Source organism: Streptomyces sp. NPDC043738 (assembly GCF_056436545.1).
Genome location: NZ_JBWKCJ010000011.1, coordinates 78,403 through 134,205, shown reverse-complemented (window position 1 = coordinate 134,205; position 55,803 = coordinate 78,403). Strand labels below are relative to the sequence as shown.

The 55,803-nt window shown below is 72.4% G+C and carries 51 protein-coding genes and 1 tRNA gene (1 of these 52 only partly in view); 21 read left to right on the top strand and 31 right to left on the bottom strand.

What is annotated here, in order from left to right; all coding sequences use genetic code 11:
* Positions 1–25 precede the first annotated feature (25 nt).
* Positions 26–1,129: a M24 family metallopeptidase gene (locus tag AC0680_RS17070; RefSeq protein WP_478629148.1), complete on the bottom strand. Its 1,104-nt coding sequence runs from the start codon at positions 1,127–1,129 to the stop codon at positions 26–28.
* A 432-nt stretch (positions 1,130–1,561) separates the two neighbouring features.
* Here AC0680_RS17070 and AC0680_RS17065 point away from each other — a divergent pair, with 432 nt between their 5' ends.
* On the top strand, positions 1,562–2,035 hold the full coding sequence (locus tag AC0680_RS17065) for a hypothetical protein (protein ID WP_478629147.1): 474 nt from the start codon (positions 1,562–1,564) through the stop codon (positions 2,033–2,035).
* A gap of 781 nt (positions 2,036–2,816) precedes the next feature.
* On the top strand, positions 2,817–4,190 hold the full coding sequence (locus AC0680_RS17060; protein ID WP_478629146.1) for an alkaline phosphatase: 1,374 nt from the start codon (positions 2,817–2,819) through the stop codon (positions 4,188–4,190).
* 52 nt (positions 4,191–4,242) lie between these two features.
* Here the strand turns inward: AC0680_RS17060 and AC0680_RS17055 are convergent, their stop codons facing one another.
* A complete protein-coding gene (locus tag AC0680_RS17055; protein ID WP_478629145.1) occupies positions 4,243–5,487 on the bottom strand; it encodes a cytochrome P450 in 1,245 nt (414 codons plus the stop codon).
* 151 nt (positions 5,488–5,638) lie between these two features.
* On the opposite strand from AC0680_RS17055, the gene AC0680_RS17050 reads away from it, so the two are divergent.
* From AC0680_RS17050 to AC0680_RS17040, 3 genes are all read left to right on the top strand, one after another.
* Positions 5,639–8,785: a BTAD domain-containing putative transcriptional regulator gene (locus AC0680_RS17050; RefSeq protein ID WP_478629143.1), complete on the top strand. Its 3,147-nt coding sequence runs from the start codon at positions 5,639–5,641 to the stop codon at positions 8,783–8,785.
* A gap of 261 nt (positions 8,786–9,046) precedes the next feature.
* A complete protein-coding gene (locus tag AC0680_RS17045) occupies positions 9,047–9,565 on the top strand; it encodes a hypothetical protein (protein WP_478629142.1) in 519 nt (172 codons plus the stop codon).
* Between the two features lie 88 nt (positions 9,566–9,653).
* Complete coding sequence (locus tag AC0680_RS17040) at positions 9,654–10,499, top strand: DUF4097 family beta strand repeat-containing protein (RefSeq protein ID WP_478629140.1); 846 nt, start codon at positions 9,654–9,656, stop codon at positions 10,497–10,499.
* Between the two features lie 478 nt (positions 10,500–10,977).
* Here AC0680_RS17040 and AC0680_RS17035 read toward each other — a convergent pair whose 3' ends face one another.
* Both AC0680_RS17035 and AC0680_RS17030 read right to left on the bottom strand, forming a co-directional pair.
* Complete coding sequence (locus tag AC0680_RS17035; protein ID WP_478629139.1) at positions 10,978–11,172, bottom strand: hypothetical protein; 195 nt, start codon at positions 11,170–11,172, stop codon at positions 10,978–10,980.
* Positions 11,173–11,313: 141 nt separating this feature from the next.
* Positions 11,314–11,502 (bottom strand): hypothetical protein, encoded by a 189-nt coding sequence (locus tag AC0680_RS17030; protein WP_478629138.1) that lies wholly within the window; start codon positions 11,500–11,502, stop codon positions 11,314–11,316.
* A gap of 821 nt (positions 11,503–12,323) precedes the next feature.
* Between AC0680_RS17030 and AC0680_RS17025 the strand changes: the two genes are divergently transcribed.
* Complete coding sequence (locus AC0680_RS17025; RefSeq protein WP_478629136.1) at positions 12,324–12,569, top strand: hypothetical protein; 246 nt, start codon at positions 12,324–12,326, stop codon at positions 12,567–12,569.
* Between the two features lie 561 nt (positions 12,570–13,130).
* Here AC0680_RS17025 and AC0680_RS17020 read toward each other — a convergent pair.
* Positions 13,131–13,204 (bottom strand) — tRNA-Thr (locus tag AC0680_RS17020).
* A gap of 180 nt (positions 13,205–13,384) precedes the next feature.
* Between AC0680_RS17020 and AC0680_RS17015 the strand changes: the two genes are divergently transcribed.
* The 3 genes from AC0680_RS17015 to AC0680_RS17005 all read left to right on the top strand — a co-directional run bounded on the left by AC0680_RS17015 (position 13,385) and on the right by AC0680_RS17005 (position 16,162).
* Positions 13,385–14,521 carry an ABC transporter ATP-binding protein gene (locus AC0680_RS17015; RefSeq protein WP_393488339.1) on the top strand — a complete coding sequence of 379 codons (1,137 nt, stop codon included), beginning with the start codon at positions 13,385–13,387 and terminating at the stop codon, positions 14,519–14,521.
* Between the two features lie 465 nt (positions 14,522–14,986).
* Entirely contained in the window at positions 14,987–15,403 is a 417-nt protein-coding gene (locus AC0680_RS17010; RefSeq protein ID WP_478629134.1) for a hypothetical protein, read from the top strand.
* A gap of 30 nt (positions 15,404–15,433) precedes the next feature.
* Positions 15,434–16,162, top strand: a complete 729-nt coding sequence (locus AC0680_RS17005) for a nucleotidyltransferase family protein (RefSeq protein WP_478629132.1) — start codon at positions 15,434–15,436, stop codon at positions 16,160–16,162.
* A 618-nt stretch (positions 16,163–16,780) separates the two neighbouring features.
* Here AC0680_RS17005 and AC0680_RS17000 read toward each other — a convergent pair.
* From AC0680_RS17000 to AC0680_RS16970, 7 genes are all read right to left on the bottom strand, one after another.
* On the bottom strand, positions 16,781–18,421 hold the full coding sequence (locus tag AC0680_RS17000; RefSeq protein WP_478629129.1) for a DoxX family protein: 1,641 nt from the start codon (positions 18,419–18,421) through the stop codon (positions 16,781–16,783).
* A gap of 166 nt (positions 18,422–18,587) precedes the next feature.
* Positions 18,588–19,541: a 23S rRNA (guanosine(2251)-2'-O)-methyltransferase RlmB gene (rlmB, locus tag AC0680_RS16995; RefSeq protein WP_478629127.1), complete on the bottom strand. Its 954-nt coding sequence runs from the start codon at positions 19,539–19,541 to the stop codon at positions 18,588–18,590.
* Between the two features lie 128 nt (positions 19,542–19,669).
* Positions 19,670–21,064, bottom strand: a complete 1,395-nt coding sequence (cysS, locus tag AC0680_RS16990) for a cysteine--tRNA ligase (RefSeq protein WP_478629124.1) — start codon at positions 21,062–21,064, stop codon at positions 19,670–19,672.
* Positions 21,065–21,174: 110 nt separating this feature from the next.
* On the bottom strand, positions 21,175–21,579 hold the full coding sequence (locus AC0680_RS16985) for a PPOX class F420-dependent oxidoreductase (protein ID WP_478629121.1): 405 nt from the start codon (positions 21,577–21,579) through the stop codon (positions 21,175–21,177).
* Between the two features lie 144 nt (positions 21,580–21,723).
* Complete coding sequence (ispF, locus tag AC0680_RS16980; protein ID WP_478629119.1) at positions 21,724–22,233, bottom strand: 2-C-methyl-D-erythritol 2,4-cyclodiphosphate synthase; 510 nt, start codon at positions 22,231–22,233, stop codon at positions 21,724–21,726.
* The gene (ispD, locus tag AC0680_RS16975; RefSeq protein WP_478629118.1) at positions 22,226–22,972 is read right to left on the bottom strand and encodes a 2-C-methyl-D-erythritol 4-phosphate cytidylyltransferase; all 747 of its coding nucleotides are present in this window, start codon (positions 22,970–22,972) and stop codon (positions 22,226–22,228) included. The genes ispF and ispD overlap by 8 nt, the downstream gene beginning before the upstream one ends.
* A 391-nt stretch (positions 22,973–23,363) precedes the next feature.
* Complete coding sequence (locus tag AC0680_RS16970; RefSeq protein WP_003953493.1) at positions 23,364–23,846, bottom strand: CarD family transcriptional regulator; 483 nt, start codon at positions 23,844–23,846, stop codon at positions 23,364–23,366.
* An 835-nt stretch (positions 23,847–24,681) separates the two neighbouring features.
* Between AC0680_RS16970 and AC0680_RS16965 the strand changes: the two genes are divergently transcribed.
* Positions 24,682–25,338, top strand: coding sequence for a copper chaperone PCu(A)C domain-containing protein (locus tag AC0680_RS16965; RefSeq protein ID WP_478629117.1), 657 nt, complete (start codon positions 24,682–24,684; stop codon positions 25,336–25,338).
* Between the two features lie 76 nt (positions 25,339–25,414).
* Here the strand turns inward: AC0680_RS16965 and phoP are convergent, their stop codons facing one another.
* Both phoP and phoR read right to left on the bottom strand, forming a co-directional pair.
* Positions 25,415–26,086, bottom strand: a complete 672-nt coding sequence (phoP, locus tag AC0680_RS16960; protein WP_466419800.1) for a two-component system response regulator PhoP — start codon at positions 26,084–26,086, stop codon at positions 25,415–25,417.
* A 5-nt stretch (positions 26,087–26,091) separates the two neighbouring features.
* A complete protein-coding gene (phoR, locus tag AC0680_RS16955; protein WP_478629115.1) occupies positions 26,092–27,360 on the bottom strand; it encodes a two-component system sensor histidine kinase PhoR in 1,269 nt (422 codons plus the stop codon).
* A 514-nt stretch (positions 27,361–27,874) separates the two neighbouring features.
* Here phoR and phoU point away from each other — a divergent pair.
* A complete protein-coding gene (gene phoU, locus AC0680_RS16950; protein ID WP_478629112.1) occupies positions 27,875–28,552 on the top strand; it encodes a phosphate signaling complex protein PhoU in 678 nt (225 codons plus the stop codon).
* A 438-nt stretch (positions 28,553–28,990) separates the two neighbouring features.
* Here the strand turns inward: phoU and AC0680_RS16945 are convergent, their stop codons facing one another.
* Positions 28,991–29,239 carry an SCO4226 family nickel-binding protein gene (locus AC0680_RS16945; RefSeq protein WP_478629110.1) on the bottom strand — a complete coding sequence of 83 codons (249 nt, stop codon included), beginning with the start codon at positions 29,237–29,239 and terminating at the stop codon, positions 28,991–28,993.
* 181 nt (positions 29,240–29,420) lie between these two features.
* On the opposite strand from AC0680_RS16945, the gene AC0680_RS16940 reads away from it, so the two are divergent.
* Positions 29,421–29,858 (top strand): DUF7144 family membrane protein, encoded by a 438-nt coding sequence (locus AC0680_RS16940; protein ID WP_478629107.1) that lies wholly within the window; start codon positions 29,421–29,423, stop codon positions 29,856–29,858.
* A gap of 117 nt (positions 29,859–29,975) precedes the next feature.
* Here AC0680_RS16940 and AC0680_RS16935 read toward each other — a convergent pair whose 3' ends face one another.
* Entirely contained in the window at positions 29,976–30,737 is a 762-nt protein-coding gene (locus AC0680_RS16935; RefSeq protein ID WP_478629105.1) for a phosphoglyceromutase, read from the bottom strand.
* Positions 30,738–30,952: 215 nt separating this feature from the next.
* Here AC0680_RS16935 and AC0680_RS16930 point away from each other — a divergent pair, with 215 nt between their 5' ends.
* Positions 30,953–32,275: an MDR family MFS transporter gene (locus AC0680_RS16930; RefSeq protein ID WP_478629104.1), complete on the top strand. Its 1,323-nt coding sequence runs from the start codon at positions 30,953–30,955 to the stop codon at positions 32,273–32,275.
* Positions 32,276–32,458: 183 nt separating this feature from the next.
* Here the strand turns inward: AC0680_RS16930 and AC0680_RS16925 are convergent, their stop codons facing one another.
* The 4 genes from AC0680_RS16925 to mshA all read right to left on the bottom strand — a co-directional run bounded on the left by AC0680_RS16925 (position 32,459) and on the right by mshA (position 36,404).
* Complete coding sequence (locus AC0680_RS16925) at positions 32,459–33,379, bottom strand: class I SAM-dependent methyltransferase (protein WP_478629102.1); 921 nt, start codon at positions 33,377–33,379, stop codon at positions 32,459–32,461.
* Entirely contained in the window at positions 33,376–34,344 is a 969-nt protein-coding gene (locus AC0680_RS16920) for an NAD(P)/FAD-dependent oxidoreductase (RefSeq protein ID WP_478629099.1), read from the bottom strand. Before AC0680_RS16920 ends, AC0680_RS16925 begins: the two co-directional genes overlap by 4 nt.
* Before the next feature lie 91 nt (positions 34,345–34,435).
* Positions 34,436–35,044 carry a type III secretion system chaperone family protein gene (locus tag AC0680_RS16915; RefSeq protein WP_478629097.1) on the bottom strand — a complete coding sequence of 203 codons (609 nt, stop codon included), beginning with the start codon at positions 35,042–35,044 and terminating at the stop codon, positions 34,436–34,438.
* On the bottom strand, positions 35,037–36,404 hold the full coding sequence (gene mshA, locus AC0680_RS16910; protein ID WP_478629094.1) for a D-inositol-3-phosphate glycosyltransferase: 1,368 nt from the start codon (positions 36,402–36,404) through the stop codon (positions 35,037–35,039). The genes AC0680_RS16915 and mshA overlap by 8 nt, the downstream gene beginning before the upstream one ends.
* 179 nt (positions 36,405–36,583) lie before the next feature.
* Here mshA and AC0680_RS16905 point away from each other — a divergent pair, with 179 nt between their 5' ends.
* On the top strand, positions 36,584–37,429 hold the full coding sequence (locus AC0680_RS16905) for a class I SAM-dependent methyltransferase (protein ID WP_478629299.1): 846 nt from the start codon (positions 36,584–36,586) through the stop codon (positions 37,427–37,429).
* Between the two features lie 28 nt (positions 37,430–37,457).
* Here AC0680_RS16905 and AC0680_RS16900 read toward each other — a convergent pair whose 3' ends face one another.
* Positions 37,458–38,348: a helix-turn-helix transcriptional regulator gene (locus tag AC0680_RS16900; RefSeq protein ID WP_478629091.1), complete on the bottom strand. Its 891-nt coding sequence runs from the start codon at positions 38,346–38,348 to the stop codon at positions 37,458–37,460.
* A gap of 145 nt (positions 38,349–38,493) precedes the next feature.
* Between AC0680_RS16900 and AC0680_RS16895 the strand changes: the two genes are divergently transcribed.
* Complete coding sequence (locus AC0680_RS16895; protein WP_478629088.1) at positions 38,494–39,501, top strand: aldo/keto reductase; 1,008 nt, start codon at positions 38,494–38,496, stop codon at positions 39,499–39,501.
* Positions 39,502–39,566: 65 nt separating this feature from the next.
* Here AC0680_RS16895 and def read toward each other — a convergent pair whose 3' ends face one another.
* Positions 39,567–40,229 carry a peptide deformylase gene (gene def / locus AC0680_RS16890; protein WP_478629087.1) on the bottom strand — a complete coding sequence of 221 codons (663 nt, stop codon included), beginning with the start codon at positions 40,227–40,229 and terminating at the stop codon, positions 39,567–39,569.
* 115 nt (positions 40,230–40,344) lie between these two features.
* Here def and AC0680_RS16885 point away from each other — a divergent pair, with 115 nt between their 5' ends.
* Entirely contained in the window at positions 40,345–40,923 is a 579-nt protein-coding gene (locus tag AC0680_RS16885; RefSeq protein ID WP_478629085.1) for a helix-turn-helix domain-containing protein, read from the top strand.
* A 51-nt stretch (positions 40,924–40,974) separates the two neighbouring features.
* Here the strand turns inward: AC0680_RS16885 and AC0680_RS16880 are convergent, their stop codons facing one another.
* The 5 genes from AC0680_RS16880 to AC0680_RS16860 form a co-directional block, all read right to left on the bottom strand.
* The gene (locus AC0680_RS16880; RefSeq protein WP_478629084.1) at positions 40,975–41,394 is read right to left on the bottom strand and encodes an NUDIX hydrolase; all 420 of its coding nucleotides are present in this window, start codon (positions 41,392–41,394) and stop codon (positions 40,975–40,977) included.
* A 12-nt stretch (positions 41,395–41,406) separates the two neighbouring features.
* Positions 41,407–42,654 (bottom strand): CHAD domain-containing protein, encoded by a 1,248-nt coding sequence (locus AC0680_RS16875; protein WP_478629082.1) that lies wholly within the window; start codon positions 42,652–42,654, stop codon positions 41,407–41,409.
* On the bottom strand, positions 42,638–44,920 hold the full coding sequence (locus AC0680_RS16870) for an RNA degradosome polyphosphate kinase (RefSeq protein WP_478629079.1): 2,283 nt from the start codon (positions 44,918–44,920) through the stop codon (positions 42,638–42,640). The genes AC0680_RS16875 and AC0680_RS16870 overlap by 17 nt, the downstream gene beginning before the upstream one ends.
* Before the next feature lie 322 nt (positions 44,921–45,242).
* Positions 45,243–46,325: an ABC transporter permease gene (locus AC0680_RS16865; protein ID WP_478629077.1), complete on the bottom strand. Its 1,083-nt coding sequence runs from the start codon at positions 46,323–46,325 to the stop codon at positions 45,243–45,245.
* Positions 46,322–47,416, bottom strand: a complete 1,095-nt coding sequence (locus tag AC0680_RS16860) for an ATP-binding cassette domain-containing protein (protein WP_478629075.1) — start codon at positions 47,414–47,416, stop codon at positions 46,322–46,324. Before AC0680_RS16860 ends, AC0680_RS16865 begins: the two co-directional genes overlap by 4 nt.
* 104 nt (positions 47,417–47,520) lie before the next feature.
* On the opposite strand from AC0680_RS16860, the gene AC0680_RS16855 reads away from it, so the two are divergent.
* Positions 47,521–48,120, top strand: coding sequence for a GNAT family N-acetyltransferase (locus AC0680_RS16855; protein WP_478629074.1), 600 nt, complete (start codon positions 47,521–47,523; stop codon positions 48,118–48,120).
* 68 nt (positions 48,121–48,188) lie between these two features.
* On the opposite strand, the gene mshD is transcribed toward AC0680_RS16855, so the two are convergent.
* Positions 48,189–49,106 (bottom strand): mycothiol synthase, encoded by a 918-nt coding sequence (gene mshD, locus AC0680_RS16850; RefSeq protein ID WP_478629297.1) that lies wholly within the window; start codon positions 49,104–49,106, stop codon positions 48,189–48,191.
* A 175-nt stretch (positions 49,107–49,281) separates the two neighbouring features.
* Here mshD and AC0680_RS16845 point away from each other — a divergent pair, with 175 nt between their 5' ends.
* Positions 49,282–51,093: a bifunctional metallophosphatase/5'-nucleotidase gene (locus AC0680_RS16845; protein WP_478629072.1), complete on the top strand. Its 1,812-nt coding sequence runs from the start codon at positions 49,282–49,284 to the stop codon at positions 51,091–51,093.
* A 101-nt stretch (positions 51,094–51,194) separates the two neighbouring features.
* Complete coding sequence (locus tag AC0680_RS16840) at positions 51,195–51,689, top strand: DUF3574 domain-containing protein (RefSeq protein ID WP_478629294.1); 495 nt, start codon at positions 51,195–51,197, stop codon at positions 51,687–51,689.
* Between the two features lie 19 nt (positions 51,690–51,708).
* Here AC0680_RS16840 and AC0680_RS16835 read toward each other — a convergent pair whose 3' ends face one another.
* The gene (locus AC0680_RS16835) at positions 51,709–52,635 is read right to left on the bottom strand and encodes an aminoglycoside phosphotransferase family protein (RefSeq protein WP_478629070.1); all 927 of its coding nucleotides are present in this window, start codon (positions 52,633–52,635) and stop codon (positions 51,709–51,711) included.
* A gap of 142 nt (positions 52,636–52,777) precedes the next feature.
* Between AC0680_RS16835 and AC0680_RS16830 the strand changes: the two genes are divergently transcribed.
* The gene (locus tag AC0680_RS16830; RefSeq protein ID WP_478629068.1) at positions 52,778–53,311 is read left to right on the top strand and encodes a hypothetical protein; all 534 of its coding nucleotides are present in this window, start codon (positions 52,778–52,780) and stop codon (positions 53,309–53,311) included.
* On the opposite strand, the gene AC0680_RS16825 is transcribed toward AC0680_RS16830, so the two are convergent.
* A complete protein-coding gene (locus AC0680_RS16825; RefSeq protein WP_478629065.1) occupies positions 53,290–54,147 on the bottom strand; it encodes an SDR family oxidoreductase in 858 nt (285 codons plus the stop codon). The genes AC0680_RS16830 and AC0680_RS16825 overlap by 22 nt on opposite strands.
* Positions 54,148–54,346: 199 nt before the next feature.
* Here AC0680_RS16825 and AC0680_RS16820 point away from each other — a divergent pair, with 199 nt between their 5' ends.
* The gene (locus AC0680_RS16820) at positions 54,347–55,729 is read left to right on the top strand and encodes an LmeA family phospholipid-binding protein (RefSeq protein ID WP_478629064.1); all 1,383 of its coding nucleotides are present in this window, start codon (positions 54,347–54,349) and stop codon (positions 55,727–55,729) included.
* 34 nt (positions 55,730–55,763) lie between these two features.
* Here the strand turns inward: AC0680_RS16820 and AC0680_RS16815 are convergent, their stop codons facing one another.
* Positions 55,764–55,803, bottom strand: the 3' end of a protein-coding gene (locus tag AC0680_RS16815; RefSeq protein ID WP_478629062.1) for a HAMP domain-containing sensor histidine kinase. It continues 1,427 nt past the right edge of the window; the window shows 40 of its 1,467 coding nt (coding positions 1,428–1,467); its start codon lies beyond the right edge, outside the window; the stop codon is at positions 55,764–55,766.

The following is a 55,803-nucleotide window of genomic DNA, read 5'->3' as shown; positions in this document are numbered from 1 at the left end:
AGCCGGAGCCCGGGGCCGCCTCCCGCTAGTGCACCACCGCCATCTCCCGCGCCGTCTCGTTCAGCCGCCGCCCGCCCGCGTCCGTGCAGGTCACGATGTCCTCGATCCGCACCCCGAACCTCCCCGGCAGATAGATGCCCGGCTCGATCGAGAAGCACATCCCCGGTACGAGCGGCAGATGCTCGCCCTCCACCATGTACGGCGGCTCATGCGTGGTCACCCCGATGCCGTGCCCGGTCCGGTGGATGAAGTACTCGCCGTACCCGGCCGCCTTGATCACCCTCCGGGCCGCCCGGTCGATGTCCTGGCACGCGACGCCCGGCCGTACCACCTCGAAGGCCGCCTGCTGCGCCTCGCGCACGATGTCGTGCACCTTGCGCTCCTCGGCGCCCGGCTCGCCGACGTGCACGGTCCGCGTGGTGTCCGAGCCGTACCCGTCCTTCAGTCCGCCGAAGTCGAGCACGACCATGTCGCCGTCCTCGATGACCCGCTCCCCCGCCTCATGGTGCGGATTCGCGCCGTTGGGGCCCGACCCGACGACCGTGAAGTCCACCTGGCTGTGCCCGTGCTCGATCAGCAGCCGCGAGAGGTCGCCGGCCACCTCCGACTCCCGCCGCCCGGCGAAGCGCACCCCGAGGATCTCCTCGTACGTCGCGTCGGCGGCGGCCCCGGCCGCGGCCAGCCGCGCCACCTCGTGCGCGTCCTTGACGGCACGCAGCATCGGCAGCACCTCCGTCAGCGCGGCGTACGCACTCCCCGGAAGCGACCGCTGCAGCCCCAGCAGATGCATCGCCCAGGTCGCGTCGGACACCCCGTAACGCCCCTGCGGCTCGATCCACTTGGCGATCTCCGCGTACGGATCCGAGCCATCGCTCCACCCGGACACCTCCATCGCCCCGCTCCCGGTGGAACACTCCGCGTCCGGCCGCTCCAACAGGGGCACCAGCAGCCGCGAACGCTGCCCCGGCGCGATCACCAGGGCGGTCAGCCGCTCCGTGTCCGCGGGCGGCCGGTAGCCGCACAGCCACGTCAGATCCGGCCCCGGCGTCACCAGCAGCCCGGCCAGGCCCGCCTCGGCGGCGGCCTGCCCCGCCCGCTCCATGCGCCGCTCGTAGTCCTCTTGGGTCATCGAAGTCACCATGCCCGTGAACTTACGCCGACGCCCGGCGGACGTCCCGTCAGAACGGGTCGTCCACAGGCCCCTTCACCCCTCCAGTGCCACCACAAACGCCTCTTCGGTCCCGCCACCGCACCCCTCCCACCCCGGAGGCTCCCCCTCCCGACCCCCGCTAGCGGCTCCCGCCCCCGGCCTTCGCCGGTCATCCTTCAGGCGTCCTCCGTGCCGGTCGGGTGCGACCAGAGGGGGAGAAGGAGATCGGTCGGCGGGTCGACTACTCGCCGTGTTCACCCTGAGTACGGTGGCCCGGAGAGCGAAGAAGCCACGTGCCACAGCGCAGTCCGCGCCACGCGGCACGGGCCCCGCAGCACGGACAGGGCAGCACGGACAGGGCGGCTCCGACAGGGCAGCACGGGCAGGGCACAGAAACAGGCCGAGGTCACCATGGCACCACCGCACCAGCCGTCTCGCCGCCGCCGGGGCGACGCGCTCTTCGTGATCATCTTCGTGGCGGTCGCGGCCCTCATCCTCGGCGGGATGCTGTGGGCCAAGAACAACGTGACCGAGATCAAGAAGTGGCGAGGCGGAAACGCCTGGTACCTCACGTACGAGGCCACGTCCTCCCGTGGCGGGCCCCGGGCCGCCGCGGTGAGCTACCGGCACAACCCGGACCAGTACAAGCCCGACCACAAGGACGTGACGCTGGGCCCCACCAAGCTGCCCTGGAGCACGGAGGCCCTCGTCAACACCGGCGAGGAGGCCCGCGTGGAGGTCACCCCGACCGGGAACGGGACCGTCTCCTGTCGCATCCTGCTGGACGGCGTCCGCGTCGTCGCCACGGGCCGGTCCCCCGGCCCCGGCAAGCCCGCCGTCTGCCACGTGGTCACCAGCAGCACCCCGGAGGAGTGGCCCCGCTGACGAAGCACCGGCAGCCGGGAGACCGGTTCCCTCACCGAGGGACGACATACGTCATCATCCGGGTTTCACCAGCCTGAGATGCCCGCCCACTCGATACCGAACCGACTCTGAAGTGTCGCCGGAAGTCCAGCGGGGATCCTGTGCCACGCATATTCAACTGCGCGTCAACATCCTGTAGTTGACGCGGCTCGGAGTGTCAGTGGGCACGGCTAACGTGGTGAGTGCACCTGGATTTGAGTTCACCCCTCCTTCCGTCTTGCCTCATGCGAGGAACTCACTGATGACATACGTGCGTGGTCACCGTCGCAGCGACGGCACCTGGGTTCGACCGCACCATCGCCGCACTCGGTCGGCCGCCGCGCTGCCGGCTGGCCGGGTTGACGCGCCGCGCCGCGCCGGCACAGCCGTTCCCCGCCCTCGGCCCGTTGCGACCGGGCCCACGACGCACGTGCGCGGCCACCACCGCAACGGCCACTACGTCCGACCACACGTCCGCCGGATCAACCGCCCCGCCGCCGCGACGGCTGCAGGAGGAGGCGCCGGTCTGCTGATCCTTCTCCTCGTACTCGCCTCCTTAAGCGGCGGTGGCGACACCGGCTCGAAGGGCGTCCCTGCCAAGCACCCGACAGCTCCGGCTCCCTCCGTTCGCACGCCGTGAACTCCTCCCCACCCCGCGGCACCCGCCCGTGGGCCGTGCGCCACCGGCAGGCCATGCGGTGTTCACCCGCTCCTGGTGAGCTGCGAGCGTCCGGCGACAGCCGGTCGTAGACGAGGAGATTTCATGCGAAGACTGCGCCTGTCCCGCCGCCGCGCCATAACCGGCGCTGCCGTGCTGCTCGCCACCGGTGTGGCCGTCCCCGCGGGAGCGGCCGCGTTCGGCCCCAAGGACCAGGCGGCGCGCGCGATCCAGGGCGGCAAGGCGAAGAACGTCATCCTGCTGATCGGTGACGGGATGGGCGACTCGGAGATCACGCTGGCGCGGAACTACACCGTGGGCGCCGCGGGCCGGCTGAACATGGACAAGTTCCCGCTGACCGGCGCGTACACGACGTACGCGGTCGACAAGAACGGCAAGCCGGACTACGTCACCGACTCCGCGGCCAGCGGCAGCGGTTGGGCCACCGGGCACAAGACGGTCAACGGCCGTATCTCCAAGACGCCGGACACCGACAAGCCGCTGCCGACGATCCTGGAGCTGGCGCAGAAGAACGGTTACGCCACCGGGTCGGTCACCACCGCCGAACTGACCGACGCCACACCGGCCGTGCTCGCCTCCCACGTCAGCGACCGCAGCTGCCAGGGGCCGGCCGACATGGCCAAGTGCGCGGCCGACACGATCGCCGCGGGCGGCCCCGGCTCGATCGCCGAGCAGAGCGTCAACCACAAGGTGGACGTGCTGCTGGGCGGCGGGAAGCAGCGCTTCGACCAGAAGATCACCGAAGGCCCGTACAAGGGCCTGACGGTGGCGGAGCAGGCGCGCAGACTCGGCTACCAGATCGTCACCGACAAGCAGGGCCTCAAGGACGTCGAGGGCGGCAAGCCGGTCCTCGGGCTGTTCGCGCCGGGCACCGTCCCCGTCGAGTGGACCGGCAAGCCCGCGGCCGTCGGCGGCACGGACCCGCAGCGCTGCACCACCAGCAACGCGCAGCGGCCCGCCGGCACCCCGGCGCTGGACGAGCAGGCCACCAAGGCGATCCAACTGCTGGAGGACAAGCAGAAGTCGAAGCGCGGCCAGGGCCGGGACCAGGGCTTCTTCCTCCAGATCGAGGGCGCCTCGATCGACAAGCAGGACCACGCCGCCGACCCCTGCGGCCAGATCGGTGAGACCGCGGCCTTCGACCGGGCCGTGAAGGTGGCCCGCGACTACGCCGCCAAGCACCCCGACACGCTGGTGGTCACCACTGCCGACCACGGCCACTCCAGCCAGATGGTGCCGCTGGAGGCCAACCCGCCCGGCCTGTCCTCCACCCTCGTCACCGATGAGGGCGGCCGGCTGAAGGTCAACTACTCGACCAACACGCCGGGCCAGTCGCAGGAGCACACCGGCACCCAGGTGCGGATCGCCGCGCAGGGCCCGCAGGCCTACCGGGTCCTGGGCGTCACCAACCAGACCGACCTCTTCACCACCCTCCGCAAGGCGCTGCGGCTGCGCTGACCGCTGCCGACGGATGTGGGGGGAGGGCCGGGACTCACCGGCCCTCCCTTCCTCATGCCGTCGTCCGGGCGGATTCCGTCCAGGTGACCGGCAGTTCGTGGACGCCGTAGATGTTCATGTCGGTCCGCAGGCGGACCTCTCCGGCGGGGACGGCGAGCTGGAGGGTGGGGAAGCGGCGCAGCAGTCCGGCGAAGCCGGCGCGCATCTCGATGCGGGCGAGCTGCTGGCCGAGGCACTGGTGGATGCCGTGGCCGAAGGACGTGTGGCCGCGGGCCTTGCGGTGGAGGTCCAGGGTGTCGGGGTGGTCGAAGCGCCGGGGGTCGCGGTTGGCGGCCAGCAGTGAGATGACGACGGTCGATCCCTTGCCGATGGTCTCCCCGCCGAGTTCGAGGTCTTCCGTGGCGTAGCGGTAGAAGATGTCGGCGACGGACAGGTAGCGCATGAGTTCCTCGACGGCGTCGGGGAACAGGTCGGGGTCGGCGCGCAGTTCGGCGAGCTGCTCGGGGTGCTCCAGGAGCGCGAAGGTGCCCAGTGCCAGCATGTTGGCGGTGGTCTCGTGGCCGGCGAGCAGCAGCAGGAAGGCGATGCCGGTGAGTTCCTCGATGGTGAGGTCGTCGTGGCGGGCCAGGTCGGACAGGATGTCCTCGCCGGGGGTGGCGCGTTTGCGGGTGACCAGTTCGGCGAGGTAGCCGTTCATGGCGCCGTACGCGGCCATCTTCTCCTCGAGCACCTGGTCCTTGGCCATGAACTTGGCGGAGTTGGTCTGGAAGGTGTCGCGGTCTTCGTAGGGGACGCCGAGCAGTTCGCAGATCACCAGTGAGGGCACCGGCAGCGCGAACTCCTTGACCAGGTCGACCGGTGGGGCCAGGCGTGCCATCTCGTCCAGTTGCCGCTCGACGATGTCGCTGATGCGCTCTTCGAGCATCTTCATGCGTTTGACGGTGAAGGCGCCGGTGAGCTTGCGTCGCAGCCGGGTGTGGTCGGGCGGGTCCATGGCGACGAACAGGCCCGGGACCTGCGGGGACGGTTCGGTGAAGACGGGCATGCCGGGGGTCTCGTACGGCAGGTGGAGGACGCCGAGGTCCTGGCGGGAGCTGAAGCGGGTGTCGGCCATCAGCTGGCGGACCGCGTCGTAGCCGGTGACGAGCCAGCCCTGGTGGCCGTCGGGGAAGGCCATGGGGCTGACCGGGCGGGCCTCGCGCAGCCGGGTGATGTCACGGGGCGGGTCGAAGGGGCCCGCGTCGCGCTCCATGGGCAGGCCCTGCGGGACCGGAGCCGTGTGATGCGTCTGGTTCATCGGGATTCCTTTCGCGGCGGGTTGTTGCGGCCACGATCGCCGAGGGTCCTGACATACGGCTGACACGGCTCTGACACCGGCCAAGCCCCGGGCGCGGTCGGGGAGATGGTGCGGCCCTTGACCGTCCCGCGCCCGTGGCAAAATCGTCCGGGTGCATATCGGGATGCTCGGTTCGTTCGAGGTTCGCACGGATGACGGCGTCCTGGCCGACGTGCCGGGCGCCCGGTTGCGCGGACTGCTGATCGCCCTCGCGCTCGAGCCGGGACAGGTGGTCTCGAAGGCGGCGCTCGTCGACTGGATCTGGGGGGAGCGCCCGCCCGCCGACGCGGCGAACGCCTTGCAGCGCCTGGTCTCCCGGCTGCGGAAGGCGCTGCCGGAGGGGTCGGTCGAGGGGCAGCCGAACGGCTACCGGTTGGCGGTGGAGCCCGACGCCGTCGACGCCGTGCGCTTCGAACGTCTCGTCGGCCGGGCCCGGGACGAGGAGGATCCGCGGCGGCTGCGCGAGGCCCTGGCGTTGTGGCGCGGTGCGGCGATGCAGGACGTCGGGGTGCGGGGCAGTGCGGCGTTCGACGCGGCGGTCACCCGGCTCGAGGCGCTGCGTCTGACCGCGATGGAGGATCGGTTCGATGCGGAGATCGGCCTCGGCCACGGCGTGAGGCTGGTGACGGAGCTGACCGACCTGGTGGCCGCGCATCCGGTGCGGGAACGGCTGGTCGCCGCGCTGATGCGTGCCCTCGTCGCGTCCGGTCGCGACAGCGAGGCGCTGCTGGTGTTCCAGCGTACGAGGGAGACGCTGGCCAACGCGCTGGGTGTCGACCCCTCGCCGGAGCTGTCGGCGCTGCATGTCGCGCTGCTGCGGGGCGAGGTGGGGCGGCGGGGCGAGGTGGGGCAGCGGGCGGAGGGCCGCAGGACGAACTTGCGTGCCGAGCTGACCAGCTTCGTCGGCAAGGACGCCGATGTCGACGCGGTCCGCGGGCTGCTGGCCGAACACCGGCTCACCACCGTGATCGGGCCCGGCGGTTCGGGGAAGACCAGGCTGGCCACGGAGACCGCGCGCACGCTGCTCGGCGAGCTGCCGGACGGGGCCTGGGTGGTGGAGCTCGCCGCGCTCGGCGCGGACGGCGATGTGGCGCAGGCGGCGCTCGCCGGGCTGGGCCTGCGCGACGCCCTGCTCGGCGGGGCGCCCCACACGGAGCTGGTGGACCGGCTCATCGCCGCGATCCGCGAGCGGGACGCCCTGCTGGTCCTGGACAACTGCGAGCATGTGATCGAGTCCGCGGCGGTGTTCGCCCATCGGCTGCTCGGGGAGTGCCGGCGGCTGCGGATCCTCGCCACGAGCCGGGAACCGCTGGGCATCACCGGTGAGGCGCTGTGGCCGGTCGCACCGTTGGCCCTGCCCGCGAAGGACGCCGACCCCGGCCGGATCGCGTCCTCGCCGGCCGTCCGGCTGCTGCAGGACCGGGCCGGCGCGGTGCGCACGGACCTCGCGGCCGACGCCCCCACCTTGACGGCCATGGCGCGCGTCTGCCGGGCACTGGACGGTATGCCCCTGGCCATCGAGCTGGCCGCGGCCAGGTTGCGCACCATGTCCCTCGACCAGCTCGCCCATCGGCTCGACGACCGGTTCCGCCTGCTGACCGGCGGCAGCCGTACCGCGCTGCCGCGGCACCGGACGCTGCGTGCGGTGATCGACTGGAGCTGGGAGCTGCTCACCGACGCCGAGCGGACGGTGCTGCGCCGGCTTTCGGTGTTCTCCGGTGGTGCGAGCCTGGAAGCGGCCGAGCGGGTCTGCTCGGGCGATGCGGTCGAGGCGGGGCAGGTACTGGAGTTGCTGACCGCGCTGGCGGAGAAGTCGCTGGTGCTCGCCGAGGGCGACCGGGCGCCCCGCTACCGGTCGCTCGGCACGATCAAGGAGTACGCCGGGCACCGGCTCGCCGAGGCGGGGGAGGCGGATCTCGCGCGCCGTGCGCATCTGGCGTACTTCACCGAACTCGCCGAGACCGCGGAGCCGCGTCTTCGCCGCGCCGAGCAGCTGGAATGGCTTGCCGCGCTCGAGGTGGAGCACGACAACATCGCTGCGGCGATGCGCGGTGCGCTGGCGGCCGGCGAGGCGCTCGGGGCGATGCGGCTCGCGGCGGCCGCCGGCTGGTACTGGTGGCTCGGCCGGCACAAGGCCGAGGGCCATGAGCTGATCCTGGCGGCCACCGCCCTGCCCGGCGAGGTGGCCGACGAGATCCGGGCCGTGGTGTACGCGTTCGTCGTGATGTACGTGACCTCCGGGCCGGGTGACCAGTACCGGGCGCAGGAGTGGATCCGCAGGGCCTACGACGTCAGCCGGCGGGTGCGGGGCCGTCACCCGGCGCTGGGGTTCGTCGCCCCGCTGGAACGGATGCTGCGGGCGCCGGACGCGTCCCTGCCCGCGTTCGAAGCGCTGCTCACCGACGAGGACCCCTGGGTACGTGCCCTTGCCCGGCTGCACCTGGGCAAGATGCGGATCATGCTCGGTCACGGCGGCCGGGACGCGGATGCGTATCTCGAGGCGGCGCTCGCCGAGTTCCGGGCGCTCGGCGAACGGTGGGGGACGTCGTTCGCCCTGACCGAGCTGGCGAATCGCATCGCCATGCGCGGCGAGTTCGCCGGTGCGTGCGCGTACTACGAGCAGGCCATCGCGGTCGTCACCGAGGTCGGTGCCCTCGAGGACGTGGTGCCGATGCGGTCGCGGCAGGCCCAGTTGTACTGGCTGCTGGGCGACGAGGAGTCCAGCGCTGCCGTGATGGCCGAGGCGCAGCGGTCCGCGGAACGGGTCGCCTGGCCGAACGCGCTGGCCGAGCTGGCCCTGGCGAAGGCGGCGCTCGCGCGCTGGAGCGGCGACGCCGGGCAGGCGCACCGGCAACTCGACGTCGTGGCGGCGATACTGGGCGAAGACGCCGAGCGGGCGAACGTCCGCGCGGGGATACAGGACCTGCTCGGCTACCTCGCCGAGGATCTCGGCGAGGCCCGCGCACACCGCCTCGCGGCCTTCCGTGCGGCGTCCGAGGCGGGGCATGCGCCCCTGATCGCGCAGGTGCTCGTCGGGATCGCGGATCTGGCGCTGCGCGGCGGCCAGTACGAGCAGGCCGCCCGGCTGCTGGCGGCGAGCACCGGTGTGCGCGGCCTGCCGGATCGCTCCCAACCGGATGTGGCCCGCATCGAGCGGGCCGCACGGCATGTCCTCGGCGACGCCCGGTTCACCGAGGCGACGCGGGACGGAGCGCGGACGAACTGGCGCGAGCTGGCCGCGACCACCCTCGCTCGGTGAACGGGCGGCCCGGCCCGGCACCCCCCAGCCCCCCGGCGCCACCCGGGGCCACCCGACATCACGTGGCATCGCGCGGCCATCTTGGCATCACCCGGGGCCACTTGGGGCCACCCGGGGCCACCCGGGGCCATCCGGGGCCATCCGGGGCCACTCAGTTTCTCCAGCTCAAACGGTCGCCCCCCGATCTCACCCCACCCCTCTCCCCCCGCAAGACGCCACCCACGCTTGCACATGACACCACCATGATGCCATCATGGCGCCATGGACCTCACGCCGTATGTCGACACCCTGCGCCGCGAACTCGCGGTGGCCGCCGAAGCCGGCGGAGAAGAAGCCCGCGAGCTGGCCGAGCGGCTCACCGCTCCCCTGGAGTCGGCGACCCGCCTGACCATGCTCAATGTGCTCTCCGCCGCGATGGACGAGATCACCCGCGAACTCGCCCCCGGCTCGGTCGACGTACGGCTGCGCGGACTGGACCCCGACTTCGTGGTGACCCCGCCCCCTGGCGGCGGCCCCGCGGAAGCGCCCTCCGCCGCTGTCGAACCGCTCCAGGCGCCGGTACCCGCCGAAGGCGACGAGGGCGGCACCGCCCGCGTCAATCTGCGCCTGCCGGCCCACCTCAAGGCGCGCGCCGAGGAGGCCGCGAGCCGCGAGGGCCTGTCGGTCAACGCGTGGCTGGTGCGCGCCGTGTCGGCCGCGGTCACCGGCGGCACGCAGCCGCGCGGCACGGCGGGCAAGACCCACACGGTCGGACAGAGCTTCACGGGCTGGGTGCACTAGCCGCGCCCGGTTCCGCGCCCGCGCCACTTCACCCACACCACGTCCCACCTGCAGGGACGCCATCGAGACCCATGAGGACGGTACAGCCATGCCTTCTTTCGACTCTCCCGAACCGATCGCCGTCACCGCCCACGTGGAGGCCGGCTCCATCCACTTCACCGCGAGCGACCGCCTCGACACCGTCGTGGAGGTGCGGCCCCGCAACCCGAAGCAGGACCGGGACGTACGGGCCGCCGAGCAGGCCGAAGTCACCTACGCCAGCGGCAACCTGACCGTCAGGACCCCCAAGCAGCGCAATTCGCTTCGCCGCCCCGGCACCGTCGATGTGACGGTCGAACTGCCCACGGGCTCGCGCATCGACATGACCGGCGCCTGGGCCCAGGTGCTCGGCGAGGGCCGGCTCGGCGAGGTCCGCGTGAAGACCTCGTCCGGTGACACCCGCCTCGACACCACCGGACCGCTGCATCTGACCGCGGCGCACGGCTCGATCACCGTGGACCGGGTCGAGGGCACGGCCGAGATCACCACCAGCACCGGCAGCCTGCGCGTCGGCACCGTCAACGGCTCCGCCGTCCTGAAGAACTCGCACGGCACGACGATCGTCGGCACCGTGACCGGCGAGCTGCGGGTGCGCGGCGGCCACGGGGACATCGACATCGCACGCGCCGAGAGCTCGGTCGCCGCGACCACCGCCCACGGCACCGTGCGCGCGGCCGACGTGGCCCGCGGAACCGTCCAGTTGGAGACCTCCTACGGCGCCATCGAGGTCGGCATCCGCGAGGGCAGCGCCGCCTGGCTCGACGTCAGCTCGGGCTCCGGACAGGTCCGCAACACACTCACCGCCTCCGAGGCCCCCGACAAGGCCGCAGACAGCGTCGAGGTCCGCGCCCGCACCCGCCACGGCAACATCGACATCCTCCGCGCCAAGCCCTGATCACGGGACCTGCCGGCACTCCCCCTCCGCTCACGCACCGCGCACCGCGCACGCAAACGGCTCCGGACGAGAAGCCCGAGGCCGGATAGGGCCCCTTCGCCAAGAAGAAGTTCGCTCCAAGTCCAGCCACAGCCGCTGCCCGGGGGACCAGTAAGGCTGCTCAGGCTCGCTCAACACCACCGCTGTTCGCCGACGTTGATGTCAGCTGCGGATGTCAGCGGCCTTCCCCGACCGGCTCGATGACATCGGCCCACCCACGAGTCGACCAGGGGTTTCCGCCCACCCCAAGCCGCGCGGCAACTACGTCATCAAGGAAGCGTGCGTTGCAGATCTCCAGAGCCTCCTGCGGCCACCAGAAGGAGTCACATTCAGTACACAGCGAGAACGCAGACCCGTCGTCCTTGAACCGGTAGGGATGAACCCAGTCCTGACCACAGCGCGGACACACCGCAAGCTCTGCGGACATACACGTCACCGTTCAGATCGAGCGGAAGGCACTCGGGTCGGTACCCGACGGAAGGCTCCTGGTCATGTTGACGTAGACCGGTCCGTAAGGAGTGGGAGTCTGCCACGCCTCCCACTGATCGAGCTCATGGGAGCAGAACCTCTTCAAGAAGCCGAGGAACTCCTTGAACTCACCCTCCGACAGCCGGCCACTCTCCACCTGGTCCATGCATCGAGGCTAGATGCCCTTCCCAGGCCAGGAGCAGCTCCCCAAGCTCTGAACTCGGGAAGCTGCAGCCGTCTGCGGCCTGTTCGGGCGCCTGGTGCGTTTGCGGTGTGCGCACTCGCCACCTCCACTACTCGGCGGCGCCTACCGCCTCTGAGCTTTGTAGCGCCTCATCAGAGCAATGATCCGGGCCTGGTTCGCCTGGCCGTTGAGCTCGGCAAGGAGATCGTCAGGGCACAACTCGTAGAAATCGCCCCACCAACGACGCCCTCGGTTGTCCCAGATCCGGTAGCCACCAGGTACACCCCTGGCAACGTAGCGTCTCCTGCTCACCGACCTCCTACCTTCCGGTACGACCCGTGCCGTCCCCCACTCCGTCATCCCCCAACCCATGACCGTACGCAGGCTGCGGTCGTCCGGCGAGGCAAATAACGCAGTTGCCGACTCCGTCAGCGCGTACACCCCCGGCATTACCTGCGTCGAGGGCACCAGCAGCGACCCCGCCGGGTACGGTCAGGGCAGCGACAGCGCCATCGACCGCAAGATCAGGCGGTACAGCCGCCCGAGCAGATCGACGCCGCGCGTGTGGTGCACGATTACCCGCGGCAAGGCTCGCACCCTGTACGGCGCATACCTGTGTCGGAAGTACCCCCAGGCTGGCCGAAGACGACTGCCGCGGCTACCTGTCCTCATGCCAGCAACGGTCGTTCAGCCGCAAGATCGCCCTTCCGGTCAAGGGTGGCATATCAGCCGGGTTCCGGATCCGGGCGTTGCGACCTCCTCGGCCCTGCCGGGCCCGACGCCAACGTTTCCGGCTTCACGGCCACGTCAGGGGACTCACGGGGACCCATGCGACACCCTGCGGCACCCCTCACGCCTTCGGCTCGAACAGGGCGGAAAGTTGTCCGAAATTGGGTCGTACCAGCGATTGATCCTTTGTACGGTCAGATCAACTACTGAACGGGGGGATCTCCATGATTCGTCGTACCTCACTGGCAGCAGCCGCGTGTGCGGCCGTCGGTTTCTCGCTTCTCACCGTCCCGGCTCACGCGGCTGGAGCCCAGGCGGCGCCCGCCCACGCGTCGCAGAAATTGGCGTCAGGGTCGGACCATGTCAAGTGCACCACCTTGAGCAAGGGCCAACTCTGCATCGTCATGGACAGCCGGCCCCAGTCCATCGATGTCATCTACACCAAAAAGGGTGGCTCGAACATCAAGGCGCAGCTCGGGTATCGCATGAACGGTTCGTCGTCGTACGACAGGCTGGAGACCATCAGCGACGGCGACCGGGCCACCAGCACCTGGAAGATGAGCTGGCCCTGCAAGAAGGCCGTCGGCCTGATCAAGGTCCAGGGGCAAGGGACCTTCGAGACCCCGCCGGCGACGTTCCCGGGCTGCTGACCAGGCAGCACAGGACAACAAGGGGGAAGTGAGCCGAGGAGCGAGGCGGAGGATCGTCCTCGTACGGGGCGTACTTACTCGGGCGGCTCCGACAACTCAGCGAGACGCCGTAGTTGTCGTCGTGGCCCCGAGAAGATCGGCCGGCCAGGGCTAGCACGCGCTGCCGACAACACCACCCCCAAGGGGCCCGCCAGAAGCGGGCCCCTTTCGCATGCCGCACGCGCCTCCCAGGAGCCGGCACTCACCCCACCAGGAGTGCACCCTGAGCGACACCTCGACCAGCAGCGTCCCCTCCGCACCGCAGGCGCCCCGGCCGCAGGGCGCCCCGGCCGCAGGCCCAGCCGACCGCTGCCGAAAGCCGCACTCGAACAGGTCGCGGACCTCGCCGTCGACAAGCTCGCCACAGACGTCGCCACAGACGTCGCCGAGGCCGCTGTCGAGCAGGGCGTCCACACACAATGGCCACACATGCGGGCGCGGAGATCATCCAGTTCCGCCCCCGCCCGGTCCGGGCCTAAGAAAAAGCCCAGGTCAGCTGCTATCTGACCTGGACCTTCCAAGAGCCCCCTGTCGGATTCGAACCGACGACCTTCGCTTTACAAGAGCGGTGCTCTGGCCAGCTGAGCTAAGGAGGCGTGCGGGAAGAAGTGTACCCAGGCGCGCCGGGTGCCGGGCTCCGTATTTGGTGAGAGCCAGGGTACTGACATCCGGGCCGGTCGGAGGTAGCGTCACGGGACAGTCCACAGAAGTGGACTACACCACTCCTTTTACTCGGATCGTCCGGCACGTTCCTGCCGGTGAAGGGACTTCTCACCATGGCTACGGTCACGTACGACCAGGCAACCCGTATCTACCCGGGTTCCGACAAGCCCGCCGTCGACAAACTGGACATCGCCATCGAGGACGGCGAATTCCTCGTCCTGGTCGGCCCCTCCGGATGCGGCAAGTCCACCTCTCTGCGGATGCTCGCGGGGCTGGAGGACGTCGACGCGGGCGCCATCCGCATCGGGGACCGCGACGTCACCCACCTCCCGCCCAAGGACCGGGACATCGCCATGGTGTTCCAGAACTACGCGCTCTACCCGCACATGACGGTCGCCGACAACATGGGCTTCGCGCTCAAGATCGCCGGTGTCCCGAAGGCCGAGATCCGGCAGAAGGTCGAGGACGCGGCCAAGATCCTTGACCTCACGGAGTACCTGGGGCGCAAGCCCAAGGCGCTCTCCGGCGGCCAGCGCCAGCGCGTGGCGATGGGCCGGGCGATCGTCCGTGAGCCGCAGGTGTTCCTGATGGACGAGCCGCTGTCCAACCTGGACGCGAAGCTGCGCGTGCAGACGCGTACGCAGATCGCGGGTCTGCAGCGCCGGCTCGGGATCACGACGGTCTACGTCACCCACGACCAGGTCGAGGCCATGACGATGGGCGACCGGGTCGCCGTCCTCAAGGACGGCCTGCTCCAGCAGGTCGACTCGCCGCGCAACATGTACGACCGCCCGGCGAACCTCTTCGTCGCGGGCTTCATCGGGTCTCCCGCCATGAACCTGGTGGAGGTGCCGATCACCGACGGCGGGGTGAAGTTCGGCAACAGCGTGGTGCCGGTCAACCGGGAGGCGCTGAGCGCGGCCGCCGACAAGGGCGACCGCACGGTGACGGTGGGCGTGCGCCCCGAGCACTTCGACATCGTCGAGCAGAACGGCGCCGCGGCGAAGTCGCTGTCCAAGGAGTCCGCGGACGCGCCGGCCGGTCTGGCCGTCACGGTCAACGTCGTCGAGGAGCTGGGCGCCGACGGCTATGTGTACGGCACCGCGGAGGTCGGCGGCGAGATCAAGGACCTCGTCGTACGGGTCAACGGCCGCCAGGTCCCGGACAAGGGCAGCCGGCTGCACGTCGTGCCGCGGCCCGGTGAGACGCATGTGTTCTCGACGTCGTCGGGCGAGCGCCTCAGCGACTGACCCGACGGAGCCGACTGAGCCGACCGAGCCGACCGGCCTGACCGATCTGGCAGACCCGGCTGATCCGACCGCCCCAGGGCGAGGACGGGCGCGCCGGACGCGAGCGCGGCGAGCGAGCGAACTCGGCGAGCGGAGCGGGATGCGGTCACCGGAAGCGGCGTAGCCGGCGCAACCGGTACGGAAGGCAGGCGCGTTAGAGCGGCGGTGGTTCGGGGTAGCCCTGGATCGCCGCCGCTGACGCGTCTCGGGGACGGCGATCCAGGGCCGTCCAGTAGGGGACCTGTAGGGGACCTGTAGGGGACTGGTAGAGAGGACCAGTAGGGGATCAATAGCGCCGCCCATAGGGGCATAACGGCGCTTTTCGTACCAGTGCGTCAACATCACAACAGCACCGACGGGCCATTACGTCCCCCAATACGGTGACCAAATGTCGCCAAATCATCACTCCTCGCTACCATCTCGACCGTGAACTCCGCAGCCCGCCGCATCGGCAGAACTCTCGCTCTCGTCCTTCCCGTCGTCCTGGTGCTCTCCGGGACCCTCGCGGTCACCCGCGTCCCCTGGGCATCGACGGCCACCGACTCGCAGGTGCTGACCGCTTCCTCCGGGACGGCCTCCACCAAGGCCCACCCCAGCGCCCCCGCGGACGTGCTCCGCAAGCGCCTGCTGGTCGAGCTCCAGGAAAAGAACCCCGGCGTCGCCCTGACCCACCTCCAGGAGGCGACCACCAAGCGCCCCTCACTGGCCAAGGCGTGCGCCTCCATCGCCCGCGACCTCGGCCGTGCCGCGGTGGCCAAGTACGGTGCCGCGCACCGCGCCCAGGCCTTCTCCCGCCCGGTCTGCGACACCTCCTTCGCCACCGGCGTCGCCGCCGCCCAGTGACCACCACTCGCACCGCATAAGGTGCGAACCATGACAGGCGCCCAGCATCCGTACCCCACGCAGGCCGTGGTCCTGGCCGGCGGCCAGGGCTCACGTCTCCGCCCGTACACCGATGACCGCCCCAAGCCGATGGTCGAGATTCCCGGCACCGGAACCCCGATCATCGGCCATCAGCTGAACTGGCTGGCCGACGAAGGCGTCACGGACGCGGTCGTCTCCTGCGGCCACCTCGCCGGGGTGCTGCAGGACTGGCTGTCACACGCCCAACTCCCCTTGCACGTCACCACCGTTGTCGAGACCGAGCCGCTGGGCCGCGGCGGGGGCCTGAAGCACGCGGCCGCCTCCCTGCCCCGCCCGGACGAACCCTGGTACGCCACCAACGGCGACATCTGGACCCGTTTCCCGCTGCGCGAAATGGCCGCGTTCCATCACGAACGCGATGCCGACGCCACCCTCGCCCTGGCCCGCCCCCGCATCCCCTGGGGCGTCGTCGAGACCGACGCGTTCGGGCACGTACTGGACTTCATCGAGGCGCCGCCCTCGCCGTATCTGATCAACGCCGGCGTCTACGTCTTCTCGGCCGCCTTCACGGACCTGCTCCCCGACCGCGGCGACCACGAGCGCACGACCTTCCCCCGCCTCGCCCGCGAACGCCGTCTGGCGGGATTCCCGCTCCCCCAGGGGGCCTACTGGCGCGCCATCGACACGGCAAAGGACCTCACCGAGGCGGCCAAGGAGCTGGGCACACAGGCGCGTTGAGGCCTCGCGGGTCGTCGCCCACGTCGTCGGATCGACACTTCTTGAGCCGTCGTCCACGTCGTTGGATCGACACCCCTTGAGACGTCGCCCGGGGCGTCGGGTCGACACCTCTTGAGTCGTCGCCCGGGTCGTCGTACTGAGCCTCGTAAGACGTCGTCGGCGCCGTCAGCGCCGTCGATGCCATCAGCGCCGTCTGCGTCGTCGGTGCCGTCTGCGTCGTTGTCGTCATCGGTGCCGTCGGCGTCGAGTTCGCCGGCGGGGGGACGGGCGCTCCGGCGGCATCTGAGGGCCGTACGCGCCTCAGCGGCCCTTTCCTCGCCTCCCGGGCCTCCATCCGGCCCCAGCGTCGTAGAGGCCGTTCCAGCGGCCGTACGCGCCCGCTCCGGCCGCGTACGCCGCTGCCCCCACGGCTGGGGCGCAGGCGACCGGGCCGCGCGCACAAGGCGCCCCGCAAGGACCCGCGCACAAGGACCCGCCCACCCCCCTTTGGGGGGTGGGCGGAGGGGAAAAAATATGGAGCGGCGGAACGACACGGAGCGGCAGAACATCACGGAGCGACGGAAACGGAAGCGACGCCAGCGACGGAACACCGAATCCGCGCGCTCCCGCTCGCCCGCCTCACCCCAGCAGGCCCCCCAACGTGCTTCCCCGGCCCCCGGAGTCGCCGGAGTCGCTGGAGCCGCTGCTGCCGGTGCCGGTCGTGCCGCCGCCGGTGCCGCCCGCAGTGCTCGGGACCCGGGTCGGGGCGGGGGCGCGGGTGGGGACCGTCTGCCGCGGGGCGCTGGTGGTGGCGCCGGGCTGCTGGGAGAGGCCGCTGGTGCTGCCCGCGGAGCGGCCGGTGCCGGGGGCCGACGCGGAGGGCGCGCCGGGCCTGCGGGCCTTGTGCGAGGCGCCCGCGGACGGGGTCCCGGGGCGGACGGTGCCGGGGTGCCGCTGGCCGGGGCGGGTGACGCTCTTGGGGCGGGGCAGCGGCGAGCCGGGCAGGTTGTTGATCGCGGGCTCGCCGGGCCGCGGCACGGTCGCGACCGTCGCGGACCGTACGGCACCGCCGAGCAGCGAGCCGATCAGCAGGGTCAGCCCGGCCACCACCGTGGTCATCATCGCGCCGCGGCGCAGTACCCGGCGGCGCAGGTCGGCGACCTCGACACGGGGGCCGAGCCGTCGCCAGGCCTCGCCGGCCAGCCGGGCGTCCATGGAGTAGACCGGGGCGCCCGCGATGATCAGCGGGCTCCACGCGGCGAGGTAGATGATGTCGGGGGCGTCGTAGGCGGGGAGCGTGCGCCAGCTGACGGTCATCAGCAGTGCCGCGGAGAGCAGCGCGCCGATCGACGCGGCCACCCGCTGCCACAGTCCGCAGATGGTCAGGACGCCGACGACGACCTGGAGGAAGGCGACGGTCAGGCCGGCGCCGACGGGGTGGGAGACGGCGAAGTCGCGCAGCGGCACGGCCAGCGCCCACGGGTCGAGCGACAGCAGCCACTTGACCATCGAGCCCCGCTCGCCGCCGTCGAAGTAGACGGGGTCGCAGAGCTTGCCCATCCCGGCGTAGACGGAGATCAGTCCGAGGAAGATGCGCAGCGGCAGCAGGACGACGCCGAGGTTCATCCGCCGGCCCGGGTAGTACGCGTGCCGCACGGTCTCGGTGCCGCGCCGCCTGCCCCCGGCGTCGTACGGCTCGCGGGCCTCGAAGCGGTCGTCGTCGTAGCGGTCGTCGTCGTAGCCGTCGTGAAGGCGGTCGCCGTACGTGCCGCGAGGGGGGTTGTTGCCGTAGTCGTCGCCGTATGCGCTGCCCACGGGGCGTACGCCGCGCAGCAGGGTGGTGTCGGGTTCGGCGGGGCCGCGCTGGCCGATCACGGTCTGGGCGGGGGCCGGGTCGTCGAGGCGGACCCGGGGCAGGACCTGGGTCGTGCCGACGTCCTCGCTCTGGCCGCCGTCGAGGCCGATGCCCGCGTTGCGCACCGCGTGCAGGAGTTGGGTGGTGGCGCCGGCCGCGCCGCCCGGTTCGGTGCGGCCGCTCCACACCACCGGTGCCCGGCGTCTGCCGCCGGGGGCCGGGCCCCGGGTGGCGGGGATGCGCGCGGCGTCGGCCGTGACGTGGCCCGCCGCGGGCCCGGCGAGCTGTACGCGGAAGCTGGCGTGGTTGACGATGACCTGCGCGGGATCGCACGGCACCTTGACCGAGCTCAGGCCCGGCTCGTCATCGAAACCCGGCGAGCGTCCCCCCGTAGGCGTGCGGGGTGTTCTGGTGTCCACGCTCATCTAACCGAGTGACCCGCGTTTAAGACACTGCCTTGACCGGGCCGATCTGTCCGAGACCCGTCAAAAGATCACGGGATACGGGCAGGCCGTACGGAGGGTCAGGTTTTGCCCCGAGGTGTGGCGCGGGTGCGGCGCACCCGTACCGGCCGCCCCGGGGCACCGCCGCTCAGGCGCGCCGCCGCGCCGCCTCCCACAGCACGACACCGGCCGCGACACCGGCGTTCAGCGACTCCGCGCCGCCCGGCATCGGGATCCGTACGCGCACATCGCAGGTCTCGCCGACCAGCCGCGACAGGCCCTTGCCCTCGCTGCCGACGACGATGACGACCGGGCCGTCCAGCGCCTCGACGTCCTGCAGCTCCAGCTCGCCGTCCGCGGCCAGGCCGACGACCGTCAGACCGGCCTTCTGGTACGACTCCAGGGCCCGGGTGAGGTTGGTGGCGCGGGCGACCGGCGTACGGGCCGCGGTGCCCGCCGAGGTCTTCCAGGCGCCGGCCGTCATCCCGGCGGCGCGGCGCTCGGGCACGACCACGCCGTGGCCGCCGAAGGCGGAGACGGAGCGGACCACGGCGCCCAGGTTGCGCGGGTCGGTGACCCCGTCCAGGGCGACGATCAGCGGGTCCTCGCCGGCGTCGAAGGCGGCGGCCGCCAGGTCCTCGGGGTGGGCGTAGTCGTACGGGGGGATCTGCGCGACCAGGCCCTGGTGGTTGAGGCCGTTGGTCATCCGGTCCAGCTCGGGCCGGGGCGCCTCCATGAGGTTCAGCCCGCGCTCGGTGGCGAGCTGGAGCGCCTCGCGCACCCGCTCGTCGGTGTCGATGAACTGCTGGACGTACAGGGTCGTGGCGGGCACGCCCTCGCGCAGCGCCTCGACGACCGGGTTGCGGCCGACGACCAGCTCCGCGGTGCCCTTGGCGCCGCCGCGCCGCGGGGCCGGGCGGCGGGCCGCGGCCTGCTTGGCCTTGGCGTTGGCCACCCTGTTCTTGACGTGTCCCTTGCGAGCGGAGGCGGGCGGGGTCGGGCCCTTGCCCTCCAGGCTCCGGCGCCGCTTACCGCCGCTGCCGACCTGCGCGCCCTTCTTGTTGGACGTGCGGCGGTTCCTGCGCTGGCTGTTGCCGGCCATGGGTCACCTGTTTCTTCACTGCTCTCGACGTCTCGCGACGTGGAGTGGGTACGTACGTATGGATTGAGTGTCGCGCGCGGCCACCGGGAAGGGCGAATCCGGGTGGCCGCCCACGGGCGCGACGGGGGTCAGGACAGCGACCAGCGCGGGCCCGACGGGGTGTCCTCGATGGACAGTCCCGACTGCTGGAGCTGGTCGCGGATGGCGTCCGCGGTGGCGTAGTCCTTGCGGGAGCGGGCGGCCTGGCGCTGTTCGAGGACGAGGCGCACGAGGGAGTCCACGACGCCGTGCAGGTCCTCGCCGCGGTCCGTGCCGCCGCCGGCCCAGCGCTCGTCGAGCGGGTCCAGGCCCAGCACGCCGAGCATCGCCCGCAGCTCGGCCAGCCGGGCGACCGCGGATTCCTTGTCGTCGGCGGTCAGGGCGGCGTTGCCCTGCCGGACGGTGGTGTGCACGATCGCCAGCGCCTGCGGGACGCCCAGATCGTCGTCCATCGCCTCGGCGAAGGCGAGCGGCACCTCGGGCGCGGGCTCGACGACGCCGGCCTTCTCGACGACGCGCTGGACGAACCCCTCGATCCGCGCGAACGCGGACTCGGCCTCGCGCAGCGCTTCCTCGCTGTACTCGATCATCGAGCGGTAGTGCGGGGTGCCCAGGTAGTAGCGCAGGACGATCGGGCGCCAGCGCCGGACCATCTCCGAGACGAGCACGGAGTTGCCCAGCGACTTGGACATCTTCTCGCCGCTCATGGTCACCCAGGCGTTGTGCGCCCAGTACGCGGCGAAGTCGTCGCCGAAGGCCTTGGCCTGGGCGATCTCGTTCTCGTGGTGCGGGAAGACCAGGTCGACGCCGCCGCCGTGGATGTCGAAGGCGGAGCCCAGGTACTTGTGGGCCATCGCCGAGCACTCCAGATGCCAGCCGGGACGGCCGCGGCCCCAAGGGGTCTCCCAGCTGGGCTCGCCCTCCTTGGCGGCCTTCCACATGGCGAAGTCCCGCGGGTCCCGCTTGCCGGTCTCGCCCTCGCCGGACGGCTGGCGCAGGTTGTCCAACTCCTGGTTGGACAGCTGGAGATAGCCGGGGAAGGACCGGACGTCGAAGTAGACGTTGCCGTCGGCGGCGTAGGCGTGGCCGCGCTCGATCAGGCCGCGCATCATCTCGATCATCTCGGGGATGTGGCCGGTGGCGCGCGGTTCGTAGGTCGGGCGCAGGCAGCCGAGGCTGTCGTACGCCGTGTTGAAGGCGACCTCGTTCTCGTAGCCGATCGACCACCAGGGGCGGCCCTGCTCCTCCGACTTCGCGATGATCTTGTCGTCGATGTCCGTGACGTTGCGCACGAACGTCACGTCGTAGCCGCGGTACTCGAACCAGCGGCGCATGATGTCGAAGTTCAGTCCCGACCTGATGTGCCCGATGTGCGGGGCGGCCTGCACGGTCGCACCACAGAGGTAGATCGAGACACAGCCCGGCGTGAGCGGGGTGAAGTCGCGAATCTGCCGGGCGCTGGTGTCGTACAGGCGAATCGTCACGGAACCAGGGTAGTCGGAACCGGGCAGTGCCCCGCGACGCATCGGCCACGGGGGCATGGATCCGCCAAAACCGTCCGATTTGCCGGATCCCACTGCCTGGAGGGCGTCCGTCAGATACGGCCGACCACCTTGCGCGGGGTGATCCGGACCACGACCCGCTGGTCGTCGTCGGCCGCGGCCGGGTTGAACTCCGCGTACTTCTTGCCGGTGTACTTCACCGACAGCTCGTCGATCAGCTCCTGCCCGCCCTCGGTGCTGATATCGGCGGTGCCGCGGATCTCGGCGTAGGCGTACGGCGCGTCGAAGGGCTGGAGGACGACGGAGACCCGCGGGTCGCGGCGGAGGTTCTGCTCCTTGCGCCGGCCGACGGTCGTCGAGATCAGCAGGTCGTCGCCGTCCCGCTTCACCCAGACCGGGGAGAGCTGGGGGCTGCCGTCCGGCTGGATCGTCCCCACCGTCACGAAGACCGGGGAGTCGAGCAGCTCCTTGAGTGCGTCGGAGAGCGTTGCAGTCACGAAGGGTCCTTCCTACGGGCCGAACCGATGGCTTCCGATGGAGACGACTACCCCGATTCACCGCTCAACGCCCTTGTGGCGCCGGGCGTTCCCACGCGGTACGACCAATCGGCGGCACGCCTCGTTCCGGCCCGCGGGCGTCCTTCAGGCGGTGCGCACGACCAGGGCGGTGGCGATCGCCGCGAGCCCCTCGGCACGGCCGGTCAGCCCCAGCCCGTCGGTGGTCGTACCGGAGACCGAGACCGGCGCCCCGACCGCGGCCGACAGCGCCCGCTGCGCCTCGTCGCGCCGCTTGCCGACCTTCGGGCGTACGCCGATGACCTGCACCGCGACATTGCCGATCGCGAAACCCTCGGCCCGGACGATCCGCGCGGCCTCGGCCAGCAGCGTCACCCCGGAGGCGCCGGACCACTCGGGGCGGCCGGTGCCGAAGTGCGCGCCCAGGTCGCCGACGCCGGCCGCCGAGAAGAGCGCGTCGCAGGCCGCGTGCGCGGCCACGTCGCCGTCGCTGTGGCCGGCCAGGCCGTACTCCTCGCCCTCCCACAGCAGTCCGGCGCACCACAGCTCGCGGCCCCGCTCGAAGGCGTGCACGTCGGTGCCGATGCCGACGAGGGGGAGGCCGGCGGGCACACCGGCGGGGGTCGGCTCAGACATAGCCATCGGTGGCCCTCCTGCGGGCGAGTACGGCCTCGGCCAGGACCAGGTCCAGCGGCCGGGTCACCTTGAACGCCTCCTCGTGGCCGGGGACGACCACGACCGGCGCGCCGAGCCGTTCGACCAGCCCGGCGTCGTCGGTGGCGCCCTCGCCCTCGACGACGGTGTCATGCGCCTTGAGCAGGGTCGCCGGGTCGAAGCCCTGCGGGGTCTGCACGGCGCGCAGCAGCGCCCGCTCCGGGGTGCCGACCACCGGCTCGGGGGCGCCCTGGGGCTGCGGCTCGACCTGCTTGACGGTGTCGGCGAGCGGCAGCGCGGGCACGACGGCGGGCGCACCGGCGCGGACCGCCGCGATCACCGCGTCGACCGTGTCGACCGGGACCAGCGGGCGGGCGGCGTCGTGCACCAGCACCACGTCGATGTCCTGCGGCAGCGCCGCCAGACCGCGCCGCACCGACTCCTGGCGGGTCTGCCCGCCGGGGACGACCACGAGGTCGGTGCGGTCGGCGAGCGGGTACTCGTGCAGCAGGCGGTCGACCTCGGTGGCGCCGTCGGGCGGGGCGACCACGACGATGAGCGAGACGGCGCGGGAGGCGGCCATCGCGCGGACGGCGTGCACCAGCATGGGCGTGCCGCCCAGCGTCCGCAGCGCCTTGGGCGTGCCGGGACCGAGCCGGACGCCGCGGCCGGCGGCGGGGATCACCGCTGCGGTGCGGATCGGGCGGGAGGGATCTGACATCGATGGCTCCGGAGTCCGGGGCGGGCCCGGAATTGGCGCAGACAGGTTTGTTTCCTCGGGCGAGGTGGGTATGGCCTGGGCGTGCCCCCCGCTCGCAGAGCGTGGGGGAGTGCCGGGTGCGACGCCTTGACCGGACCCTTCCGTGACAGCGGTCGGGGCAGCCGCCCGGGACGCCACAGCGGATCGGCCGCCAGCGGGTCGTCGCACTCGCCGGTCCCGGCCGATCGCCGCGTCAGAGGCAGATATGCCGCAGCGCCCGGCAACAGACCCCTCCACATGGGAAGCGGTCGTCACTCGGGCACCGCGGCATTGCTACGTCATCACTGCGTGGCGTCACTGGTGTGTCGTCGCTGCGTGTGTCGTCACTGCGTCGGACGAGCGCCTTACGGCGTCAGGACGCGAGAACCTCGTCGAGCAGGGCCTCGGCCTTGTCCTCGTTAGTGTTCTCCGCGAGGGCGAGCTCGCTCACCAGAATCTGGCGGGCCTTCGCGAGCATCCTCTTCTCACCGGCGGAGAGTCCGCGCTCGCGCTCACGCCGCCACAGGTCGCGCACTACTTCGGCGACCTTGATCACATCGCCGGAAGCGAGCTTCTCGAGATTTGCCTTGTAGCGACGGGACCAGTTCGTCGGCTCTTCGGCATACGGTGCGCGAAGCACCTCGAAGACCCGGTCCAGCCCGTCCTGGCCAACCACGTCGCGTACGCCGACGAACTCCGCATTGTCCGCTGGCACACGAACAGTCAAGTCGCCCTGGGCGACCTTCAGCACCAAGTAGGTCTTGTCCACGCCTTTGATCTGGCGAGTTTCGATGGCCTCGATCAGCGCGGCCCCGTGATGGGGATAGACCACGGTGTCGCCAACCTTGAACGTCATGTGACAGGTACCCCTTCCGTGGCTATCCATGCTAACACGGGAACGGACCGTTCTGAATGGCGTTTTCGCAGGTCAGGGCATATCTCGGGGCTTGACAACAGTAACCGGAACGTGCTGCGAGGGGCCCTTGGACGCAGGTATTCGCAGGTCGGAGGCGCTTCACGAGCGAACGGAAACGCGTCCGCCGCACACCGACAGCACCAAGATCGACGGGCTGAACGTCCCGTTTTGCACGGATCCGCATGAGCGAGTTCCGCTACTCCGTTCGGCCGCCCAGGTGCTCCTCGCGGCCGATTCTCGAATTGATCACCTTCCGGCCGGCGAAGAGTGTGATCAATTCCGCGAGGCCTTCACATTCCCTTCGAATACTTCTTTTCGCCGGGGAAACCGGCCGGGGGAAACGCGTGCGCGCCCACCCGAACGGCCGCCTGCCGAATATTCATCCCTCTTCCCCCGTCCACACTCCGGCGAAGTTCCCGCCGGCGCCGTTCCCGCGATGATCTCCGGGAGCGTTCCCGGCGAACTCGCAATGATCTTGAACCGCGGCCGGCTTTCCGTCCCGCCGTCGCGCGGCCCGCACCCTGGGCCGCGGCCGGCACCCGGAGCCGCGGCCGACACCGTGCGCGGACGGCGGCGAGGGGCCCGTGATCGCGCTGGGGGCGGGTCGGGTGCGGCGGCGCGAGGACGGCTCGGTAACCTAGCGGCGCTGACACACCCTTAGGGCGGCTTTACGTACGCGTCGTACCCGACGCCTGCGCGGCGCCGCCCCAGCCGTCCATCCGCGACCGGGCACGAACGTTCGGCCGCCGTAGCTCGTCAAGGAGATGCCGCCGCCGTGAGCCGCAGCCTTCGACGCGGCGTCCTCGCCGCCACCGTCCTTTCGCTCTCGATCGCCACGCTGTCCGCGTGCGGGGCCGGGAACGACGCCCAGACGCTGCAGGTCAAGCCGGACAACGCCGCGACCTCCGCCGGCGACATCAAGATCCAGAACGCGTCCGTCGTCACCCAGCCCGAGCTGGACGCCAAGGGCCCGGCCGTGGTGACCGCGACGCTGTTCAACAACGGCTCCAAGGACCAGAAGCTGACCGGGATCGCCGTCGACGGCACCGGCCAGTCGGCCAAGCTGGCGCCGGCCGGCGGCGGCTCGGGCTCGATCACCGTGCCGGCCGGCGGCTCGGTCGTGATCGGCGGGGCGGACAACGCCTCGGCCGTCCTGGCGAGCGGCCGGGAGGCCGTCCAGGACGGAAACGTCCAGAACCTGACGTTCGACTTCAGCTCCACCGGCAAGGTGAAGATCGCCGCCTTCGTCGTCCCGGCGAAGAGCTACTTCGAGGGCTACGGGCCCGCCGAGGTGCCGCAGCCGTCGGGCTCGGCCACCCCAGGCGGCAAGCCCTCGGAGACGGGCAAGCCCTCGGAGTCCGGCACGCCCACCTCCACGGCCACGCCGACCGGCACCACCAAGCCCGCGGGGTCGTCGCACAGCGGTCACTGACCCGCTCGGCATACGTCAGGGGCGCCCCTCCGGTCCGGAGGGGCGCCCCTGACGTATGCGGCGGTCGGCCGGCGGCCTACGGCTCGAACTTGTAGCCCAGGCCGCGGACGGTGACCAGGTAGCGCGGCGCGCCCGGGTCGGGCTCGATCTTGGCGCGCAGCCGCTTGACGTGCACGTCCAGGGTCTTGGTGTCACCGACGTAGTCGGCGCCCCAGACCCGGTCGATGAGCTGCATGCGGGTCAGCACCCGGCCGGCGTTGCGCAGCAGCATCTCCAGGAGGTCGAACTCCTTCAGGGGCAGATCGACCTTGCCGCCGGAGACCGTGACGACATGGCGGTCCACGTCCATCCGGACCGGGCCGGCCTCCAGGGCCTGCGGGGCGACCTCCTCCGGCTCGCCGCGGCGGCGGAGCACCGCGCGGATGCGGGCCACCAGCTCACGGGAGGAGAAGGGCTTGGTGACGTAGTCGTCGGCTCCTATTTCCAGGCCGACGACCTTGTCGATCTCGCTGTCCTTGGCGGTCACCATGATGACCGGGACGTTGGAGCGGCCGCGCAGCTGGCGGCAGACCTCGGTGCCGGGCAGGCCCGGCAGCATCAGGTCCAGCAGCACGAGGTCGGCGCCGTTGCGCTCGAACTCGTCGAGTCCGTCGGGGCCCGTTGCCGCGATGGCGACCTCGAAACCCTCCTTGCGAAGCATGTACGACAGTGCGTCGCTGAACGATTCCTCGTCCTCGACGACGAGCACTCGGGTCACGGAAGGACCTCCGGGGCTGGGTGGGCAGGGAGCGGATCGTTGAAGGTCTCGTACGGGCGGTCCTCGTCGTCGAGGCCCTCCGCGGAGAGGTCGGCGGGCCGTTCGCGGTCGCGGACGGCTCCGGCTTCCGGCAGACGCAGGGTGAAGGTGGAGCCCTGTCCCTCAGCGCTCCAGACCGTGACCTCCCCGCCGTGCGAGGCGGCCACGTGCTTGACGATGGCGAGGCCGAGGCCGGTCCCGCCGGTGGCGCGCGAGCGCGCCGGGTCCACGCGGTAGAACCGCTCGAAGACGCGGTCCCGGTCCTTTTCGGATATCCCGATGCCCTGGTCGGTCACCGCGATCTCGATCAGGTCGCCGCCGGGCGCGGAGACCCGGCGTCCGGCGATCCCGACGCGGGTGCGCGCCGGGGAGTAGTTGACGGCGTTCTCGACGAGGTTGCCCAGGGCTGCCGCGAGCTGGCCGCGATTGCCCCATACGTGCAGGTCGGCGGTGCCTCCGGCGGCCATGGTGATCTGCTTCGCGCCGGCCTGCTGGCGGCAGCGGTCGACCGCCTCGGCGACCAGCTCGTCGACCCGGACCGGCTCGGCGTCCTCCAGCGGGTCGTCGTTCTGGACCCGGGAGAGGTCGATGAGCTCCTGGACGAGGTTGGTCAGGCGGGTGGCCTCGTTCTGCATCCGGCCGGCGAAGCGGGTGACGGCCTCGGGGTCGTCGCTGGCGTCCATCACGGCCTCGGAGAGCAGCGACAGCGCGCCGGCGGGGGTCTTGAGCTCATGGCTGACGTTGGCGACGAAGTCGCGGCGGACTGCCTCTATGCGGCGGGCCTCCGTCAGGTCCTCGACCAGCAGCAGGACGAGCCGGGAGCCGAGCGGGGCGACTCTGGCGGAGACCGCGAGGGCCTCGCCGCGGCCCGTGCCGCGGCGAGGCAGATCCAGCTCGACCTGGCGTATCTCGCCGTCCCTGCGGGTGTCGCGGGCCATCTGCAGCATCGGCTCGACGGCGAGCTTGCCGCCGCGGACCAGGCCGAGGGCGTACGCCGCCGAGCTGGCCTTGACGACGGCGTCGGCCTCGTCGAGGACCACGGCCGAGGAGCGCAGCACCGACAGCACGGTGTCGACACCGGGCGGCAGCACCGCGTCGGTGTGCAGCGAGGTACGGGTGGGTTTGGCCTGGTCGCGCTCGCTCCAGCGGAACGCCAGCATGGCGAAGACGCCGGTGCACAGCCCGGCGATCGCTGCCACTGCGGCGACGGCCGCATCCACGTTCATGAGTCCAGAGTATGTGCCGGTTCGGACACCGCCCCAGCCTCGCGAGCCGCTGCACGAACAGCCGTCGCCCAGAGTTCACCGTGGCGTTCGTGCGGGTTCACTCCGGAGGCCGGTACGGGGCGCCCGGCCGCCCGGCGGACGCCCCTGGGACACCGGCGCGGGCGCCCCGTCGCGTCGGCGCGCGGCCGGGTGAACGGCGGTGGCGGCCTCGGGGCAGTGGCGTCGTCGCCCAGAGTTCACCTTCACGTCGGCGGTGGTTCACCCCGGGTGGCACCGCAGGTCGCGATCCGGCCGCAGGGTGAGGGTGCGGGTGACGGATCGGCTCAAAGCGGCCGTGGGGCCGGGGCTCCACCGGAGCACCGGCACTGCGGGGCACCGGCTCCGTGGGGCACCGCCCCTTCGGGACACGGGCCGCACGGGACAGGACCGTGAGACCGTGGGCGCAGGTCACCCCTGCCCCCGTCCCACCCCCCACACACGCCACACCAACACTCGACGCGAGAGAAGGTCACAGATGCGGGACGCGTACCACGAGGAGCTGGATTCGATCGGCGAGGGCCTGGTCGAGATGGCCCGGCTCGTCGGCTCCGCGATCGGGCGCGCCACCACGGCGATACTCGACGCGGATCTCAAGCTGGCCGAGCACGTCATCGCCGCCGACGAGAAGGTCGACGACCTTCAGCGCGACCTGGAGGCCCGGGCGATCGCCCTGCTGGCGCGGCAGCAGCCGGTCGCCACGGACCTGCGGATCGTCGTCACCTCGCTGCGGATGAGCGCCGACCTGGAGCGCTCCGGCGACCTGGCCCAGCACGTGGCCAAGCTGGCCCGGCTGCGCTTCCCGGAGACGGCCGTACCGCGCGATCTGCACGCCACCATCCTGGAGATGGGGCAGCTGGCGCAGCGCCTGATGGCGAAGGCTGCCGAGGTCATCATCACCAAGGACGTCGATCTCGCGCTCCAGCTGGAGCAGGACGACGACGCGATGGACATGCTGCACCGCACGCTCTTCCAGCACCTGATGGACGACCGCTGGAAGCACGGCATCGAGACGGCCGTGGACGTGACCCTGCTGGGCCGCTACTACGAGCGCTTCGCCGACCACGCGGTCTCCGTCGCCAAGCGCGTCGTCTACCTCGTGACCGGTGAGCACGCCGATGAGATCGCCCCGCCGGCGCCGGTCGAGGGCGCGTAGCCGGGGTGTCCTGAAGGGGGCGGGTCGGCCATGTGCGTCCGCCCCCTTGAGCGACCGAGCGCCATTGACGTGTGCCTCCACGCGCCGTTGACGCGCCGTGCCGCACGGGCTTGCAATGGGCGACGGGTGCCCCACCGGGCACCAGACGACCCCTAGGAGGCAATGCATGGCATCCATTGCGCACTCCCCCACCCCCGTCGAGCACCCACAGCCCGCCCAGATGTCCTGCTCGTGCGGCCCGGGGTGCAGCTGCGGCTGCCAGTCGGGCGGACCGTGCCAGTGCGGCGGCGGCTGCTAGCGGCCCGGCTGCCCACGGCACAGCGGCACCGTGGCCCCGGTCGGCCGATCAGCCGGCCGGGGCCGTTGCCGTGTTCGCGGGGCCTGGGTTCCGACCAGGGGAGCATCCCCGCTACGGGCGGCCCCCGCCGCACGGCGGGTTCACAGGCTGAGCGTCAGCGGATGGATCTCGTCCGCTTTATGGCCGGCGCGCTCGTGGATGCGCTGCACGGCACCTGCCGAGGGCGCGTCCGACAGGCAGAACACATCGCCGGATTCGGTGTCGGCCCAGGCGTGCTCGAAGGTCACGCCCTCCTCGCTCTGTATGGCGAGGTCGGCCTGGTGTGCCGCGTTGAACTGCTCGGGCGTGAGGCCCGTCATGCCGTGATGGACGTCCATGAACTTGGGCATCTGAGTCATCCTTCCGCTCGCAGACGGTGCCGGGCCGGGCTCCCGGTCCCCTCCCGCAGCCCTTGCGCCCGGTTCCCCCCACGGTTCCTGCACTTCCATGCTGCCTCCGTACGCCCCGGTTCTCGCCCCAATGGCCCGCCCCCCGTTGCGCCGCCGCGCCGCGCCCGGCGAGATGGGATTCATGCAGCCGAATCCCCCCGCTTCGGACAGCCCGCCCGTACCGCCCGCCGAGCGCTCCCACTGGGTGGTGTTCGCCGGGATCCTGCTGATGCTCAGCGGCCTGTTCGACGTCATCAACGGCTTCGTGGCACTGCTGGACCACGGCTACTACGCGACCACCGCCAACCACGGCAACCGCCTGCTGGTCTTCAACTTCGCCGCCTGGGGCTGGGTGTGGATCATCGTCGGGGTCGCGCAGATCCTGGCCAGTCTGGGCGTGCTGCTGGGCGCACGGGCCGCGCGGATCACCGGCATCGTGCTGGCGTCCGCCTGCCTGGTCGGCCAGCTGATGTTCCTGTCGACGTTCCCGTACTGGTCGATCTTCGTGATGGTGATGTCGCTGCTCGTCATCTACGGGCTGGTCGCCGAGCCCCGGCACGTACCGGGAGCGCAGGTCTGAGTCCGGCCGCGCGGACCTCCTCGCGCGGCCGGCGCACACAGCGACAAGCCCCCTGCCTGCGACAAAACCGCAGGCAGGGGGCTTGAACAGCGGCGCCGGGGGCCGGGGGCGAAGGGCCTACTTCTTCTTGCCCTGGTTCTTCACTGCCTCGATGGCGGCCTTGGCGGCCTCCGGGTCGAGGTAGGTGCCGCCGGGCGTGAGCGGGCGGAAGTCGGCGTCCAGCTCGTAGGAGAGCGGGATGCCGGTGGGGATGTTCAGGCCGGCGATGTCCGCGTCGGAGATGCCGTCGAGGTGCTTGACCAGGGCGCGCAGGCTGTTGCCGTGGGCGGCGACCAGCACCGTGCGGCCCGCGAGGAGGTCCGGGACGATGCCGTCGTACCAGTAGGGCAGCATCCGCGTGACGACGTCCTTGAGGCACTCCGTGCGCGGGCGCAGCTCGCTGGGGATGCCGGCGTAGCGCGGGTCGTCGCTCTGGGAGAACTCGGAGTCGTCCTCCAGGGCGGGCGGCGGGGTGTCGTACGAGCGGCGCCAGAGCATGAACTGCTCCTCGCCGAACTCGGCCAGCGTCTGCGCCTTGTCCTTGCCCTGCAGCGCGCCGTAGTGGCGCTCGTTCAGCCGCCAGCTGCGGTGGACCGGGATCCAGTGCCGGTCGGCGGACTCCAGGGCCAGCTGCGCGGTGCGGATGGCGCGCTTCTGGAGGGAGGTGTGCACTACGTCGGGGAGCAGGCCGGCGTCCTTGAGCAGCTCTCCGCCGCGGACCGCCTCCTTCTCGCCCTTCTCGTTGAGGTTGACGTCCACCCAGCCGGTGAACAGGTTCTTCGCGTTCCACTCGCTCTCGCCGTGGCGGAGGAGGATCAGCTTGTACGGTGCGTCGGCCATGCCGTCGAGCGTAATCCAATTCCGGATATGGCCTTGCGCGGGTCCACGACCTGGGCTTCCCGGCGAGGATTGACGGTTCCCGTCAATTGAGTGGCGACGGGAGCCGACCCGCAAGTAGGTTGTGAAAACTGCCTGCGCCACTTACGCACATCCGCCGGACGGGCCTCGTACGCACCCGCGCACCACCGTGCGCCGCACCACCAGGGGGAAATGTCATGTCCGCATCCATCAGCGGCCTGAGGCGCGCCGTCGTGGAGAGCGTCTCCGGTCTCCCCCGCCAGTTCTGGTGGCTGTGGACCAGCACCCTGATCAACCGCCTGGGCGCGTTCGTCGCGACGTTCCTGGCGCTCTACCTGACCGTCGAGCGCGGCTACTCCGCCTCCTATGCCGGCCTGGTCGGCGCGCTCTACGGACTCGGCGGCGTGGTCTCGTCCATCGGCGCCGGCGTACTGACCGACCGCCTCGGCCGCCGCCCCACGATGCTGATCGCCCAGCTGTCGACGGCGGCATCGGTGGCGCTGCTGGGCTTCATGGAGGACCCGGTCGCCATCGCGGCGGTGGCGGCCGTGGTCGGCATGGCGACCAACGCCTCCCGACCCGCCGTCCAGGCGATGATGGCCGACATCGTCGCCCCCGAGGACCGCGTCCGCGCCTTCTCCCTCAACTACTGGGCGATCAACCTCGGCTTCGCGGTCTCCTCCACGGCCGCCGGGCTCATCGCCGAACACGGCTACCTGGCCCTCTTCCTGGGCGAGTCGGCGCTCGTACTGGCCTGCGCCGTGGTCGTCTTCGTCAAGCTGCCCGAGTCCCGCCCCGCCACCACCGCGGCGGCGAACCCCCAGGACACCGCCGCTCCCGCCGCCACTCCCGTCTCCATGCTGACCGTGCTGCGCGACGGCCGCTTCATGACCGTCGTGGGCCTCAACCTGCTGCTGGCGCTGCTCTTCCAGCAGGCGTACGTCTCGATGCCGGTGTCGATGGGTCAGAACGGCTTCTCCAGCGCCGACTTCGGCACGGTCATCGCGGTCAACGGCGTCCTGATCGTGCTGCTGCAGATCCCCGTGACGCGCTTCATCGAGCACCGCAGCCCCGCGATGCTCCTCGTCGGCTCGGCGCTGCTGGCCGGCTACGGCTTCGGACTGACCGCGCTGGCGGGCTCGGTCGCCATGTACGCGCTCGCCGTCGCCGTCTGGACCCTCGGCGAGATCATCAACTCCCCCACCCAGATGGGCCTGGTGGTGCGCCTCTCCCCCCTCCACGGCCGCGGCCGCTACCAGGGCATGTACTCCCTGTCGTGGTCCATCGCCTCCCTGACGGCTCCTCTGCTCGGCGGCACGGTCATCGACCACTACGGCGCGAATGCCCTGTGGGCGGGGTGCGCGGCCGTCGGCACGGTGGCGGCACTCGGCTACGGACTGCTGTTGCGCAGCCTGCCGGAACCGGCGGAACCGGTCGCGCGCTCGCCGCGCGGGGCGGGTGCGAAGCGGGCGGGTGCGGAGGATCCGGTTGCCCCGGTGGCGGGCGAGACGGTGGCGTGACGGGCGCCCGCGAGGACGGGGCGATGATCGGCGATCCGGCGCTGGACGCACGGCAGCTGCGGTTTCTGGCGCGGCAGCTGTGTGCGGCGCCGGCGGACGCGGTGCGGAGCGCGAAGCCGCGCGAGGCCGGCCGACCGGCCGTACGGGGGCCGGCCGGTCGGCCCGCCCCCGTACACGCCGTGCTCAGGCCCCCGGCGCCGTGCCGAAGTGCACGGTCTTGGCCGTCAGCAGGAACAGGTCCGTGCGGTGGTCGACGCCCGCGGGGTCGGACGGGTCCAGGAGGCGGTCCAGGGTCGCCAGGTCCTCGGCGTCCAGGAGGTCGGCGAGCACCTGGCGGCACCGCTCCAGGGACCCTCGTACGAACCGTCGCGGCCCCTCGGCCAGCGGGGCGGGGTGGTCGACGAGGAAGGTCCGGCTGCGGGCGTCGGTGAGTCCCGCGGCCCGCAGCATGCCGGGCCAGTCCTCGACCACCGCCACCGAACCGGGCAGCTCGGCCCGCATCCGGCCGAAGCGTTCCGCCATCGCCACATCGAGCCGTTCCTGCAGCCCGCACCGTCCGAAGCCGAGGTCGCGCGGGAGCCAGCGGGGCGGCAGACCGCCCTCGACGACGGCCAGTACGCCGCCCGGTTCGAGCAGCCCGGCCAGCTGGTTCAGTACGCCCTGCTGGTCTCCCACGTGGTGGACGGCCTGCCCGGACCACACCAGGTCCGCCGGTCCCAGGTCGGCCAGCCCCGCCGGGAACTCGGCCACCCGGGTCCGCAGCCGGACACCGAGCCGTGCGGCGCGCTTTTCGGCGCGGGCCAGCAGCTCCGGCGCCCCGTCCACCGCGGTGACCTCGGCCCCGGGGAAGACCGCCGCCATCCGGCAGGCCGCGACGCCCGGGCCGCTGCCGATGTCCAGGATCCGGCGCGGAGTCAGGTGCGCCAGTTCGGCGAGGGCCTGCCGGACGTAGGGGCCGTGGGTCTCGCCTTCGAGTTCCAGCAGGTCGGCCATCGCGGCCCAGTCGAAGTCGTCATTGTTGTGGGTGTGGTGACCGCCGTGGGTGCTGTGGCTTGTGTGGCCGTGTTCGTCGTGGCTCGGGTGGCCGTGGTCGTCGTGGCTCATCGCACCTGCTCCAGTCGCTCGTGATCCGCCAGTTCGTGTTCGGCCAGGTCTTCCTCGACGAGGCTCATGTTGACCGCGAGGGCCGCCTTGGCGCCGCCCGCGGCCGCGGTGACCACATGGGCCCGCACGTCGACCGCGTTGCCGGCCGCCCAGACGCCCGGCACGCTGGTCAGCCCGCTGGGGTCGGTGACGACCCGGCCCTCCTCGTCCCGTGCGCAGCCCAGGCCGGCGAGCAGCTCGTCACGGGGCACCGGCCGGGTGGGCACGAAGAGCGCGGTCCTCGCCACGACGGTGCCGTCCGTCAGCCGTACGCCCCGCAGCGCGTCGTCCTCGAGCACCAGGCCGCCGACCGCGCCGTCCACGATCCGTATGCCGCGGGCGGTCAGCCGGGCGCGGTCGGCGCCGGCCAGCGCCTCGGCGAAGCAGACCACGTCGTGCGACAACTGCCGCACCAGCAGCGCCTGGTGCACCGCCGCCGCCTCGCTGCCGGCCACCGCGAGCACGCCCAGCGGCTGATCGCGGACCTCCCAGCCGTGGCAGTAGGGGCAGTGCAGCACCTCGCGCGCCCAGCGTTCGCGCAGGCCCGGGATGTCGGGGAGCTCGTCGCGCAGGCCGGTCGCCACGATCACCCGGCGGGCGAGCACCGTGCGGCCGGCCAGTTCGGCCTCGAAGGCGGGGCGGCCGCGGCGGTCGTGGACCGGCCGTACGGCGCGCACCTCGCCCGCCACGACCCGTCCGCCGTACCGCTCGACCTCCGCCCGGCCGGCGGCCAGCAGCTCCGCCGGCGGTGTGCCGTCGCGGGAGATGAATCCGTGCACCTCCCGGGCGGGCGCGTTGCGCGGGTCGCCGGAGTCGATCACCAGCACCCGGCGGCGGGTCCGGGACAGCATCAGCGCGGCGTTCAGCCCGCCGGCGCCGCCCCCGACGACCAGTACGTCCAGTACGTCTTCCAGTTGGTCTTCCATGGTGGAGCACCTCCTGGCGCCGACCATGCGCCCGGGGGTGCTCGGGGGGCAAACCTTGTTGCCGTTTCCGCAACAGGGCCGCCCGGGAGGCTCAGGCTTCGGTTGCCTCAGTGGCCTCGGGGGTGCTCTCCCGCGTCAGATGCGCGAACGCCTCCAGGTTGCGGGTGGACTCGCCGCGGGCGACCCGCCAGGCGTACTCCTTGCGGATGGCGGTGGCGAAGCCCATCTCCAGGAGGGTGTTGAAGCTGCCGTCGGCGTTCTCCAGGACCGTGCCGAGGATGCGGTCGAGCTCGTCGGGGGTGACGGCGGCGAGCGGGAGCTTGCCCACCAGGTAGATGTCGCCGAGCCGGTCGATCGCGTAACTCACGCCGTAGAGGCGGGTGTTGCGTTCCAGCAGCCAGCGGTGCACGGCCTCGTGGTTCTCGTCGGGGTGGCGGACGACGAAGGCGTTGATGGACAGCGAGTGCCGGCCGACGATGAGGGAGCAGGTCGTGGAGAGCTTGCGGGTGCCGGGGAGCTTGACGACGTAGCTGCCGTCGGAGGGGGATTCCCATTCGAGACCGGCGTCCGCCAGAGCCGACTCGATCACCTCGCGCGCCTGTTGTGCCTCTTGCACCGATCCCACCTGCCGCACCCGTCCCGTCTGTTGTGCTTGCCGCGCCGATGCCGCGTCCCGCACCTGCCGTGCGCGGTCAGCCATGCGCCGATCGTAGGTGACGGCGCCTCTCCTGCATCGCCGCGGTGTAGACCTCGCCGGTCGCGGCGGCGGCGGTGTCCCAGCCGAAGGACTGGGCGTGCCCGGCGGCGTCGGCGCCCATGCGGGTGGCCAGGGCGGGGTCGGCGACGAAACGGCGCAGGGCGCGGGCGTAGTCGGCGGGGTCGTGGCCGGCGACGAGGAAGCCGCTGACGCCGTCGCGTACGGCCACCGGCAGGCCGCCGACCGCGGCCGCGACGACCGGGGTGCCGCAGGCCTGGGCCTCGATCGCGACCAGCCCGAAGGACTCGCTGTAGGAGGGCATGACCAGCACGGACGCGGCGCGGTACCAGTCGGCGAGTTGTTCCTGGCCGACCGGGGGCCGGAACTGCACCAGATCCGCGATGCCCAGCCGGGCGGCCAGCTTCTGCAGGCCCTCGGGCTTGGCCAGGCCGCTGCCGCTGGGCCCGCCGACGACGGGCACGACCAGGCGGGAGCGCAGCGAGGGGTCCTCGGCCAGGAGTGCGGCGGCCGCGCGCAGCAGGATGTCGGGGGCCTTCAGGGGCTGTATTCGGCCGGCGAACAGCGGGATGACCGCGTCCTGGGGCAGGCCCAGGCGGGCGCGGGCGGCGGCCCGGCTGCCGGCGACCTCGCCGTCGGGCCGGAAGCGGTCCAGATTGACGCCGGGATGGACGACGGCGACTCTGCCGCGCTCGGCGTCGTAGTGCCGCACCAGCTCGTCCGCCTCCTCGGCGGTGTTGGCTATCAGGCGGTCCGCGGCCCGGACGATCTGCGTCTCGCCGATGACCCGGGCGGCCGGCTCCGGGGTGTCGCCGACGGCCAGCGCGGCGTTCTTGACCTTGGCCATGGTGTGCATGGCGTGCACCAGGGGGACGCCCCAGCGCTCGGCGGCCAGCCAGCCGACGTGGCCGGAGAGCCAGTAGTGCGAGTGGACCAGGTCGTAGTGGCCGGGGCGCTGGCCGGCCCAGGCCCGCATCACCCCGTGGGTGAAGGCGCACAGCTGGGCGGGGAGGTCCTCCTTGGCCAGGCCCTCGTACGGGCCGGCGTCGACGTGCCGTACGAGGACGCCGGGGGCGAGCTCGACGGTGGGCGGGAGGGTGCCGGTGGTGGCGCGGGTGAAGATCTCCACCTCGATGTTGATCGAGGCGAGCTTCCTGGCCAGCTCGACGATGTAGACGTTCATGCCGCCGGCGTCGCCGGTGCCGGGCTGGTGCAGCGGCGAGGTGTGGACGCTGAGCATCGCCACGCGGCGGGGCCGGCGGGGCCCGCCGGGCAGACGCAGTCGTCCCTGGCCCGGGAACGGGCCGTGGGGTCGGCTGCGGAGCCGGGACACGTATTGGCTCACGTCGGGCTACCTCCTAGGCCGGGGCGGGTGGCACGCCTCCGCCCCGGTGCAACAACGGACCTCGGCCATCCCTTCCCGTCCGGCGCCCGGTCTGCGTACTTTGCCAAAGCGTGACCATGGAACGCGGCCGAATACAGCGGTTCGCCGGGCACTCCGTCCTCTCGCATACTCTCGAAGCCATGGTCCGCCGTCCCTCGCCGCCCTCCTTCTTCGCCGCAGCAGCGGTCCCCGCCCCCGCGCGGCCCGTCGGAAACGTCACCCGCGGGACCACCAACCCCAACCGGCTGCGCCGCATGGACCGCTGGATAGCCGCCGAACACGGCGCCGAGCTGCGCCGCAGCCCCGACCCGGTCGCGGTCGACCTCGGCTACGGCGCCGCGCCCTGGACCGCGGTGGAGCTGCTGGGCCGGCTGCGCACGGTCCGGCCGGACGCCCGGGTCGTCGGCGTCGAGATCGATCCGGCGCGGGTCGAGGCCGCCCGGCCCTACGAGAGGCCGGGGCTGGACTTCGTCCACGGCGGCTTCGAGGTGCCGCTGCCGGGCGCCCGGGGGCGGGCGCCGGTGCTGATCCGGGCGGCGAACGTGCTGCGGCAGTACGACGAGGACGAGGTGGCCGCGGTCTGGCGGCGGCTGTGCGCCCGGCTGGCTCCCGGCGGAGTGCTGGTGGAGGGCACCTGCGACGAGATCGGGCGGCGGCACGTGTGGGTGGCGCTGGGCCCCGAAGGGCCCCGCACGGTCACCTTCGCCACCCGGCTCGGCTCCCTCGGCGCCCCCTCCGACCTGGCAGAACGCCTCCCCAAGGCGCTGATCCACCGGAATGTGCCGGGCGAGCCGGTGCACGCCTTCCTGCGGGACTTCGACCGCGCCTGGGCGAGCGCCGCCCCGCTGGGCGCCCTGGGCGCGCGCCAGCGGTGGCTCGCCGCCGTGGCGGCCCTGGCGGCGGACTGGCCGCTGGCCGGCGACCCGCGGCGGCGGCGCCAGGGCGAGGTCACGGTGCGCTGGGAGGCGCTGGCTCCGCGCGGTTAGCGGTGCCGCGGCCGGCGGGCGTCCTCGCTCAGGCCGCCCCCGCCGAGGCCGCTTCGGCCCCTTCCGGGGCGGCGGCCGGACGCGCTGCCAGTTCCCGCAGCCGCCGCTCGGTCAGCGACCCCCGCGGGGCCGTGTACGTCACCAGCGACTGGTCCTCGTCGGTGCTCAGCCGGAAGCTCTCGAAGGTCACCTCGAGCTCGCCGACCTGCGGGTGCAGGATGCGCTTGGTGCCGCGCAGGCACTCGCGCACCGACTGCGTCTCCCAGATCCGCCGGAACTCCGCGCTGTGCGCCAGCAGCTCGTTGACGACCTCGCAGATCCGCGCGTCGTCGGGGTGCCGGCCGCTGTCGGCGCGCAGATTGCCGACCACCTCGACGGCCTTGGCCTCCCAGTCCGGGTGCAGGGCGCGCGCCGCCGGGTGGAGGAAGACCAGCAGGGCGCTGTTGCGGCGGTCCGGCGCGAGCTCCCGCAGGTCGAAGGAGACCCGGCCGCCGAGGGTGTTGAAGGCGAGGATGTCCAGGCCGCGGCCGACGACCATGGCCGGGACGGTGGTGTCCATGGCGTCCAGGAGCTGGCGTACCTCGGGCCGTACGGTCCGGCCGACGGGGCCCGGCGCGCAGCAGTCCGCCGTGCGCCGGCGGGGCGCCGCGACGTTGTGCAGATACCTCACCTCGCCGCCGGACAGCCGCAGCGCCCGCGCGATGGCGTCCAGGACGGCCTCGGAGATGGCCTGCGCACGGCCCTGCTCGATCCGGGTGTAGTAGTCGACGCTGATCCCGGCGAGCTGGGCGACCTCCTCGCGCCGCAGTCCGCGCACCCGCCGGCGGGTGACCCCGCCGGGCAGGCCGAGGTCGGCCGGGTCGAGCGCGGCGCGGCGCGCCTTGAGGAAGGAGCTGATCTCGATTTCCGCGTGCAGCATCCGTCCAGTATGCGACGCACGGCCGGCCGGGTGGTTCCGCCGGACCCAGGCTGCGACGGGCCTGGTCCGCCCGCCGTCGGGGCACCAGGGTGGTCCGCACACCCCTTGGAGGGACGTATCCCGGGGGACGGACAAGGAGTGACGCATGCAGCGCAGGATCCTCGGCGGCACCGGCATCTCGGTCAGCGAGTACGCACTGGGCGCGATGATGCTCGGCGGCTGGGGCAACACCGACCACGACGAGTGCGTGCGCCTGGTGCACCGGGCGCTGGACGCCGGCATCAACTTCGTCGACACCGCGGACGTCTACGCCGCCGGCGAGTCCGAGGAGATCGTCGGCAAGGCGCTCAAGGGCCGCCGCGACGACGTCGTGCTGGCCACCAAGTTCTTCAACTCGATGGGCCCGGACGCCAACCACGGCGGCAATTCCCGCCGGTGGATCGTCCGCGCCGTGGAGGACAGCCTGCGCCGGCTCGGCACCGACCACATCGACCTCTACCAGGTGCACCGCCCCGACCCCACCACCGACATCGACGAGACGCTCGCGGCGCTCTCGGACCTGGTGCGGGCCGGCAAGGTCCGGGCGATCGGCACCTCGACCTTCCCGGCCGAGCAGATCGTCGAGGCCCACTGGGCCGCCGAGCGCCGCGGCCACGTCCGCCCGCGCACCGAGCAGCCGCCGTACTCGATGCTGGCGCGCGGCGCGGAGAACGCGGTGCTGCCGACCGCCCAGCGCTACGGCATGGGCGTGCTGACCTGGGGCCCGCTCAGCGCCGGCTGGCTCTCCGGCCGTGCCCTGTCGGACAGTTCACGGGCCGGCATGGAAACGGGGAAGTTCGACCTCTCGGTGCCGGAGAACGCCCGCAAGGCGGAGGCGGTCGCCGCCCTGTCCGAGGTCGCCGCGGACGCGGGCCTGCCGCTGCCGCACCTGGCGACGGCGTTCGTGCGCAGCCACCCGGCGGTGACCTCCGTCATCATCGGCCCGCGCACCCTCGACCAGCTCGACAGCCTGCTGGAGGGCTCCCAGGTCACCCTGGACGCGGAGATCCTGGACCGGATCGACGCGATCGTCCCGCCCGGCACCGATCTCAACCGGGCGGACAGCTACTACCTGCCGCCGGCCGTCGAGGACGCGTCGCTGCGACGGCGCTGAGCGCACCGGCCCGGTGGCCGGACGACCCGGCCGGCCACCGGGCCCCTGCGGGGAACCGCGGCCCCTCAGCGCCCCAGGGCGGCGGCCTTCTCGGCGCGCCGCGCGAAGACGTCCTCCCGGCGGTCCTCCATCTGCCGCAGCGCGTCCTTGCGGTCCGCCTTGGAGAGCCGGTCGAGATAGGTGTGGCCGATGAGGTGGTCGGTCTCGTGCTGCAGGCACCGGGCGAAGTAGCCCGTCCCCTCGATGACGTGGGGGTTGCCGTCCTTGTCGAACCCGCGGACGACGGCACGATCGGTACGGGGGACCGACATGGTCGCGCCGGGCACGGACAGGCAGCCCTCGGAGTCGTCGATGAGCCGGCGGCTGCCCGGGTCGGGCAGTTCCAGCACCGGGTTGATGAGGTGACCGACGTGCCGGACGCCCTCGTCGTCCGGGCAGTCGTAGACGAACAGCCGCAGGTCGACGCCCACTTGGTTGGCGGCCAGGCCGGCACCGGTGGCCACGTGCATCGTCACGAACATGTCGTCGATCAGCGCCGACAGCTCCGGCGTCCCGAACTCGGTCACCTCCCGGCACGGGCGGCCGAGGACCTCCTCGCCGACCACCGTGACACGGCGCACCGAGCCCCGCTCCGCCTCCGGCGGCAGCGCCGGGTAGGAGTCGACGGGGCGGCCCTGCAGACGGACCCGCCGGTCGACGGGACGGGACCGCTCACGACGAAAAGGCATAGCTGTCTCCCCTATTACACGCATACCGCAGCGGCCGCGGAGGTCACCGCGGCCCGATACCTTCAGCCCGACCCAGTGCTTGCCAAGCCCTTTGCAAAGTAGCAGAATTTGCAAAGTGACTGAAGACGACCTCACCACTCCGGACGGCCGGACCGGCGGCACGGGCGAGGGATTGCGCGAGCACGAGGTCCGCGCGGCACTGCTGGACCTGCTCGCCGAAGTCGGCACCGTCACGGCGACCGAAGCCGCCTCCCGGCTGGGCTACAGCTCCGGCCTGTGCTCCTTCCACCTGCGCCAGCTCGCCCGCCACGGATACCTCGAGGAGGCCCCGCGCAGCGGGGGCCGCGCCCGCCCCTGGCGCCTGCGGCGGCCCACCCCCGCCGCCGACGTCCCCACCAAGGACCAGTTCGGCGACCTGGCCCGCGGGCTGGAGGACGAGAGCTGGCAGCGGTGGCTGACACAGCGGGACGCGGCGCCGCCCGAGTGGCGCCACGACGAAGCCTTCAGCGCCGTCGCCTACCTGACCCCCGAGGAGATGAGCCGGGTCGCGGAGACGATCCGACGGGCGCTCGCCCCCTACCGCGACCGCGAACAACGCCCCCTGGCCCGCCCCGACGACGCCCTCCCGGTGGCCCTGATCACCCGGCTGTTCCCGCTGCTTCCCCACGCACGGGGCGAGGAGGACGGGGCCTGAGGCGTCGCCGGGGCCGCGCATGCGCGCAAGGAGACGCCGGACCCCGCGGACTCAGGCCAGGTGCAAGGACGCCAACAGCGCGTCCACCAGGGGCCGGTCGCGTTCGTGGGTGAGGCGGTCGCGGGCCTCGGTGGGTGGGAGCCAGACCAGGCGGTCGACCTCGGCGTTGGGGGTGAAGGCCCCGGCGACGGCCTCGGCGGCCCAGTAGCGGACCTGCTTGGGGCGGCTGCCGGCGAGGTAGCTGGTGGTCGGCAGCGGGGCGCCGAGGCGGCAGTCCATCCCCGTCTCCTCCGCCACTTCGCGCACCGCGCCGGCCAGCGCGTTCTCGCCGCGCTTGAGCTTGCCCTTGGGGTGCGACCAGTCGTCGTACTTGGGGCGGTGGACGAGGCCGATCTCCAGCCCGTCCTCGGACGCCGCGCGGCGCCACAGTACGCAGCCGGCGGCGCGCACCGGCTTCTGAGGGACGGTCACCTCCCCACCCCCTCAGCCCCTGGGCGCCCTGGACAGCCACACCCGGCCGAACGCGAACCGGGCGGCCTCCACCTGATGGCGCTGATCGGCGTGCAGCACCCCCAGGGCGTAGGCCGTGGCGGGGGCGATGCGGGGGGTGCGGGCCGCGGCGGCGGCAGCGGCGGCGGCCTCCGCGGCGTCGCGGTGGCGCTCCAGCGCCCGGGCGGCCTCCAGGAGCCGGGGATCGGCGCGCTCCGGCGCGAGCACCTCCTGGGCGTAACGGCTCAGCCGCACCAGCAGCCGGACCTGGTGCCAGGGCGTGTCCTGGCGGTGGTCGACGGTCAGCGCCTCGGCGTTGTACGGGTACCCGGCACGCGACAGCGGCAGCGCCGCGACCGCCTCGGTCAGCCGCCGGTGCGCCTGCTCGGCGAGCGGCGGCAGCGCCTCGGCGGCCGGCAGCTCCGCGGCCGTACGGGCCAGCGGCGCCTCGGAGGCGAGCACCGCGACGGAGTCGGCGACGGCGTGGAAGCGGGAGGAGCCCAGCGCCTGCAGCGCGGCGGAGTGGGCGCGGGTGCGGGCGAGGGTGAGCTGGCGGTCCAGCAGCGCCCCGGCCCGCGCGGCGCCGGCCGACAGCGCGGCGTCGGGATCCGCCTCGGAGGAGGGGGCGGCGGCCGCCGGCTCCGGGGAGGTGCCGGACGACGCGGCAGGTGCGGGGCGTTGTCCGGCGGCCGTCCGGTCGGTGCGCCTGCCGCGTTCGCCCCGGGGGCCCCGTTCGCCGCGTGCGGGCCGCTCGGGCCGTTCCCCCCGGCCCGTCAGCCGCTGCAGCGCCGCCATCAGCCGCTCGCGGCGGGCCTCGCAGGCCTGCTCGCGGGCGAGGGTGCCGGACAACCAGCCCAGTTCGGCCAGGAGTTGGTCGGCCCAGGCCTCCTCGGTCAGCGGCCGGAAGGTGTGCAGGGTGGCGCTGATCCGGCGGGCGGCGCGGCGCAGCTGGCGGGCGGCCTCGCCGGCGCCCTCGGCGTCCGGGCCGCTCTCGCGGTGCAGCCGCAGACTGCGCAGGAACTCCGCGGACTGCCGGTGCAGATAGCCGGCGAGCACCTCCTCGGCGGTCCCGTCCGGGCCGGTGCCGAGGGCGGAGTCGGCGCCGGGGGCGGTACCGCAGGCGTCGGCGCCGTACGGCCCGTCCACCACCGCGGCACGGGCTCCGGGCGCCCCGCCGGGCTCGTATCCGGCACCGAGGAGACCTGCCGGCCCCCCGATCGGCTGGTCATGTCGCTGGGCCACGCCGGCGCCTCCGGGCGTCGATGAGCATTTCCTGTACGTTGCGCAGCGGCGCGCCGTCCGCGTCCACCGCGCGCCGGTTCCAGTCGCCGTCCGGGCCCAGGTGCCAGGAGGACGTGGAGTCCGCCGTCCCGGTCTCCAGCAGCCGGTTGAGGGAGGCGCGGTGGGCCGGGTCGGCCACCCGCACCAGTGCCTCGATCCGCCGGTCCAGGTTCCGGTGCATCATGTCGGCGCTGCCCAGCCACACCTCGGGCTCGCCGCCGTTGCCGAAGACGAAGACCCGGGAGTGCTCCAGGAAGCGGCCGAGGATGCTGCGGACGCGGATGTTCTCGCTCAGGCCGGTGACCCCCGGGCGCAGCGCGCAGATGCCGCGCACCCAGATGTCGACCGGTACGCCCGCCTGCGAGGCACGGTAGAGGGCGTCGATGACGGCCTCGTCGACCATCGAGTTGACCTTGATGCGGACGTAGGCGGGGCGGCCCGCGCGGTGGTGCGCGGCCTCCTTGTTGATGCGCTGGACCAGGCCGTCCCGCAGGGACTTGGGGGCGACCAGGAGCCGGCGGTAGGTCTCGCGGCGGGAGTAGCCGGAGAGCCGGTTGAAGAGGTCGGAGAGGTCCGCGCCGACCTGCGGGTCGGCGGTCAGCAGGCCGAGGTCCTCGTACAGCCGGGCCGTCTTGGGGTGGTAGTTGCCGGTCCCCACATGGGAGTAGCGGCGCAGCATCTCGCCTTCCTGGCGGACGACCAGGGAGAGCTTGCAGTGGGTCTTGAGGCCGACCAGGCCGTAGACGACATGGCAGCCGGCCTCCTCCAGCTTCCGCGCCCACTTGATGTTGGCCTGCTCGTCGAACCGGGCCTTGATCTCGACCAGGACCAGGACCTGCTTGCCGGACTCGGCGGCGTCTATCAGGGCGTCGACGATCGGCGAGTCCCCGGAGGTGCGGTAGAGCGTCTGCTTGATCGCCAGGACGTCGGGGTCGGCGGCGGCCTGCTCCAGGAAGGACTGCACGGAGGTGGAGAAGGAGTCGTAGGGGTGGTGCAGCAGGACGTCGCGCACGCGCAGGGCCGCGAAGATGTCGGGGGCCGAGGCGGACTCCACCTCGGCGAGGTCGCGGTGGGTGCCGGCGACGAACTTGGGGTACTTCAGCTCGGGCCGGTCCAGCGCTCCTATCCCGAACAGTCCGGTCAGGTCCAGCGGGCCGGGAAGCGGGTAGACCTCGGCGTCGGAGATCTTCAGTTCCTGGACCAGCAGGTCGAGCACGGCCGGGTCGATGGACTCCTCGACCTCCAGGCGGACCGGCGGCCCGAAGCGCCGCCGCATCAGCTCCTTCTCCAGCGCCTGGAGGAGGTTCTCCGCGTCGTCCTCCTCCACCTCCAGGTCCTCGTTGCGGGTGACCCGGAACATGTGGTGCGCGCGCACCTCCATGCCCGGGAACAGCTCCTCCAGGTGGGCGGCGATGACGTCCTCGATGGGGACGTAGCGCTGCGGGGAGGCCTCCAGGAAGCGGGAGAGCAGCGGCGGCACCTTGACCCGCGCGAAGTGGTCGTGGCCGCTGACGGGGTTGCGCACGACGACGGCGAGGTTCAGCGAGAGGCCGGAGATGTAGGGGAAGGGGTGCGCGGGGTCCACCGCCAGTGGGGTGAGCACCGGGAAGATCTGCTGGCGGAAGAGGGTGAACAGGCGGGCCTGCTCCTTCTCGGTCAGCTCCGGCCAGCGGATCAGATGGATGCCCTGCTCGGCGAGCTCGGGGGCGATGTCCTGCTGGTAGCAGGCGGCGTGCCGGGCCATGAGCTCGCGCGAGCGGGTCCAGATCTGCTCCAGCACCTCGCGGGGCTGCAGGCCCGACGCGGAGCGGGTGGCCACGCCCGTGGCTATCCGCCGCTTGAGCCCGGCGACGCGGACCATGAAGAACTCGTCGAGGTTGCTGGCGAAGATCGCCAGGAAGTTAGCCCGTTCGAGGAGGGGGGTGGCCGGGTCCTCGGCCAGTTCGAGCACCCGCTCGTTGAACGCCAGCCAGCTGCGCTCGCGGTCCAGGAAGCGGCCGCTCGGCAGCTCCTCGCCGTCCGCGCCCACCACGCCCTGGTCCTCGTACGCGTCCGGATCGGCGTCCAGGTCCGGTTCCAGGCCCGGCACCGTCCCGCGGACCGCGTTCGGGCGGTGCGCGGCGATGGAGCCCACGGACGGCTGGGCCGAGGGGGCCGGCGCCTGCGGGGGCTTCGTGGTCGGCATCTCGGGCTGGACCTGGGCCTGAGCGCTGGGCTGCTGGTTCATGGCCTTATTCTTCCGCGTCCCCGGGGTTCCAGGCGCGTCAGGAGGAGGCGGCGCGAGACGGAGCCTCGGGTTGGGGACGTTCGGCACAGCGGGCTGCATTCAGCGATGCTCGCAAGCAACATTGAATCACTGGTAACGCGGATATGGCGGACAGGCAATCGGGGTGCCACGGGCGGGGGCGGGCACCGGCCCGGGTGCCGCCTCCCGGTGCCTTCCCGCGCCCCTCGGGGACGCCAAGATAGCGGCCGTGCCGCCGGGACGGGAGGTGGCCGGCGGGCGCCTCGGCCGTGCCGCCGGGGCGGGAGGCCCCGGCCCGCGGGCTTCAGCCGTACCGGCGGCGCATCACCCGGAAGGCGAGCGCGGTCAGGGCCGCCGCCAGCGCCAGCACCAGGCCGGCCTCGATCCACGCCAGCGGCCAGTGGTGCCCCACCGGATGCTGGTCCAGGAACCGGCCGGTCACCTCGTGCTCGCGCAGGCAGCCGGCATGGTCGCCGTCGGGCCGGCATCCCATGTCCTCCGCGGTCAGCCGGGCGCCGGAGCGGGTGGTGTACCCCTCCCGCAGGACCCAGCTGTCGTCCGGCGCCCGAACCGCCGCGTCACGCCCGAACGAGGTCGTGGTGATCGGCATCAGATACGGCCTGAGCAGCGTGAACGCGGACTGCAGCACGATCATGGCGGCCAGCGTGAGGGCCATCGACGCGACCGTACGGCGCAGCAGCAGGCCGGCCAGCGTCCCGGCCGCCAGGCCCAGCAGGGCGTAGGCGACGGGTATCGGGCCGAGCGAGTCGAAGCCGAGGGTGGAGTACCAGTAGGAGCCGGAGACCTCGTCGCCGCCGACCTGCCAGAGCCAGGCGAAGACCGCCGAGAGCCCCGAGGTCGCGGTGAGCACGACCAGCGCGGGCACCGCGAGCTTCGCCGCGAGCCAGCGCAGCGGGCCGACCGACTGGGTCAGTACGAGCTGGTGGGTGCCGGCCTCCAGCTCACGGGCGATCAGCGGCGCGCCGAGGAACACACCGATCAGCACGGGCAGCAGCATCAGCCCCAGCTCGGCGAGCCGGAGCGACGGGTGGTAGGCCGCGCGGAAGGCGCCGACCGCCTCCTGGGTGCCCTCGCAGCCCGGGACCAGGGAGATCAGCGAGCAGCCCGCGATCTGGTGGGCGTCGATGAACCCGGCCATCCGGCCGCGCAGCACCGCGCCCCAGACCGCGGCGGCGGCCGCTCCGGCGAGAGTCACGCCCAGGACCAGGCGGTGCTGCCGCCAGACCAGCCAGGGCAGGCCGCGCAGTGGGGCGATCCCGCCCGCCGTCCGGCGCCCGGCCGGATCGCCCGGCGCGTCGCCGCGGCCGGCGCCGCCCGCGCCGGGCCCGTTCCCGCCTGCCGTGAGGTGTGCCGTGGTGCCGGTCATGCCGCCGCTCCCTTGCCGCTGTGATGGTCGTGGCCGATGCGTGGTGCGCCGCCCGGCGGGCCGGGCCGGCCGGGTGCCGCGTTGCGCGGCATGCCCGGGATGCCGGGCCGGTGCCCGGTCGTGCCGCCGGGGAGGCGGCGCGGCCGCGCGGCGGCCGGCTCCCCGCCCGGCGCGCCCGGCGCGGGCGGGTCGGGGGCCCGCAGATAGCCGAGCAGCAGCTCCTCGACGGACGGCTCCGCCACCTCCCACGGCCCGGGGGCGATCGTGCCCTCGGGCCGTACGACCGCGGTGAAGTGACGCCCCGACAGCTGCGCGTCGACGACCGGGTGGGCGGCGATCTGAGGCGGCAGCCCCTCGCCCCGGCGCTCCCCCATCACCAGGGCGTGCGCCCCGACGACGTCCGCGGCCGCGCCCGCGAGCCGGACCCGGCCACCGCCCAGCACCAGCAAGTGGTCGCAGACCCCGTCCAGTTCGGCGAGCGGAGGCGAGGTCAGCACCACGGTCGTGCCGTACTCGGCGGTCTGGGCCAGCAGCAGCGCGGCGACCTGGTGCCGTACGAGCGGGTCGGCGTGCGCCGGCAGGTCGTCCAGCAGCAGGACTTCGGGCTGCCGGGCGAGGGCGAGGGTGAGCGCGAGGCGGACGCCCTGTCCGGCGGAGAGGGCGCCGACGCGGGCGTCCGGGGGAAGGCGGCCGGCCCGCGCGATCCGCTCGGCGCGCTGCTCGCTCCAGTGCCCCGGGGCGAGCTCGCGGCCCAGCCGCAGCGTCTCGGCGACCGTCAACCGGGGGTGGAGCGGCCCGCCTTGGGCCACCCACGCGACCTTGGCGCGGCCGGCCGGGCCGGACCCGCTCGCGCCGCCGATCCGCACCGCGCCCTCGGTGGGGCGGACCAGCCCGGAAGCGAGCGAGAGCAGGGTGGTCTTGCCGGAGCCGGGCGGCCCGACCAGTGCGCAGATGCGGCCGGCCGGCAGCCGGAAGGTGCAGTCGCGCAGCGCCCAGCGGCGGCGGTGGCGCCTGCCGAGGCCGATCGCCTCGACGGCGGTGCGGCCCGTGCTGCGGCCGGTCGCCTCGTGGTCCACCGGCCGGATCGCCATCCCCCGAGCCCCCTGCCCCATCCCCGCCCCATTCCACTAATGAAGTAGTGGAAGCGTGCGGGAAGTGGGCTGCACCTGTCAACCTCGCCGCCTACGCTGACCGCGTGCCCATACCTTCGAACCCCCCCACGCCGCCGCTGCCGTACACCCCCGACTACCCGATCCGCACCGCGCGACTGGATCTGCGCCCCGTCACCGCCGACGACTTCGCCGCGATCCACGCCTACCAACGGCGCCCCGAGGTCTGCCGGTACCTCTACTGGGGCCCCCTCGACGAGGCCGGGTCCCGGGAGTCCGTCGCCACCAAGTCCGCCCGCACCACGCTGCGCGACTCCGGCGACATCCTCCAGCTCGCCGCCGTCGTCCGCGAGAGCGGCACCCTGGTCGGCGACGTCAGCTTCGTCTGGACCAGCCGCGAGCACCGCCAGGGCGGCATCGGCTATGTCTTCAACCCCGACCACTCCGGGCGGGGTTACGCCACCGAGGCCAGCCGGGCGCTGCTGAAGCTGGGTTTCGAGGAGCTGGGACTGCACCGCGTCCAGGCCGAGTTGGACGGCCGCAACACCGCCTCGGCCCGGGTACTGGAACGGCTGGGGATGCGCCGCGAGGGCCATCTGCGGGAGAACGAGTTCCTCGACGGCGTATGGACCGACGAGGTGGTCTACGCGATGCTGGCGCGCGAGTGGCGGGCCCAGCGGGGCTGAGGGCGTCGAACGACGAGCGGGGCGGGCCCTCGTGGCCCGCCCCGCCGTCTCTCACGCCTGCGTGCCCCTCACGTCTCCGAGCGGTACATCAGATCCGTCTCGTGCGTGACGAACCCCATCCGCTCGTACACCGACACCGCCGCCACGTTGTCCGCGTCGACGTACAGCATCGCCGTCGGCAGCCCCTGCCCCGCCAGGTGCCGCAGCCCGACCGAGGTCAGCGCCTTGCCCAGGCCGCCGCCCTGGGACCCCGGCCGCACCCCGAGCACATAGACCTCGCCGAGGCCCTCGTCGGCGTGCACCTTGGTCCAGTGGAAGCCGACCAGCCGGCCGCCCTGCTCCGCCAGGAAGAAGCCCTTCGGGTCGAACCACGCCTCGCCCTTGCGGTCGTCCAGGTCGCGCTGGGTCAGCGAGCCCTGCTCCGGGTGGTGCGCGAACGCCTCCGCGTTCACCTCCAGCCAGGCCGCGTCGTCCGTGCCCGGCTGGAACGTCCGCACCGACACCCCCTCGGGGAGCACCGGCTCGGCCAGCTCCAGATCCGCCAGCGAGCGCCGCATCTGCCGCAGCTCCCGGAACATCGTCAGCCCCAGCGTCTGGGCCAGGTGCCGGGCGGCCGGATGCCCGCCGTGGGCCCAGACCCGCAGCCGGCGCCCGGACTGCTCCAGCAGCTCGCCGCCCAGCGCCCGGCCGTGCCCGCGGCCGCGGAACCCGGGGTGCACCACCAGTTCGGCGGCCGGCGCCTCCACCGGGTCGGTGTCCTCCAGCTGCCCGTACGCGACCAGTTCCTCGGCCTCGTCCCCGCGCGCGTACACCAGCACATGCCGCACGCCCTCGCGCGGGCCGCCCCGCAGCTGCAGCCGTCCCTGCTCGGACACGGCGGGCTGCCCGTCCGTGCGCGCGGCCCGCTCGATCAGCTCGAGGACGGCCGCCGCCCCTTCCGGCGCGAGCTCGTCGACCACCTGGATCCGGCGGCCGGTCCGTCCCATCTCCTGTGCAGCGTCAGTCATGTCTGAAGCGTACGTCTCGGCCGGGGCCCCGCAGGGGCGCCACCCACTCTCCCGCCGCTCCCCGGCAATCAGGCCGTAACCCGGCACCCCCTGTTGCGCTACGCGCGTCAACCGTATGCTGCCGTCCGCTCAGGTACATCCAGGAGGGGAATCCATGCCAGCGACACCGCAACGGCGCCGCACCGTACGCAGATTGACGATCGGCGCCGCCGCCCTGGCCGCCGCGGCGGGCCTCGCCGCCACCGCCCTGCCGGCCGGCGCCGACACCGGCCCGGCGGAGCGCTCCGGCCGCACCGTCGACGTACAGCTGCTCTCCTTCAACGACTTCCACGGCAACCTCGAACCGCCGCAGGGCTCCTCCGGCACGGTCGAGGAGCTCCAGCCGGACGGCACCAAGAAGGCCGTCCCGGCCGGCGGCGTCGAGTACCTGGCCCAGTCCCTGCGGACGGCCCGCAAGGGCCACCCCTACTCGGTCACCGCGGCGGCCGGTGACATGGTCGGCGCCAGCCCGCTGCTGTCCGGGCTGTTCCACGACGAACCGACCATCGAGGCCATGAACAAGCTGGGCCTGGACGTCACCTCCGTCGGCAACCACGAATTCGACGAGGGCCGCACGGAGTTGACCCGCCTGCAGAAGGGCGGCTGCCACCCGAAGGACGGCTGCTACGAGGACGGCGAGAAGTTCCAGGGCGCGGGCTTCCCGTACCTGACCGCCAACGTCACCGACGAGACGACCGGCAAGCCGCTGCTCAAGCCGTACACCGTCTGGCAGCGCAAGGGCGTCAAGATCGGCTTCATCGGGGTGACGCTGGAGGGCACCCCCGACATCGTCAACGCCGAGGGCATCAAGGGCCTGAAGTTCCACGACGAGGTGGAAACGATCAACAAGTACGCCAAGGTGCTGAACAAGCAGGGCGTCAAGGCGATCGTGGCCCTCATCCACGAAGGCGGCATGCCCGCCTCCACCTCCTACAACTACAAGTGCGACAGCCCCGGCCCCGGCGACGGCATCTCCGGCCCGATCACCGAGATCGCCAAGCACGTCACCCCCAAGGTCGACGCCCTGGTCACCGGCCACACCCACCAGGCCTACGCCTGCACGATCCCCGACCCCTCCGGCCGGCCGCGCACCGTCACCTCCGCCGCGTCCTACGGCAAGCTCTACACCGACACCACACTGACGTACGACCGCCGCACCGGCGACATCGTGCGCACCAGCGTCAAGGCCCCCGGCGCGGTCAACCACGTCGTGGACCGCACCCAGCCCAAGGCCGCGGACATGACGTCCCTGATCGCCCGCTGGAACAAGCTGGCCGCCCCGGTCGCGGGCCGGCCGGTGGGCCACATCTCCGCCGACATAGCCGGCCGCGGCGCGAACGCCCCCGAGTCCCCGCTCGGCGACGTCATCGCCGACGCCCAGCTCGAAGCCACCAAGGCGGCCGACAAGGGCGGCGCCCAGCTCGCCCTGATGAACCCCGGCGGCATCCGCTCCGACCTCGCCTTCAAGGCGGCCGGCTCGGAGGGCGACGGCGTCGTCACCTACGGCGAGGCGTTCACCGTCCAGCCCTTCACCAACATGACGAACGTCGTCGACCTCACCGGCGCCCAGCTGCTGACCGCCCTCCAGCAGCAGGTCAGCGGCCCCAACGAGGCCTCCCCCAAGATCCTCCAGGTCTCCGACGGCCTGACCTACACCCTGGACATGACCAAGACGGGCGCCGACCGCGTCGTCAAGGACTCCATCAAGCTGAACGGGGCCGCCCTCGACCCCGCCAAGACCTACCGCGTCGCCATGAACGAGTTCCTGGCCGGCGGCGGCGACGGCTTCCCCGCCTTCAAGGACGGCCGGAACAAGTACGTCGGCCCCTCCGACCTCGACGCCTTCACCGGCTACCTGACCGCCCACTCCTCGGCACAGCAGCCCCTCACCCCGCCCAAGGCGGACCGGATCACCGTGGTGAAGTAGCCGTCGGCGGCGGCCCGCAGTAGCTCCACGGGGCTTCCTGTCGTTATCCGGCCGAGCACCTCGCTCGGCCGGTCCCACGAGAGGAAGCCCCTTTGCGTTCCCTGCCCGCGTCGCGTTCCCCGCGCACGACGTCCCAGCACGCCCGCGGGCGGCTGGCCGTACTGGCCCTGTCCGCCGTGCTGCTCGGTGCCGCGTCCCCCGCCGCGGCCCCCGCCGTGGCCCCGGGGCGCGCCCCCGCCTCGCAGCCGCCGCTGCCCGCCCACGGCAGCCCGTACATCGAGACCAGCCTGTTCTTCGGCACCGCCCGCCCCGACGGCGGTCCCGCGGTCACCGACCGGCAGTTCCGCGCCTTCGTCGACCGGTTCGTCACCCCGCACTTCCCCGACGGCCTCACCGTCCAGGCGGGCCGGGGCCAGTACCGCGACGCCCACGGCACCATCGAACGCGAGCGCTCCTACGAACTCACCCTCTTCTACCCCACCTCGCAGGCCCGCCGGCACGACCCCGCGATCGAAGGCATCCGCACCGCCTACACCAAGCGCTTCGGCCAGGAGTCGGTGGCCCGCGTCGACGACCGGGCCCTGGTGGACTTCTGAGCCACCGCCCCCGGGCGGCTCACCCCGTCCCGAACCACCGCTCCGCCAGCGACTCCAGGGTCGCCTCGGGCGGGGCGGGCAGTTCGCGCAGGTACCAGGGGAGATCGCTGTAGACGTGCAGCAGCGTGTAGGCCAGCAGCTCGCGGGGCGCGAAGTCCGTGCCGTAGGCGCCCAAGACGCGGGACAGCAGGCGGGGATCGGCGCGGGAGACGAACAGGCCCACGGCGACGAAGTCGTACGCGCGGTGCCCGATCATGGCGGGCTCGAAGTCGAGGAGCCCGGTCAGCCGCCAGTCGTCGGTCTCCTCGACCGTCAGGTGCTGACGCATGAACTCGGTGTGCAGGAGGGCGGCGGGCGGCTGCGAGGGCAGCGCCACGGAGTCGAGGAAGTCGGGGATCTGCTCCAGCCAGTGCTCCGCGAGCCCGCGGGAGCGCTGCTGGTCGACGGCCGCGGCGCGCCGGCGGCCGAGGAAGGCGCCCCAGTCTCCCGGGCCCAGGACGTCGGTGAGCGGTGCGGGGTCCAGGGCGTGCAGGGCGGCGAGGGTCTCGCCGGCCTCGGTGGCGATGCGGTCCTGGTCGGCGCGGGGGATGCGGGGCCAGGCGACGGCCAGGTCGGTGCCGCGCAGCCGGGACATCAGCACATAGCGCCAGCCGTTGACGTACTCGCCGGAGTCGTGGAGGTAGGGCGTGGGCACGGGGAGCCGCCCCTGGAGGTGGGCGAGGACCCGGGCCTCGGCGATGCCGTCGTCGGCACCGGCGGCGGGGAAGAGCTTGAGCACATACCGGTCCCCGACGGAGTACACCGGCTGCGAGCCGGTGGGGAAGCGGCCCAGGGGCGCGTCCGCCAGCCCCAGCCGCTTGCACAGCTCGGCGGCCCCCGGCCGCATCACCGCTTCATCGGGGACGATCGCGTCCCACTCGTCGTCCGTTTCCACACGAGGCAGCATGCGCGGACGGTAGGGCGGGAAGTCCCCTGGCGGCAAAGGGTTTTCGCCCGGCGGCGGGCCCTGGGCGGCTCCGCCTCGCGGGGGAAGTGGAGCCGCCCGTAGGAGGATGTCCGGTCGCGTCCGCGTTCCTAGCGTGCCGGGTATGACTTCTGTGCGCGGAGCGGCTTCGGTGCGGCCTCCCCAACGGCGGACGGTTCTTTGGGCGTATGCGGCCTTCGGGTGGCTGACCGCGTCGTTCGTCTGGCACCTGTGGATGGGTGTCGACCACCGGTCGGCGATGGGCGGCGAGGACGCCGGGCCGGTGTGGGTGTTCCTCGCCTACGACGGGCTGATCACGGTGATGTCGGCGGCCGGTGCGGCGCTCGCGCTGGCGACGGTACGGCCGTGGGGGCGGCGGCTCCCGGCGTGGATGGTGCGGCTGCCGCTGTGGGGCGGGACGGTGCTGCTGGCCGTACGGGGTGTGCCGGGGCTCGTCGAGAACGTCACGACGGCCACCGGACTCACCCCGTACGGCCTACTGGGGCTGTCGGAGCAGCCGATCGATGCCGCGTCCGGGGAATTCTGGACGACGATGGCGATCAATACGTACTTCTTCGTGGGCGCGGTGGTGATGCTGCCGCTGGTGCTGCGCTACCAGCGGGGACTGCGGGCCGCTCAGGAGAAGTCGGCGGCGTGATCCCTCGCCCACTGGGCGAAGGTGCGGGCCGGGTGGCCGGTGACGCGTTCGACGGCGTCGGAGGGGGCGAAGGGCGGGGCGTCGACGGTCCCGCCGAACATCCGGACGAGTTCCCGGGCGGCCTCCTTCGGCAGGTGCGGGCCGGCCATCGCCTCGACCGCCGCGTCCTCCGAGATCTGCTCGACGCGGGTCTCGCGCCCGATGGCCCGGCCGATCTCGGCGACCTGCTCGGCGACGGTCATCGGCTCGGGGCCGGTGACCAGGTAGGCCCGGCCCAGATGGGCGCCGGTGCGGTCCAGGAGGGCGACGGCGGCGACATCGGCGAGGTCGGCCTCGTGGACGGGGACGCCCCGGGCTCCCGGGTGGGCATCGCGCACCACACCGGACTCACGGATCGACGCGGCCCAGGCGAGGGTGTTGGTGGCGTAGTTGGCGCCGCGGACGAAGGTCCACTCCAGGCCGGAGTCGCGCACCGCGCGCTCCAGGGCGGCGTGCATACGGGAGATGAAGTTGGTCTCGTCGGCAGGGGTGTCGGTCACCCCCATCGAGGAGTTGAGGACGATACGGCGGACACCGGCCTTGGCGGCGGCGTCGATCAGGCGGGCCGCCGCCCCGTCACCACCGGCCGCGAGGTTGAGGAAGAGCGCGTCCGCGCCGTCGAGGAGCGGTACGAGGTCGTCGGTGCCGGTGAGGTCGGCGCGGACCACCTCCGTCGCGTCCGGCAGCGCCGCGCGCGCCGGGTCGCGGGTCAGTGCGCGTACCGCGGCGCCTTCCGCGAGGAGCCGGCCGACGAGGCTGCGGCCGATGTTGCCGGTTGCTCCGGTTACCACGATCATGAGGACCACCTTCGAGGAAAGGCGAATTCGGCCGTGTGATGCGGCCGGTTCCGCAGTCAGGCAAGAGGAGTGACGGTAGTTCAGCTCCGCCCGGCGAGCGCGGTATTTTTTGCCAAGACCGAGTGGACAACCCTCACTTTTCCGGCTTACCCACAGTTTGAGTTGCGTTCAAGGGTCGTACTCGTGGTGGGATGTTCGGATGCGAACCCCCATACGCATATCTTCACCCTCGTCGGCGCCCGCTGACCGCGCCCACTCCGATTCCCCGGTGCCGGGCGCCGGGAACGACCTCGCCGGCGACACCAGAAAGCTTGAACCGGTCAATCCGTATGCGGATCTGGCGGCCCTCGCCGACCCCGAGCCGGACCCGGCGGCCGAACTCGACGCGGAATTCGGCGCGTTCGACGGTCCCGGATCCGCCCGCCGCCGCACCTACCTCAACGAGCGCGACGACAGCGACGACCCGCTGGGCCTGGGGCTGCGCTCGGACGACGACGAGGGCGAGGCCTGGAAGCGGCCCAACCACCGCCGCACCAAGCGCGGCATCAGCCGCTTCGCCGCCGTCCCGATCACCGTGAAGCTGCTGGTGGCGGTGCTCGTGTGCACCGCGTTCCTGAGCCTCTTCGACCGGTTCGCCGTCCTGTACGCACAGGACAAGACCGCGGAAAAGCTGAAGGACGCGCTCCATCTGAACGCCACCCCGGAAGTCGACATCCAGGGATTCCCGTTCCTCACCCAGGTCCTGGGCAAGAGCGTCGACCAGGTGCACGTCACCATTCCCGATGTCGCCGCCGACCGGGTATCGCTGGCGAAATTCGAGGCGACCGCGAACGACGTACGCCTCGACGGCGATCTGCCCACCTCCGTCAAGGGCGCCACGATCGGCTCCATGCACGGCACCGTGCTGCTCGCCTTTGACGACATGAACCGCGAACTGGGCGCCTCACAGGTGAAATTCAGTGAGCTGGGACACAATTCCATCCGTGCGGACGGGCAACTGCCGATCGCCGGCCACGCATTGCGCGTACAGGCCGAGGCCCGCATTCAGCGGGCCGGCGACCGCGGTATCTCCACCGAGATCAGCCGGATGCGCCTGGACATCGGCGATGTCGCCGTCTACCGCCCCGGCACCGGCAAGGAGGAGGGCCTGCGGCTGACCCGCAAGGCCGCCGCCGACCTCAGCCGGCAGGCCGCCAAGGTCAAGTCGATGCTGTCCGTCCCGGCGATCGCGGACCGGATCGGCATCCCCCGGCCGTACATCGAAGAGGCGCTGCGCAACGAGGAGAAGCTGCACGAGCTGACCGGGTCGCCGCGCTTCATCGAGCAGCTGATGAAGGTCAACCTCGTCGACGTGGTGATCGACCACCCCTGGCTGCTGGAGAAGGTCGGCATCGACCCCAAGATCCTCGGCGCCCTGAGCGGACTGACCAAGCCGCAGCTCGCCGACCGGCTGTCGCTGTCCTTCCGCCTCCCCAAGACGCCCGGCGACGTCCGGCTGCGCAACATCTCCGTCCAGAAGGACGGCATCCGGGCCGAGCTGTCGGGGTCGAACCTCCCCTTCGGGGACGCGGCGAAGAAGTAGCGGCCGGGGGCGGGCAGCGCCGCCCGGCCGGGGCTCAGCTCCCCGCGCCCGGCGGCGCCGGCGGCTCGTCGGGC

What these genes read in the sequence shown, in the direction of transcription:
- AC0680_RS17070 (WP_478629148.1), bottom strand. Translation starts at nt 1,129, where the DNA reads ATGACCCAAGAGGACTACGAGCGGCGCATGGAGCGGGCGGGGCAGGCC.
- AC0680_RS17065 (WP_478629147.1), top strand. Translation starts at nt 1,562, where the DNA reads ATGGCACCACCGCACCAGCCGTCTCGCCGCCGCCGGGGCGACGCGCTC.
- AC0680_RS17060 (WP_478629146.1), top strand. Translation starts at nt 2,817, where the DNA reads ATGCGAAGACTGCGCCTGTCCCGCCGCCGCGCCATAACCGGCGCTGCC.
- AC0680_RS17055 (WP_478629145.1), bottom strand. Translation starts at nt 5,487, where the DNA reads ATGAACCAGACGCATCACACGGCTCCGGTCCCGCAGGGCCTGCCCATG.
- AC0680_RS17045 (WP_478629142.1), top strand. Translation starts at nt 9,047, where the DNA reads ATGGACCTCACGCCGTATGTCGACACCCTGCGCCGCGAACTCGCGGTG.
- AC0680_RS17040 (WP_478629140.1), top strand. Translation starts at nt 9,654, where the DNA reads ATGCCTTCTTTCGACTCTCCCGAACCGATCGCCGTCACCGCCCACGTG.
- AC0680_RS17035 (WP_478629139.1), bottom strand. Translation starts at nt 11,172, where the DNA reads ATGGACCAGGTGGAGAGTGGCCGGCTGTCGGAGGGTGAGTTCAAGGAG.
- AC0680_RS17025 (WP_478629136.1), top strand. Translation starts at nt 12,324, where the DNA reads ATGGACAGCCGGCCCCAGTCCATCGATGTCATCTACACCAAAAAGGGT.
- AC0680_RS17015 (WP_393488339.1), top strand. Translation starts at nt 13,385, where the DNA reads ATGGCTACGGTCACGTACGACCAGGCAACCCGTATCTACCCGGGTTCC.
- AC0680_RS17005 (WP_478629132.1), top strand. Translation starts at nt 15,434, where the DNA reads ATGACAGGCGCCCAGCATCCGTACCCCACGCAGGCCGTGGTCCTGGCC.
- AC0680_RS17000 (WP_478629129.1), bottom strand. Translation starts at nt 18,421, where the DNA reads ATGAGCGTGGACACCAGAACACCCCGCACGCCTACGGGGGGACGCTCG.
- rlmB (WP_478629127.1), bottom strand. Translation starts at nt 19,541, where the DNA reads ATGGCCGGCAACAGCCAGCGCAGGAACCGCCGCACGTCCAACAAGAAG.
- ispF (WP_478629119.1), bottom strand. Translation starts at nt 22,233, where the DNA reads ATGTCTGAGCCGACCCCCGCCGGTGTGCCCGCCGGCCTCCCCCTCGTC.
- ispD (WP_478629118.1), bottom strand. Translation starts at nt 22,972, where the DNA reads ATGTCAGATCCCTCCCGCCCGATCCGCACCGCAGCGGTGATCCCCGCC.
- AC0680_RS16970 (WP_003953493.1), bottom strand. Translation starts at nt 23,846, where the DNA reads ATGACGTTCAAGGTTGGCGACACCGTGGTCTATCCCCATCACGGGGCC.
- phoR (WP_478629115.1), bottom strand. Translation starts at nt 27,360, where the DNA reads ATGAACGTGGATGCGGCCGTCGCCGCAGTGGCAGCGATCGCCGGGCTG.
- phoU (WP_478629112.1), top strand. Translation starts at nt 27,875, where the DNA reads ATGCGGGACGCGTACCACGAGGAGCTGGATTCGATCGGCGAGGGCCTG.
- AC0680_RS16945 (WP_478629110.1), bottom strand. Translation starts at nt 29,239, where the DNA reads ATGCCCAAGTTCATGGACGTCCATCACGGCATGACGGGCCTCACGCCC.
- AC0680_RS16940 (WP_478629107.1), top strand. Translation starts at nt 29,421, where the DNA reads ATGCAGCCGAATCCCCCCGCTTCGGACAGCCCGCCCGTACCGCCCGCC.
- AC0680_RS16935 (WP_478629105.1), bottom strand. Translation starts at nt 30,737, where the DNA reads ATGGCCGACGCACCGTACAAGCTGATCCTCCTCCGCCACGGCGAGAGC.
- AC0680_RS16930 (WP_478629104.1), top strand. Translation starts at nt 30,953, where the DNA reads ATGTCCGCATCCATCAGCGGCCTGAGGCGCGCCGTCGTGGAGAGCGTC.
- AC0680_RS16925 (WP_478629102.1), bottom strand. Translation starts at nt 33,379, where the DNA reads ATGAGCCACGACGACCACGGCCACCCGAGCCACGACGAACACGGCCAC.
- AC0680_RS16920 (WP_478629099.1), bottom strand. Translation starts at nt 34,344, where the DNA reads ATGGAAGACCAACTGGAAGACGTACTGGACGTACTGGTCGTCGGGGGC.
- AC0680_RS16915 (WP_478629097.1), bottom strand. Translation starts at nt 35,044, where the DNA reads ATGGCTGACCGCGCACGGCAGGTGCGGGACGCGGCATCGGCGCGGCAA.
- AC0680_RS16905 (WP_478629299.1), top strand. Translation starts at nt 36,584, where the DNA reads ATGGTCCGCCGTCCCTCGCCGCCCTCCTTCTTCGCCGCAGCAGCGGTC.
- AC0680_RS16900 (WP_478629091.1), bottom strand. Translation starts at nt 38,348, where the DNA reads ATGCTGCACGCGGAAATCGAGATCAGCTCCTTCCTCAAGGCGCGCCGC.
- AC0680_RS16895 (WP_478629088.1), top strand. Translation starts at nt 38,494, where the DNA reads ATGCAGCGCAGGATCCTCGGCGGCACCGGCATCTCGGTCAGCGAGTAC.
- def (WP_478629087.1), bottom strand. Translation starts at nt 40,229, where the DNA reads ATGCCTTTTCGTCGTGAGCGGTCCCGTCCCGTCGACCGGCGGGTCCGT.
- AC0680_RS16870 (WP_478629079.1), bottom strand. Translation starts at nt 44,920, where the DNA reads ATGAACCAGCAGCCCAGCGCTCAGGCCCAGGTCCAGCCCGAGATGCCG.
- AC0680_RS16865 (WP_478629077.1), bottom strand. Translation starts at nt 46,325, where the DNA reads ATGACCGGCACCACGGCACACCTCACGGCAGGCGGGAACGGGCCCGGC.
- AC0680_RS16860 (WP_478629075.1), bottom strand. Translation starts at nt 47,416, where the DNA reads ATGGCGATCCGGCCGGTGGACCACGAGGCGACCGGCCGCAGCACGGGC.
- mshD (WP_478629297.1), bottom strand. Translation starts at nt 49,106, where the DNA reads ATGGGACGGACCGGCCGCCGGATCCAGGTGGTCGACGAGCTCGCGCCG.
- AC0680_RS16845 (WP_478629072.1), top strand. Translation starts at nt 49,282, where the DNA reads ATGCCAGCGACACCGCAACGGCGCCGCACCGTACGCAGATTGACGATC.
- AC0680_RS16835 (WP_478629070.1), bottom strand. Translation starts at nt 52,635, where the DNA reads ATGCTGCCTCGTGTGGAAACGGACGACGAGTGGGACGCGATCGTCCCC.
- AC0680_RS16830 (WP_478629068.1), top strand. Translation starts at nt 52,778, where the DNA reads ATGACTTCTGTGCGCGGAGCGGCTTCGGTGCGGCCTCCCCAACGGCGG.
- AC0680_RS16825 (WP_478629065.1), bottom strand. Translation starts at nt 54,147, where the DNA reads ATGATCGTGGTAACCGGAGCAACCGGCAACATCGGCCGCAGCCTCGTC.
- AC0680_RS16820 (WP_478629064.1), top strand. Translation starts at nt 54,347, where the DNA reads ATGCGAACCCCCATACGCATATCTTCACCCTCGTCGGCGCCCGCTGAC.